We start from the raw sequence: 57,671 nt of genomic DNA on the forward strand, positions 1-57,671 counted from the left end.
CCTTGGCACAACTCTAGATGAAGAAATAATATCTCTTGCAGACCAAGCAGCATCTTCAAGTAGCTCTTCTTTTTTAAAGTTATTTTTTACAATATCGCCTATGTCTTTAGTAAAAAGATTAAATAGATCAATATCCATGTCCAATGACTTGCCAACACCATCTAAAGTCATCAATGCTCGAAATACAATAAACCAATCTCTCGGGAGATAAATTCTGTGTGTTCGAAGAGTATCTGATAATGTTTTTAAAACTAAAGTGAAATCAGTTTGCTGAACAGTTAATCCGATAAATGGTGATAACGAATCCCTAACATCTTTAATCAACACTTCCACATCTGGAATTGCATCAAATTCAGCGACATCTAAAAATTCATACACCAAATTTTCAAAATCGTTACTAATAAGAGCATAAAGAATGGCCACAAAACTTAATCTACTTTTCTTGCTTAAAGTCCCCATTAGACCATAATCAATTAATCCAATCTTTCCATCTGGGAGATAAAAGAAATTTCCTCCGTGAAGATCTGCATGAAAAAAACCATCAAGTAGGAAAGTTTTTATAATGATCCCAACACTGTTTTCAATTTTATGTTGGATATCTTGAATCTTTGTATTCACTTTTTCGGAATCGCTAAATGGAAAACCAGGCAAAAACTCCATCACAAGAACATCTGTTGAACAATGCTGTCTAAATATCTTCGGAATATGAAATATTTTTTCTGTGTCATATTTCTCAATATTGATTGCGAATCTTTCACAGCTCATGGCCTCAATATTGAAGTTCAACTCATTTTGTAGTGATAACGAAAAGTCTTTTAGCACTCTTGATATTCCAAGATAGCGGATATCAGAGCTCGCCTTCTCTAATTGACTGGCAAGAAAGATTACAATTGATAAGTCAGTCTTAATATCTTTTTCGATCCCAGGTCTTTTAACCTTAACGACAACATCCTCGCCTGAATGTAGCTTTGCCTTAAAAACAACACCAATTGAGGCCGTGCCAATTGCTTCTTTTTGTATTTCAGAAAAAACATCCTGCCACTTTTTCCCCAATGATTCATTGAGAACTCCTTCAATTTCAGCAAAAGGAACTGGCTTAACTTTATCGCGAAGGATTTTCATCTCTTCTATAAATTCAGCAGGAAAAATATCTTCTCTAGAACTTAACAATTGTCCAAATTTAATAAAGGCCGGACCAAGTTCTTCAAAACATGAACGTAAACGTCTTCCAAGGTCTTGATAAAACTCATCACCTTCAGCCCTATGAATATGGTCTTCAATTAAAACGACGCCTTGTTTTTTTTCAGGGAGGTTGATTCCTGGGATTTTTGACACAGCAGTTCTAAGAACTAAACTATCAAATCCATTTCTCATAAACACTGAAACGATCTCTTTCAATCTTCCAACATTTCTAATTGTTTTTGTTAACTGCAAACCTGTACGCAATACGCCCATAAGAATTCCATTTTAAGACATTTCGGATAGTTATATTTTAGTTTGTGAACACCAAATAACAAGTGTGGTAATGTCGTTCCCCTCGATTATCTTATTCCCATAGTAAAAACGGGCCAAAAGTGGTAAATATAAGATTCAATCTTTCGGAGTTATTGTTGAGAAAATTTATTGGTTATTTATTTATCGCACTTCTACCTTTTACTAGTTTTGCTCAAGAAACTTGTAGTCGTGTCGCGATCGTTAATTACCAAGAAGTCTTAGTTGACACTAACTCGACTCAAAAAGGTGAAGGCCTACGCTTTCATCTCGAGAAAGATGAAGTTGCTAAAAAATATCTTGATCAATATCAAGATGGAACTAAAACGCGATGGCAAAACGCTGCTCTTGGGACACTGGGAACAACAATGCTCATCGGAGGCTTGGTTAACAAGAATGAAGGCTTTACTAAAAATTCTCTTGCCATTGGAGGTGTTGCTCTTATCGTAGTCAACTTTCTCATGGCAAAAACTTATGAAAGATCAAATGAGAAAAATTTGGCCCGCGCCATTGAGGAATACAATAAGAGAAATCTCCCAAGGATTTACTTTGGACCAGAGGTCGAAAATCAAAGGAATTCAGATGGAGAGGGATATAAGTTCTTTTTAAATAAAGAATGGAGTTTTTAATGACAACAGAGGCCAGCACAAAAGTCTTATGCTTTCACTGTAATAAGGAAACAGGTTATAGCGCAGGCGCAAAAGTTTTTAGAGGTGATGAATGTCCTCATTGCTCAAGCGCGATTCACTGCTGCAAGATGTGTACTTTTTATGATGTTTCAGCATATAACGAGTGCAAAGAGCCTAGTGCTGACAGAATAGTTGAAAAAGAGAAGTCAAACTTCTGCGACTATTTTGTTCTTAAGGGCGGTAATGAAGGAAATGATAAGGAAGACCTTCTTGCCAAAGCAAATGCCCTTTTTAAATTTTAATTGGAGTAAATAATGAGTTTAAATGGAACACCGATAACAAAAGAAGGATATGAGAAAGTTCAAAAAGAACTTGATCACCTAGTAAAAATTGTACGAGAAGAATTACGTATTACGATTTCTGAAGCTAGAGAGCTTGGAGATCTTAAAGAGAACGCTGAGTACCATGCAGCCAAGGAAAAACAAGGTATCGTAGAAGGTCGCATTGCCCAACTTCAAGGTATAGTTGCGAATTCAAAAGTTATAGATGTAAAATCAATTGATAGCGAAACTATCGTATTTGGTGCTACTGTTACTCTTTTAAATGTTGAAAAAGACGAAAGTGTGAAATATCAAATCGTTGGTGAGCATGAGTCTGACATGAATAAAGGAAGAATTTCTTTCAGTAGTCCGCTTGGAAAGGCTCTACTTGGTAAAGAAGAAGGTGACACTGTTATAGTGAAGGCCCCGAAAGGCGATATTGAATATGAGGTCGAAACGATCGAATTTATCTAAAGATTATAATTGGTATTCTCCCATTGATTCCTTACCTGGTATCAATGGGGGAAAATCGTTAGAATCTCTTCAGGCCACAGGCCTTAATATCCTTGAAGATCTTCTCTGGCTCATCCCTCTTAAAATTCATAAAATTCCACTGGTTCAAAATTTTTCCACAGCGAAAGAAGGCGAATATTTTAGAGGGCAAGGGAAAGTAATATCTCTTCAATCAAGACCAAATTTTAAGGCGAAAGGCAAAGGTAGAGCACCTCTACTCAATGTGACGGCCATTATCAAGGATGATTTCTCAGACGGAATCATCACTCTCAAATGGTTTAATTGCTATCAATCAATATATGATAAAATTAAAAAAATTGATTTGATTCAATTCATAGGTATCGTAACAGAGTTTCAAGGATCAAAACAAATTCTTAATCCTGAAATTTCTGAAAAAAATGTAGAGAATGAAAATCAATCCCAGTCAGGTCTAAAAATTCAATACCCAACTGTAAATGGTGTTAATACTGCAAATATCAAAAAGATTATTGATAAGATCCCCCTTTTTTTATGGGATCAAATCGAAGAATCTCTTCCAACTCAATTACTTGAAGAGCGTAATTTACTCTCATTGAATGAAACCTTTAAGATCATTCATGCAAAAGTTGATGCCGATTCTTGGAGCGAAGAGAAATTTACTCGTGCCAAAGAAAGACTTATTTATGAAGAATTTTTTCTTGAACAAATAAAAATATCCATTCGAAAAAATAAGATTACTGCGGCGAATGGGATAATTATCACGACGAATGATGATAACTATCAAAAGTATTGCAGTATATTTCCCTATGATCTGACGCCTGATCAAAAGAGTGCTCTTGATAATATTCGTAGCGATTTCACTTCAGGGAAACCTATGATGAGATTAATTCAAGGTGATGTAGGTTGTGGAAAGACTTCTGTCGCTTTAATTAGCTCTTTAATGGTTATTAAAAATGGTCATCAAGTTGCTTTTATGTGCCCTACAGAGTCATTGGCACTACAGCACTTTAAAGAAGCTACTCATATATTTAGTAACGAGAATTTTAAAATAGAATTAATCATTGGAAGTACTACTGAGGCACAAAAGAAAAAAATCAGAGAAGCACTTAAAGCTGGTGAAATTGATCTTATCATAGGGACTCATGCCTTAATTCAAGACAATATCGAATTTAAACACCTTGGCCTTTCAATTATTGATGAACAACATAAGTTTGGAGTAGATCAAAGGTTAAAATTGACTTCTAAAACAGCAGGCTCCCATAGTCTTATTATGACTGCGACACCTATTCCACGCTCACTGTGTCTTACACAATATGGCGATTTAGAAATTTCTGTCATTAAAACAATGCCACAAGGTCGAAAAGGGTGCCAAACTCGCATTGTTACGCCACTTAATTTTGATAAGTTTTTATCATTCATGAAAACAAGACTCGAGATGAAAGAGCAGGTTTATATAATAGTTCCTGCTATAAATGAATCTGTTGATCAAGAAATTCTTCACTTGGAAAAAGTCTATAATCGATTTAAAGATTTTTTTCCAGAATATAGAATTGCAGGCCTCCATGGTCAGCTTAAATCAGATGAGAAGGCCTCTATTTTACAAGATTTCAATGATCATAAAATTGATATTCTAGTTGCGACAAGTGTTATCGAAGTTGGAATCAACGTTATTAATGCTACGATTATGGCCATAATGAATCCTGAAAGATTTGGATTATCATCGTTACACCAAATGCGTGGTAGAGTTGGCAGAGGTGACAAGCCTGGATTTTGCTTTCTCGTTAACGACCGACAAATCAATGGCGAAACTCTAAACCGCCTCCAAGTTATAGAGAAATATACAGATGGGTTCAAAATAGCAGAAGAAGACCTGAAAATTCGCGGTAGTGGCGACCTCTTTGGAACAAACCAATCAGGTATTCAGACAAGCAAAAAAATAGCAGATATAATCTACCACTCACAATACCTAGTGATGGCAAGAGAAGACTACCTCAAAATGGCCCATGAAAATTTGCTAACGCCTAAGATTGAGCATCTCATAAAGAATTTCAGCGAAGATGTGAGGATTTTTTCCACTATTTAAGTTTTTCAAATAGGCCTAAAATACCACTATGATCACAATTAAAGTAATTCAAGGTCCAGACGAAAATAAAATCACTCAATTCCAGTTTGAGTTTGACTCAATAACCATTGGCTCAAAAAAACGTTGTGATATTTATCTCAAAGATGTCGAAATTGGAAAACTCGTTTTAGAATTAGAAGTTGCCCCTAATGGTGTAATTATCAAAAACAATAATTCCGATTTCTTTTATTACGTAAATGGTAAAAAAATCTCTGGTTCGAAGCTACTTAAAAATGGTGATCATTTTAAGATCGGTGCCACTCAGATGATACTGGAATCTTTTCAAAAATCATGGTCGCAAGAAAGAGAAGACCTTGACGAATATTTGAGAGGGGTCTATTCAAAAGAGCCTAACTTTAAAAGACTCTACGAAATACTCGAAAGAGAAATTATTATTGCGACAGAAGGGACAAATGCTAAAGAATAATCATTCTCATTATCTCCAAACAGATATCCATACGCGAATCTTCTTTAGCACAAACTTCAAACTCTCTGAGTATGATAATACTAGGCCATTACTTGTCTTTAACTATGGACTCGTTTGCAGTAATTATCATTGGATGTATCAACTTCCTTTTTTTGAAGAGAGAAATTTTCAAATTTTAATCCACGATTATCGTTGCCATTTCAACTCAACGACTAGTGATGGGCTTGATAGTTGTACTTTTGAAAATATGACTCGTGATCTACATTTTGTTCTCGAATCATTCGGGGCCAGAAACATTCATATGCTTGGCCATAGTATGGGTGTTAATGTCACTTTAGAGTATGCCAAACTTCATCCAGAATATTTGAATTCAATTGTCGTAATTTCCGGAACAGTAATTCCACCACAAGACATAATGTTTGATTCCAATATTGTTGATATTGTTTCACCTTATATCAAAACAACTGCGGATCAATTTTCATCTTTATTCGAACAAATTTGGAAAAACTCATATAAAAATCCAATTGCGAGAAGGGCCATTTTAAATGGTGGTTTCAATCCAAAGAAAACGAATGATGAATTTGTTCAAATTTATATGAAAAAAATCGGTGAGCTACCTAGTGATTTATTTTTTCATCTTTTAGATCACATGAAAGAGCACGATATTATCGCACATTTAGAATCAATCAAAACACCAACTCTCATTATCGGCGGAGATAAAGACAAAGTTATCCCGAATTATCTTCAAAAAATTCTTTATCACTATCTTGAAAACTCTGAACTTTATATTGTGAAGGATGGCTCTCACGTTCCTCAAGTTGATTTCCCGGAGAGCATTAATGAAAGAATTGAGCGTTTTATAGATTAAACGCTCATTCCTTTATGCTTTAAAAGGTCTCTAAAGACTCTCTTCATTGCTGATAATCTTTGATTCTTTTTATATTCTAAGTGAGAGGCCTGCCCCTCTGTGTTCTGCTTGTGCGACTCAATGTCCACAACCTGAACTTCAAACGGGTAGAAAAAGCGAACATCTCTGGCAATTAGCCCAACATCCATTCCTAAAATCTTTTTAGATAATTCACTTTCAGTTTCATCTGCTTTTGCGATTTTTCTCAACTGCGCGAATTCTGTTAAAAAAGGATTTCTATATTTAATCAACTGTCTACATGTGAACTGAATAGATAAATATTCTTTTGATGAATGCTGATTGCGTGAACTATCTTTTTGCCCTGGAACACAATCCAACAACTCGCGATTTAATGCCTGGACAAATCTTTCTTCAGAAAGATCATTTCGAATGGCCATCTTAATTAAATCAAGATGCTTTTTACGAAACGCTTCCATATCAACAAGAGAGTTTACAGAGCGGCTTGGCTTAACATTGTGAGGAATAATTACGTTATTCTCAACCAAAAACTTAACGGCCAACAGGGCATCAATTCTATTCTTAGTGATAATGCGCACACCAATTCTGTCAAACAACTCTTCTGCAACGTTTTCAGCCTTGTGCAAAAGCTTGATAATGACGCTATCTCTAGTTTTTTTCGATTTTGTTTCAAAATCTTCTAATTGAATTTGATACTTATTCGCACCTCTTCCAAGAAAAAGATTTTGGTCAGCATCGCGATGAAGATACTTATAAAATTTATCGAATACTTGAGTTTGAATGACATTAAAGTAACTAGAACGTAGATCCTTATCAGTATGCAAAATTGTGTGCATGACTTTTAGTAAAATCTCGGCCCAAAGCTTTTCTTCAATTGTCTTATCAGACTGTGATCCCGTGGCCATTAAAAAAAGCTCAGTGATATCAGTCATCATATAAAGAGAGTTTGGAATCTTTAGATCAAGTCCATCTTCTGTCCCCTCTTTAAGAAAGTAGCGTTTTACAAATTGTAGGGCCTCTTGGAAGTTACCAAAAAGTTCAGCTTTATTAATAGGATCATTTGGATCAAGACCATAGGCCTTAAGAAAACTTACAACAGAATCTGGTGTAAATTTACGATTTCCCAAAAATCTCGTATCGAGGGCAGACTTCCCCCCTACGACAACTTTAAAACTGTCCCAATCAAATATATATTTTGAAAGATATTCTGGTCTTCCCATTATCTTTACCCTTTAGAAAATTGTGCATTTAAGATACCATATAATCCATGAATGACAAAAATAGACTTGATCCACTCAGTCTAGAGAGTATTTTTCTCTCTTTCTTTGGAGTTGGCCACATTCCTTTTGCTCCCGGTACATTTGGCTCCCTTGCCACAGTTCCGTTCTTGTACCTTTATGGTAGCACAGGAGCTCCTACACTATTTCTCATTCCATTTATTCTTATTACTTTTGTTATTTCTTGCTTCATTACAAATATTGTCCAAAAGCGTTTAGGTGTCGAAGACCCATCTTGGATTGTTATTGATGAAGTTCTCGGAATGTTGATTTGTTTTTTGTTTATACAAAATCATCACATTCTCGACTATGCGATCCTCTTTGGTCTCTTTCGCTTCTTTGATATTGTGAAAATTTGGCCAGCAAATTACGTTGATAAAAATATCAAAAACGGTATTGGGACTATCTTAGATGATGTTATCAGTGGTCTCTACGCTGGTCTCCTCTATTTTGCAGTGAGTAAATTCATCCTAAATTAAAAAGAAAAATTTTACGCTTGACTTACGCAAAACTTACGCACAAAATATTTCTACAAGAGTAGTTAAAAACTAACCACGTCTTATTTTCTGTCGCACAATATCAAGACATTGAAAATAAGCTAAGAAGAGCTTTTTGCAATTTTAGAAAGTGAAAGATTAACTCATACATGATAGCGTACAACACATATTGTCTATCAAATTTACGATCAATAAGAGGTAACAATGGCAACGACAAAGACTACTGCACCAGATGCAAACAAAACAAAGGCGCTAGACCTGGCCCTTGCTGCAATTGAAAAGCAATTCGGTAAAGGTGCGATCATGAAGTTGGATCAAGATGGAAAAACTCCTGAAAAAATTCCAGCTGTTTCTACTGGTTGTTTAGGAATTGATCTTGCCCTTGGTGTTGGTGGTGTACCTAAAGGTAGAATCATCGAGATATATGGTCCTGAATCTTCTGGTAAAACAACACTTACACTCCACATTGCAGCAGAATGTCAAAAAGCTGGTGGAACTGTTGCATTTGTTGATGCTGAGCACGCCCTTGATACAGCTTACGCTTCAAGACTAGGTGTTGATATTCCAAACACACTTATCTCTCAACCTGATAGTGGTGAGCAGGCGCTAGAAATTACTGACATGCTTGTACGCTCTGGTGCTGTCGATCTACTTATTGTTGACTCTGTTGCCGCCCTTACTCCAAGAGCTGAACTTGAAGGAGATATGGGAGATAGCCACATGGGTCTTCAAGCAAGATTGATGTCACAGGCCCTACGTAAACTGACAGGTTCAATTTCAAGATCAAACACTACTGTAATCTTCATTAACCAACTAAGAATGAAAATTGGTGTAATGTTTGGAAACCCAGAAACAACTACTGGTGGTAACGCTCTTAAATTTTATGCTTCAGTTAGACTTGATATTAGAAGAACTGCTGCAATAAAAGACGGTGAGAACGTAATTGGTAGTAGAACAAAAATTAAAGTTGTTAAAAATAAAGTTGCGCCACCATTCAAGACACATGAGTTTGATATTATGTATGGAACAGGTATTTCACAAAGTGGTGACATCCTTGATCTTGCAGTTGAAAATAAAATTGTTGAAAAGGCCGGTGCATGGTTCTCATATCAAGACGCAAAAATTGGACAAGGACGCGAGAATTCTAAGCGCTACCTTGAAGAAAATCCTGCGACTCTTGAAGAAATTAAGCAAAAAATACTTGCTCTACACGGACTTGGAAACAAGGACGCAGTTTCAATGACAGACTCAGTGAATATTGAAACTGGAGAAATTCTTGATGAGGAAATTGCTCCTAAGAAAGAAAAGAAAAGTAAAAAGACAGTTCAATAATTTTTAAACATGGGTGTAAGTGAGTCTCTACTGAATAGTAGGCCGTCATTTTCCCCATGTTTCTCCTTTTTCTATGTTCCAATCCAAATATAAGATAAAAGAATCATCCACAAAAGAAGCCTACAACGCCATACTCAGATTATTGGCCAAACGAGACTATAGCTTTAATAAGTTAACAGCAAAGCTAAAACAAAAAGGCTTCGATTCTTCTCATATAGAAGAGGCCATCGCCATGGCCCAGAATAAAGGTTATTTTAGAGAAGAAAATTACATTAATGCAAAAATTAAAACATTGATGTTTAAGGGAAATTCCACTCACTCAATTAAAATGGCCCTTGATTTTGAAGGACTAAAGATTGAGCAAGAATATATCCAAGAATATTTCGATGAATACCGTGTTGACCACGACGATCAAATCAAACAACTCATGCGTAAAAAAATCCCGAAAACTGGAATACCAGATGATCGTGAGGAGCGTTATAAGCTCAAAGGCAAAGTCATACGCTTTGTGATGAGCAAAGGTCACAGCACATCAGTCGCTTCTCGCTTATTTGATGAGTGGGAAAATGAGACTTAATTAATCATTTATGCTAGCCTAAATTCCTCTGGAGGAGTTTTCATGAAGAAATTATTCGTCATCCTAAGTTGTTTGACTCTGTTTTCTTGTTTTAAAAAAGACGACAAAGGACAAAATGTTCTTAATATCCCGCTGGCCGATCAGGTAAGTACTCTTGATCCAGCTCAATCATTTGATACTGTTTCAGCATCTGTTATTTATCAAAGCTATGAGCCACTTTTCGAATATCACTATTTGAAAAGACCTTATCAAGTGCAACCTCTTTTGGCCGAAAGTATGCCAAAGATTGAAAATGATGCAACCAAGTACATTATCAAAATAAAGAGTAATATCCGCTACCATGACGATCCTATTTTCAAAGGTCAGCCAAGATTTGTAAAAGCAGCAGACTTTATAAATCAAATTAAACGACTTGCTTGGCAACCGACAAACAGCAATGGTTGGTGGCTTTTTGATGGAAAAATTAAAGGTATTAATGAATTCAGAGAAAAAGCAGGATCTGATTTTCAAAAATTCAAAGAACTCTCTATCTCAGGAATTCAAGCACCAGATGATTCGACTTTAATTATTGAACTCACTGAACCATATCCTCAAATGTTGTATGCTCTAACAATGACTTTCACTGCACCGATGCCTATGGAAGCTATCGAGGCCTATAACAACGATCTAAGCTCACACATCATTGGAACAGGTCCCTATCAATTTGACAGCTGGACTAGAAACTCACAGATCTCTCTAAAGAAATTTGAAAACTATCATAAAGTTTTCTATCCAGCACAAGGTGATAGATTAGCAAATAGCAGATCCCTTCTTGAAGATTCTGGGAAAGTGCTGCCTTTTATTGAAAAGGTAAATTTCAAAATCATGAAAGAGGCACAAACAAGATGGTTAAACTTCCTTAATGGAAATATTGATTATCTTTCTCTGCCAAAAGATAATTATAATTCAACTCTTACTGCTTCTGGTGAACTAACAAGTGAGCTTAAAAATAAAAAGATTAAGCTTCAAATTTTCCCAAGCTTAACTTACTGGTGGTTGTCTTTTAATATGAATGACCCAATTGTTGGGAAGAATCTAAATCTTAGAAAAGCAATTGCACATGCACTAGATTATGATCGTTATATTACGACATTTACAAATAATATTGGTCAAAGAACGAACTCAATTTACCCGCCAGGAATTCCTGGTTATGACCCATCGAATATTTTGCCTTATGAATTTAATGTCGAAAAGGCCAAAGAGTATTTAAAACTTGCTGGCTATCCTGATGGGAAAGGTCTCCCTGTTTTGAAATATGATACAAGAGGTGCAAGTACAACAAATCGTCAGCGTGCTGAATTTGTAAAGGCATCACTTGAGAAAATTGGAATCAAAATTGATATTCACATGAATAACTTTCCAAACTTTTTAGATAAGGCCAAGAAAGGAAAATTACAATTTTGGTTTGATGGTTGGGCGCTAGATTACCCGGATGCTGAGAACGTTCTACAACTTCTTATCTCTAAAAACCAATCTCCTTTTGGTCCAAACTCTACTTTCTACTCAAATGAGAAAATTGATAGATTGTTTGAAAAGTTGAAATCACTACCTAATGGAAAAGAGAAATTTGATCTTATGGTAGAAATTGAAAAAACTGTAAATGCTGATCTTCCTTGGGTTATGCTTTTCTACTCTAGAAACTATATTGTTTCTCATGAAAGACTTAAGAATTTCAGACACTCTGATATTATCTATAATCAAGTTAAATACCTAAGATTAGAAGATCAATAAGCTTGTCCGCCTCATATGAGGCGGCATTTTTTGCCTCTCATAATCTATAGCTCATCTCCACATTAGACATGTCCGATTAAGTTATTGGGTTCTTCCTGCCCATAACTCGACTTGGAGTTCGACATGTTTAAACGAATTGGTCTGCATACCATCATGATTTGTGTCTTCATTTTTACCGCTACAGCGGGATTTGCACGCGATTTCATCATCTATAGTATTGTGCAAGAAGTTCCAATGTATAAAGGACACTCACCAAAGAAAAATTTCTATATTAACGTTGGAAATCAACAGGGTGTATTCCCTGGAAATACATTAGAAGTTTTTAGAGTAGAATCGAGAAATGATCCTTACGAGACTAAAACTCGCTATAACTATAAAGTTAAGGTTGGTGAACTTGAAGTCGTTCACAGTGAGAAAGATTCAGCAATCGCCATTATGTCTAAACTTGAAGACGGCGAAAAGGCCCCTCTAAAAGAGATTAACAACGTTATGATTGGCGATCTTGTTGATGTAAAAGTTAAATAATTACTTTGAATGAGAATGAAGAGTAACTCTTCTTTCTTTGATTAAGGCTATCATTTTATCGATGGCCTTATTTCCTTTATCGAGTCTTTCAATAATTTTTGGATCAATTGAACCTTCTTCAAGCTCGCTTAGACTTCTCATAACAATAGCACCCATACCTTGTGCAACAACAAGTTGATTGCTTAGGTCGTGAAGAAATTTTCTTTCATCTAATGCCATTTGTTCTACTGTCATTTCCATCTATAATCTCACCAGTTTAATTTTTTCTATTATTACAATAATTTAATTGATGTTAAATAGGGTCATTTATTTCCTTAGAATATATTAGTTCACCATGAAGCTCAGATTTCTCAAGCCTAATCTTCTGAAGATAAAGGATATATTCTTTACCAATTTTTAGTTCACCATTATGCTCAGGAAAATGCACTTGGATACATTTAATGTAATGACCCAAATAATATCCTTTAAAATGAATTTGTAAATAATTCAGGTTGATATTAACACATTTTCCTATCGCAATGATGCATTTTTCACTCATTTTCTCCTCCTCTTTTTATTAAGAAGAAAGAGTATTACAATGAGTTTTGATCAGATAAATTACGTAAGCAATTAACTTAAATAAGGTTATTATGAATCTAGATAAAAAAACGATCTCAAACCTGTATAAAAAAAGACTTAAAAAGTCTCCTAATCAAGATGCAATCGGTTGGATCGAAAACAGTACTAATGTTCGCTATCTCTCATTCGAATCATATAATGAAAAAATCTCAACTCTTGCTAATGGCCTTTTTTCACTTGGTCTTGAATTTCAGGACAAAGTTGCAATCCTTGCTCAAACATCAGTTGAGTGGCACTTAAGTGATCTAAGCCTACTGTTATCTGGTGCAGTTGTTGTTCCGATTTATCACACTTATACCTCTGAAGAAGTGAAGTTCATCCTAGATCATTCAGAGGCGAAGATTCTTTTTGTAGAAAACTCATATCAATTTAAAAAGTATATTGAAGTTCAAGATGAACTTCCGTTAATCAAAACAATTGTGTATTTCAATTCTCCTGATAGTGATTTATTGGATGAAGTGAAAGATGGTGTTAGAACCATTTCATTTGAAGATCTTTCTTCTTATGGAAAAGATTTTAGAAAAGAGCACGGAAACTTATTTGAAGATGCTATGGAGCGAATAAATGAAAAAGATCTCGCTTCGATCATCTATACTTCGGGAACAACTGGTGTTCCTAAGGGTGCTGTGATCACTCATCTTGCTTTTACGCAAATGCTACTGAATATTCATCAAAGACTTGGCAGTGTTATTACAAATGCAAAGTTGCTAACATTTCTACCACTATCTCACGTACTTGGAAGATGTGATTCTCTTCTGCCGCTTGCGATGGGTACGACTAATGTTTATGCTGAATCAATTGATAAAATAGTAAGCAATCTTGCTCTAGTAAAACCTAATATCATGATTGCTGTTCCTAGAATTTTTGAAAAAGTTTACGCCGGAATCTTAGAAACAATTGAAAAAAGTGGTCCTGTAACTAAGAAACTATTCGCTTGGGCAAAAGAAGTATCAGATGCCTATTTCGAAAAAATTCAAAACGACAAATCTCCTTCAACTAGAGAAATTATTGAAAGAAAACTCGCGTACAAGTTAGTTTTCTCAAAAATTTATAAGAAGTTTGGTGGCGAAATTATGTTCTTCGTCTCAGGTGGAGCACCTCTAGCGCCAGAGATTATTACATTTCTTCAAAATGCCAATCTCACAATTCTTGAAGGCTATGGTCTCACAGAGACAATTGCTCCTTGTATGCTTAATCCACTTAGCAAACAAATTCCAGGAACTGTTGGTACTCCCCTTGGTGATGTACAAATTGGTTTTGCTAATGATGGTGAAATTCTTATTAAAACAGACGCTCTATTTAGCGAGTATTATAAGAATGCAGATGCCACAAAAGAATCATTTGATGGCCAATGGTTTAGATCTGGAGACATTGGAGAACTTACACCAGAGGGCTATTTAAAGATCACAGACCGCAAGAAAGATATCATCATCACTTCGGGTGGTAAGAACGTGGCCCCGCAAAAAATTGAAAATATGATGAAGACAAGGCCATTTATTTCAGACTTTATGGTTATTGGGGATAAACGAAAATTTCTTAGTGCCATCGTGGCCATCGATAAAAATGATTTCCTAGATAAGTTGGATGAATTTGGATTATCTCGCAGCTGTGACCTTGCAGAAATTGCGAGTCACCCTGCTGTAAAGCAACTTATTGATGCACAAATTCAAGTAGTTAACTTAAATCTGGCCCAATATGAGACGATAAAGACTTTTTATATTTCGCCGATATCGTTTTCTATTGAAAATGGTTTGATCACTCCATCTTTGAAGCTACGCAAAAAAGAGATACTGAAAAAATTCTCTAATGAAATAGATGCGATGTATCAATAGTGGCCAACCTTTGACTTTATTAGCGTTATGCAATATATAAGTAACTTAGACTTATTTTAATAAATACGGAGACCTTCATATGGCAAGAATTACAATCGAAGATTGTCTTGAAAAAGTTGAAAATCGCTACGAATTAGTTCACCTAGCAACTAAAAGAGTTAAGCAACTAAGAGAAGGTGCTGACGCTCTAGTTAAGAGTAAAAACAAAGATGTTGTTACTGCTCTTAGAGAGATTGCTGCTGGAAAAATTAAGCACGCTCCAGCTAGTGAATACGATTCAGACGAATTTTAATTTTAAAAAAATTCATATAAAAAAAGGGTCCTTTCGGACCCTTTTTTATTTCTTAGGCATTGCGATTTTTAAAACTTCATCAAAGTGCGCCACTGGATAGAACTTAATTCCCTTTCTATGTCTTTCTGGAACTTCTTTAAGATCTTTTTCGTTTTCCTTAGGAAGAATGATTGTCTTAATACCAGCTCTCTTGGCCGCTAAAACTTTTTCTTTAATACCACCAACCGGAAGAACTTTACCAGTTAAGCTTAGCTCACCAGTCATTGCAAGGCCTGCAATTACTTTCTTGTTTGTAGCAAGAGAATAAAGGGCAAGTGCCATAGTTATACCTGCAGATGGGCCATCTTTTGGAGTTGCACCGGCCGGTAAATGAAGGTGGATTTCATGGCTCTCTAAGAAATCTTCTTCCTCAGTTTTTTCAGCCTCCACTTTTTCTTCACTGATCTTTTTGGCCTTAACTTTCTTCTTAGGTTTAGGTGTATTTTCAATTTCACTTTGAAGAATTTTTTTCACATAACTGTAAGCAAGATTAGCTGACTCGTGCATTACATCACCTAGTTGGCCTGTAAGCTTGAAGCCTTTTCCTTTTAGAGGAAGTGTTTCTATGAAAAGAATATCCCCACCGTAACCAGTCCATGCAAGACCAGTTACTACACCTGGGGCCATATTTTTTCCGGCCATTTCAGTTTGGTAACGAGCTCCACCTACCAATGCTTCAAGTTCAGTTGGCTTAGGAGTAAATTTCTTCGCTCTTTTGCTACTAACTTTTAAAAGAGCTGCTTTTCTACAGAGTTTTGCTACATACTGCTCCATGATACGAACACCAGGTTCACGAGCGTAATCAGAGATAAGTTTCTTAATCACCGGTGCACCAAGAGACATGTCCTTTTTCTCAAGTCCATGCTTCTTCATTTGCTTAGGAATAACCCATTTTGTAGCGATATTTACTTTCTCTTCTATTGTATATCCACTTAGCTCAATGACTTCCATACGATCTAACAACGGCTCAGGTATATCGTTGATATAGTTTGCAGTTGCGATGAAAAGAACTTTTGATAAATCAAAAGGAACATCTAGGTAATGATCGATAAAAGTTGAGTTTTGCTCTGGATCTAGAACTTCTAGAAGCGCAGAAGCGGGATCTCCTTGGAACGATTGTCCAAGCTTATCAATCTCATCAAGCATGATTACTGGATTGTTAACTTCAACCCTCTTAAGAGCTTGAATGATACGACCAGGCATTGCTCCAACGTATGTTCTTCTGTGACCTTTAATTTCGGCCTCATCTCTCATACCACCAAGACTGAAGCGATAAAACTTACGTCCTAATGATTCTGCAATACTTCTACCTAGAGATGTCTTACCAACACCCGGAGGACCTGCCAGGCATAAAATCGTACCATCGTACTGTGGCTTAAGTTTTCTCACGGCCAAGAATTCAAGAATTCTTTCTTTGGCCTTTTCTAAACCATAGTGATCTTTCTCGAGAATTTTTGTGGCCTTCGCCATATCAACTGCATCATTTGTCGACTTTGACCATGGTAGATCTAAAATCCACTGCAAGTAAGTTCTTGTTACGTTGTATTCTGGAGAACTATCAGGAATCATTTCCAGTTTTTTAAGCTCTTCTTGTACAGACTTAAGTACTGGCTCAGGAAGACCTGCACTTTCGATATCAAGAGTAAATTTATTAATATCGCGAGACTTGTCATCTTCATCCATTCCAAGTTCAGAGCGGATAACTTTTAATTGCTCTCTTAAGAAGTACTCTCTTTGGTACTTGTTAACTTTATCATTAACTTCGTCAGAGATTTTTTTCTGAATATCAGCAACATCTTTTTCACGTTTTAAATAAACTAGTAGTTTTGCAAATCTTTTCTTAACAACAAGAGTTTCTAAGAAATCTTGTGCTTCAGGAATATCAAGTGATAATGCAAAAGCAACAAGGTCAGCAAGAGCACCTGGAGATGGTGAGTTTAGAATAACAAGTTTCATTTCCTCATTGAAGTAAGGATTGATTTCACTTAATTTCTTAACTTGATTGATCACTGATCTTGTATATGCGTCCAGTTCCTCATCAGCTTCAATAATATCTTCAAAGACATCAATCTTTGTTCTAATTAACGGTGACTCTTGAGTATAACCGTCTGCTCTATATCTTTTAATCCCATGAACTAGAATATTAACTGAGCCATCAGGAAGTTTTAACTTTTTAACAACTTTACAAAGTACACCTACTTTATAAATGTCACCAACCTTGATTTCTCTATTTTCAATATCAAGTTCTTCTTCTGGAACAAAAGCTCCTTCATCATCTTTTAGATCTTGCTTAACCAAGTTTAAGGCCACATAGCCTGACTTTAATAAATAATCATCCAACTCTTGAGTGAACTTATCCTCAGACAAAATGATTGGTGCAATCATTCCTGGGAAAATAGGGCTATTCATGATTGGAATAATTACGACTTCTTCTGGGAAATCCTGCTTCATTTTATCAGCATCCACTGCTTCGATTTGAACTTCATAAGTGTTGTCAATATCACCCATTTGTAATCCACCTATTGTTAGCTTTTGATATCAATAACTAATCTACCTGGTTTTTCTAGGTAGAATATATCGACATTAACATTTGATTTAAATTTCATTTCTAGAGATACGCTATCGGCTTCAATTGGAAAAAAATCAACTTTTTGTACAAATTTAGAACTTCCAAATGAACCAACTGAAGCTGGTACTTCTGTATTAAACAAATCTAAGAAAATTTTCTTGTGTTGATTTGAAATGTAACCATAGACACGAGGAATTTCATTCGTCGTAAAATCAATTACGATTCTCTCATAACCCAAGCTCTCGCTATATGAGTGTCTCATCGCTTTTACTTTTGAACTTAATTTCGGTCCACCGTTATGAAAAATTCCGCTATCAAAATATACAGATCTTTTCTTACCAGAAATTTGACGAATTCTCTCGGCCATTAAATCTTGCGAATAAGCAAGTTGACTGAGACATGATAATAAAATGAAAGAGATTAATAATTTCATAAAAAGGCCTTCCAATGACAATTAAAACCATCCAATAGTTCTCCATACTATTATGAAATTTTTTTGCTTGGATTGAAAGTCTTTTTAGGAATTTAGACGCTTAAATCTCATATAAGTAAGCATTATGAGAGCACAAAGACCAAAAAGCATGGTTCGAGGACCAGAACCTCCGCCATCGTTGTTATTCATGAAGGCCACACTACCACAGGCAGCGATATTAAAATCATTATTTTTCTTTGCTTTCACACTCGATGTCGTATCTACATTCTGAGATACACTGGTAATTTTATAAGTACTGCTTGCATCTAGACAGCTCGCATTACTATCAGTTTCTAAACGTGGAGGGCTTACTTTTACATAACTCCCATTAGATAGTTTTTTAACGAGATACGCCTGCATACTGTAGAAGTACAATGAATCCGCATTGTAGTCATAACCTGGAAAAACCTTTTCTTTCGCATCTGGAACGACTAGACCGACTGTTTCAATTCTGTAAGGAGTAACACTCACAGTAAAGGCCTTACGATTATCTACAGTCATATCAACAGGTAATCTAATAACAGCATCAACATCTGGACTCCCCTCACTATTCTCAGGAAGATCATAGAAAAGACCACTTGATGGGTAGGAAAGATTTAAGCCATCACCGCGCGTAACAGTAACTACATTTCTCATAAGCGAGTATAGCTGCTGATTGCTTACCTTAATTTCCATATAAACATTGTCTGATAAGCTCAGGCCCAAATCCGAAAAATCAACGTCTGAGAAATCTATAGAGATATCATCAGCGATTGAGGCCAACACTTCATTCTTAGTGAAAAATCCAGTGAAGGTTCTACCAACCTTTGTTTCTCCAAAGATATTTTGAACAAAATCATCAAACATGAAATTTGTTTTATCACTTATATAACTTGGAGGAACATCTAGGTTACAACGAATACTAACGACTCCAACATCTAAGTCGGTGGCCGAGTTTTCAGTCTTTAATAATTGTGGATAACCTTCATCCGAACCTCGACAAGATTGAAAATAACTACCACGATAGTTATTATTTCCGGCGCAAAAATTTTTCTTTCTCGTTTCATAGTATGAAGGAAGTACGGCCAGCCCTTCTAAAGGGGCCGTATAAAGGTGATAATCATCGTCATCCAAACCTCTAATATAGAATGTTCCATCTTCATCACTAATACCTGAAGCAACAACTTTTCCTGTTTTCGTAGAGATGGCTTGAATATGTGCACCAAAAACTTCAACACTGTTACCACCCATAACTCTACCATGGATGACATTTTTCTGAGGGCCATAAAGATCACGTGCTCCAGCGATATCATCTGTATGAAGCCCATCTTGACCATTTGTTAATTTATAATACATTGTTGAGCCGTGAACAGCAGAGTGGGCCAAACCAATAAAGTGACCAAGCTCATGGGTAATCACATCACCTAAATAATAAGTGCTCTCTGTATCATTTGAAATATTGTACTGTTCATCATTGATAATTATATCAGCTTCAACAATCTCTCCAGTCGTTGTATTAAAATTCATAGAAGTAACACCAACAACTGCACTTCCTGTGTAAAATGGATTTTCAGAGTTAAAATAAATATCATTTCGACCATTGCTGATACCGCTATAATCAATAGAATTTGTAATTTTAAAATTAGAAGAAGTATTCCAGTTCGCAATTGAGTTTTGAATTATTGTCGCTGCATCTGTATCACTAATTCTAGAATTTGATGGATTGATAAATACATTTGTATTAGTGCTAAACCACTTGACGACACTTTCTGGGCTTTGGTGATTTAAAGTATAAGCGTAGGCCAATTGATGGCCTACAAATAGAGAGAATAATGTGAACTTGAGAAATCTAGTTATCAACTCTTCTTTTCCCTTTTCACAAGTCTTAAGAAGATTGCACCCATGACACCGAAAATAATCGCCAACCAAATAGTAGAGTTGCTATTAAATGGACCTTTCTCTTCCTCACTGGCCGGCTTTCTTCTCTGTGCTTCTTCTTCATATTCATTAGATGGATTGATAACAACTTGTTTCGTGTGAATATACTTATCGCTATGACCTTCATCAAAGCCTGAACCAAATCTATTCGCTAATATCGCATTAAATTTGGCAAACTCGAGTTCTCCAAATTTGTCATGATTTGGAAATGCTGATGAAATCAATTTTGGAGTATTTCCTCTTTCTCTTATAACTTTATATTTTCCGGCCGTGAGAGAATGAACAGAATAACCAAAAGCACTTTTAGATAAAAGTAATACAACTTCCTCTCCAGCATTAAAACGAGGAGAACCATAGACTTTATAAACAATCCCGTGCCACATTCCACCTGGATATAAAACTTTGAATGAGTTTTTATTTAAAATTTCATTTGGATTCAAACCTGCAGAACGAATAACTGAGAAAGTTCCCTCAGTTACAACTTGACCACTTGGTAGCATTTTATAGCTCTCGCCTTGAAAAACGGCGTGAACAACTGCTTGAGATTCATAAACAAGTCTTTCAGCAGATGTCGGCTTAAATGTCGTTGCAAAGGCCAAGTTTGATATAAAAAATAAGGCGGCCAGTAGTCTCTTCATCATAGAATTCCTGAAGCAAAGGTTTGACAGCAATCTCATCGGTTTTTACTGTCAAATTCTTTACCAATTTTATCAGGTATCCATGTAAAATCGAAAAATCAGTCACTTATGCTAAAGATTCTTCACTGTATGGGCATATTCTTGAAAATAATCGTTCTCATCAATAAGAACTATCGTATTATTCTGGGCCAAAAGCTTGTGTAATAGCTCTATAATTTTGGCCATTTCACGTTTGGATAGACCAAATGAAAGGTTCTCAAAAATAAGAAGTGAATTAGAGATTTCTTTCTGAAGTGCCGCGAGCAATTTTAATCTCTGCTTCTCTCCACCAGACAGAGAATCAAGAGAGCGATCAAGTGCTAGATAATCTAAATTAAGGACCTGAACAAAATCCCAAAGCCTCTTCATTTTAGGAGTAAGCTTTATCTTGCCCATGACTTTCTTCATTGGAGAATTAAACGCTTCATAAACTGTAAAATTCCCATCAGAAATTCCTGCATATAATGGTTTTAATTTCTTTCCCCCACAATCTTCGCAAGTAAACTCTAGATCTTCGAGAAACTGCATGTCGACAACTTTAGTTCCTTTCCCTTCACAAGTTGAACATCTTCCTAGTTCTGAGTTAGAAGAAAAATGTCCATCTGTAAGTCCTAAATTTTTTGATACAGCTAACGAAGCAAAGTGCTTTCTTAAAACAGGAGCAATTCCAATCATTGTTCCAACACTAGATCTTGCAGAAGAACGAATTGGATTAGTACCAAATACGATGACTTCTGAAAGTTCATGGGGATAATGCATCTCTTCGCACTTTGCACTATTTATAACTAATTTTTCACCAGCAATTTTTTCATTGAGTAAATTTGCTGCAGCATCAATGATATATTTAGATTTTTGTGATCTCCCCTCACCTTTTATCAGATTCAATTGATTAACTTCAAATGAAATATTCTGAGGTGCAAGAGTATCTAAAGAAACATTTTTAAATGTTATTTGCCCATTCTTTTTCTTCTTAAAAAGATCTGTAGGTGAATACGATAATTTTTCTTCTTTATACTTTCCTTGATAGACTATTTGTCCACCTTCATTCCCAGCTCCTGGACCCATAACAACGACTTCATCACTGTTCTTTTGTAAAAATTCAGAGTGGTCTACCAAAAGAATTGTATTCCCCGAATCCTGTAGAGTTTTCAAACACTCCACAAACATTGCAAGTTCTTTTTGATTCAATCCAAGACTTGGTTCATCAAATACAAAAAGAGACCCACTTCCTTGATAAGAAAGATATTTTACAAGCAATAATCGCTGATACTCACCAGTTGATAGGCCACGTGCTTTTTGCATTAATGGCAAATAAGATAAACCTAACTTTGTTGCAGTTGTTAAAATTCCTTCGATTGATTCGAGATTATTTTTAACTTTTTTCCACATACCATGAGACTTTATCAACTTTTTAGTTGTTTTAAAGAATTCTGTTAATTGTTCAATATTCATTCTAAGAATAGAACCAAAAGTCTCTGTACCAAGTTTAACTTTAAGAACTTTTTCATTAACTCTCGCACCTTCACAAACTGGGCAAAGAACTTCTGTTTGAATACTTCTCATGTAAATGCGAACATTTCTTTTATATCGCTTAGATTCCAAATAACGAAATAATTCATTAAATCCGCAATAACTTCCACCTCCATCATATAAGAACTTCATAAATGACTTCGGCTGCTTTTCAAGTGGAATATCTAATTTGAAACCTAGCTTTTTAGCCTCTTTTTCAAAATAACTTTTTTCATATGAAAATGTTTTATAATTCAAAAAGTTGATCCCATCTTCATTAATACTTTTTTTGGGATCTTTAATTAATTTATTAATATCGTACTCTAAATTCATCCCATGACCTTGGCATCGGCCACAGGCTCCAAGAGCATTGTAAGGAGAGAAGAATTCCATCGAAGCGATATCAACTTCTTCTTCATTGCAAGTTGGGCAAGATCTCTTTGCTCTCGTCCCGATATAGAAAGAATGAGTTAGATCGTCCGACACAATAAGAAGACTTCCTTGAAACTCTGAAATTTTAAAATCCGCTAATGCGCGATCGATGGACGCAAGCTTGTCTTTTTTAAAGCGAAATAACTCAAAATAATAATGAGACGAATCGAAAGATGTGATCTGAGTTATCTCAGAGTCCATGCTTCGCGACGGCAATACCTTAGATGATGTTAAATTCTGATAATCACTTTTAGCAACAAAGACATGGTAAACACTCGCTTGTGCCTTACTTAATTCCTTTTCAATTCTCTCTTTTAAAGATCTCTCTTCATAGGGAATATCATGAATAGAACAGTGATTTGTCCCTAATAAATAAAACATTCTTTGCAGGTGCTCTGTAAGGCCAATAACATCACAAACAACTGGTCTTGAACCTATGATGGGGTTGTATTGAGCTAGTCCCCAAACAGGTAATACGGGTGCGATATGATCAACATCTACAGTATTTGGTAAATCCCAAAAGAACTTTACGCTCGTTGGATAGGAATTCATAAAACGGCGCTTTGACTCAGTGAGAATCGTATGAAAGGCCAATGAAGATTTCCCTGAACCAGACGGTCCACACAAGCATGTAATCTTATTAATTTTAAAGTCGATATCTATATTTTGAAGATTGTGAGTACGAGCTCCTCGTACTTCAATGTGATCATATTTTTTCATGGTGATAAATTACACCATGGAAAACATAAAATAAGGCCAGAAACTTCTTAGACGAAAAAAAAGGCCTGCATAAGCAGGCCTTCCATATAAAAACAATCTGAATGAGATTATCTTTTCGAGAATTGGTATCTTGCTCTCGCACCCTTCATACCGTATTTCTTTCTTTCTACTTTTCTTGGGTCACGAGTTAAGAAACCAGCAGCTTTAAGCTCAGGTCTTGCAGATGGATCGATTTTTAGGATCGCTCTAGCAATACCAAGTCTTACTGCACCAGCTTGTCCAGAAGTACCACCACCACGTACGTTGATGTTTAGATCAAACTTCTCAGCAACTTTTAAAAGTTTAAGAGGTTGATTAACAACGTATCTGTCAGTTCCCTTCGGGAAATAATCTTTAATATCTCTTTTGTTAACTGTAATGCTTCCGTTACCTTGAGCAACATAAACTCTAGCAACAGAAGTTTTTCTTCTACCTACAGCGTGTGTATCGTATGTTTTACCTTTAGTGGCCATATTAAATTCCTCGTCGCTTTAATTAGAAATTATAAACTTCTGGTTTTTGAGCTTCGTGATCATGAGATTCACCAGCGAAAACTTTAAGCTTAGTTAATTGTTTACGTCCTAGAGTGTTCTTTGGAAGCATACCTTTTACAGCATCCATGATGATTAGTTCAGGATGTCTTGCAAGTTGTTCCTTAGCAGTTCTAGTCTTAAGTCCACCAACGTAGTTTGTATGCCAGTGGTATTTCTTGTCATTTAACTTATTACCAGTGAATTTAATTTTCTCAGCGTTTACTACGATTACATAATCACCAGAATCAGTGTATGGAGTAAACTTAGGGCTGTTTTTCCCTCTAAGAATGTTTGCGATTTCAGTAGCTAGACGACCTACAACTTTGTCAGTTGCATCCACTAGGTACCATTTTTTGTCAGCTTCAGCTGGCTTCAAAACGAATGTTTTCTGTGTATACATAAAATAACCTTCAACCTATTCAATGCAAAAAAATTAATAAAAACGAAAGGCGAAAATGTAATGGGTAATCCCTTATAATCGCTTTGGGGCCTATAGTCAATGGGTATAATGTAATAATGATGCAGGCCTAGAAAAATCCAATCGAGAGCTGAAAGCGTCCAAAAGACTCTCTTCTATTCTCGATATTAGTTTGTCTTTGCATCTTTATACCATAATCGAAATCGAGAGAACCAACAGGGGTCACAAATTTGAAAGTTGTCCCTGCAGAAGTACGTAATTTCATAACGTTAACTGATGTTGTATAAAGGCGACCAGCGTCAAAGAATAGCCCCAGAACAACATTGTCATTAACGTAATAGCGAGGCTCTATCTTTATATTCACAAAATAGGCCTTATCAGAAATGACAACTTGCCCAATTTCGCGTCCATCCACAAGTCTATTAATCTCATCAGAGTAAAAACCTCTAACTTGATCAATACCATCTAAACGAAATACCTTTAAACTTGGAATATATCCTACTGGGATAGCATTTCCGTCTTCATCTTTTAGAATTATTCCAGAGCTATCTTTTCTAAATCCTCGTGAAAAGTTTTTCTCAACTCCACCAGCAACTGATGCCGCCAGAACAACACTGTCACTAAACGGATAGTAAAAACGATTTCTTGAAACAAGTTTATTGAAGTTGATCATTAAGTCGTCATCTTGCATCGAATAGAAGTATTTGTTTGCAAACTCCCAAGATAAAGCAAAGTGGGCCCCTTTTCTTGGATTAAGTGCATTGTCCCTAAAATCAAGCGTGATAGAAGGTATGATCGAGCCAATACGAAATGAATCGTCGTCGATCTCTCTTGTTGCATCAAATTGATCGATATACTCGAGCTGATATCGTAAAGTTGCGGAAAAAACATCATTGAAAGTTTTTGATAGCTGCGGTGAAAATCTTATAATGTCGGCATCAAAAGATGAAAACCTCTTTCTTTGCATAGATGCTGCGAGTTCCCCCTCAAGCTTAGTCCCTAAAAGTCTATAGCCAAGATAAGGCTCAACAAATGAAAACCTTGCGACACCTTCCAACAATCTCTTCTCTTCCTGCCTTCTTCTATCATCTAGACCACTAAAACTTAGTCTCCAGTTAGCTAAAACCTTCATACTCAATGATCTATTGAGACCATTAATATTGTTCATCGAAACACCACCAGAGAACTTAATACCTAGATCAGTTCTATAACCTGGGGCCAACTCAGCTTGTCCGAAATCTTTCTCCTTAACTTGGATTAAGAGATTTACTTGTGTTTTATCTGTTGCTCCAGATGACGTTGAAACATAGGGTGTAACTCGAACAACAGAGAATAAACCAAGTTGTGAGATTCTATTTTGAATTCCTTGAATTAACTTTGGAGTAATTTTCTCAAGTCGCTTTAATTGAACTTCTCTTTCAATTACTTCGTATTTTGTCTTAATAAGTCCTGTCACGACTAGACTATCAAACAAAGTCACTTTCCCTGTATTAAGAGAGAGTTTCAAGGTTGCTTCTCTAAAATTATTTGTATAGCTCACAACTTTTTTCGGGTCACGATTGGCATACTCTGCGAAGTAATAACCGTTTTCACGAACAAGGGACAATGCTTCTTCAAGATCTTTTTCTAATGCAATGACATTCAACGGCTGATTTTCTTTATTTTTTAGACCATTTACAACAATTAGATTTAAATCTTTATTTACACCATCAACAATAACTTCCTTCAAAACTGTTTGCTGTCTCTCTATAATTAAAAACGAAACATCAGCATTTTCTCTTCTTTCATCAAAACGAATTGTAGGATTTACAATTTCAGAGAATAGATAGCCTTGTTGTAAATATTCTCTTTTCAACAATTCAACAAACGTTTTCAAATATTCTTCGTCTAAATAACCACTACTAGCGATTGGAGTAGCTTTTTTAGCATAGAGCTTATTCACGAAATTCACGTCGAAGTTTTTTATTCCTTCATAGTCAATTTTATTGATACGTATTTTATTTCCTTCCTTAATTTCAACATAGAAATTCACATAAGGAATTTCATTTATATCTATCCCACGACGAATATCGAAATTAATTTTGGTATTATAGACACCCTTTGATTGATACAATTGTAAAAGTACTTCACGAATATCATTCTCATTAAATTTTTGTCCCTGACTCTTAATCGTTGTTTTCAATTCAGCAATTATTTCTTGCTTCGAAAAAACACTAAGGCCAGAAAATGAAAAGGCATATCTCTTCCCCGGTATGATATCAACGAGAACTGTTGCATCTTTATTATTATCGAAAGAGACTTCTTTTAAATTTGTTTTAATCTCATAAAAGCCGAGATTGAACATTTCCTCATGAACTCTATCAACTTTTAACTGGAACATTGATTTGTCCCAAATCTTTCCTTTGTTTTCTTTCAACCTTTGAAATACAAAATTATTTAACCAAGAAAGACCCGATGAAATTTGGATATCTGAAATTTTCGAGTACTCACCGAGTTTAATATCGAAATTTAAACTTATAAACTCACCCTTTTCATTAATATTTAATGACGAGACTGAGTTATAAAAGCCATGCTCTTTTAGAAACTTTTGAATTTCATCATATGTTTTAGCAAGAAGTTGATCAGAGTAGAACTCATCCTCTTTTAGAGAGATCTTCTGCTTTATTTCTTTTAGGTCTACTTCTTCATCAAAAGTGAACGTAATCTCGGCAACCTTTCTTTTCACACCAACATCTAAAACAAGATCTAGCGAGTGGTTGTTTTTTTGAACGAGGTATGAAAAATTTTGGATTGAATTATCTAGGAGTTTAAAATTAATTTTCTCCCTAAGATTTGAAACTTCAACTCCAACTAAGTCCTCAAACTTTTCTTGGTATTCCTCGCAAATATCTTCAATATCGCAATTAACAGTAATATGAGTTATCTTATCGCTCGCAAAGCAATTAAATGCAGTCAAAAATGTAAGAATTAACGTAACTAAAACGACCATTTATATTTTATATCCGCCCCGACCGAATCAGGTGTATCTATTGTTTCTTCACTACTAGACTTTAATTCATAAACCCCTTCAACGGAAAGGTTTTTATTGATATTAAAGTTCAAGTTCATTTCTTGCTTTTGTTCTAATGACCCACCAATTGTACTCGACAATGATAAGTCTACTTTTTCGCTTATATTCTTCTGAATTTTCACTTTTGTGGCACTCTTATAACGGCTAACTTCACCATCACTAACACCAGATTTTCCCTGTAATAGTGTTTGCTCGTTTTCACCAAATTCAGGAAGTACACTTAGCCTTAGACCTAGAGACGAATTTAGTCCTTCATTAATTTTTAGCTGATCTACTAGTAGAGTACTCAACCCCAGCGTTGTAACGTTCTCTCTTTCACGAGACTGTAGGCCTTGTGAGATATCAGATGTTACACCAAGAGTTAATAAAGAAAGAATATCCTCTTGAACCAGATATGGTTCAGAAGTTAAGTTAATATCTAAGTTATTGGCCTTTCCTCTGACTTCAAGCTTGATATCATATTGATTGACCTGACTTGAGGCAACAAAGAATAAGTCTGGCGTAACAGATTGATCTTTTGATTCAAAACTAACTCGCCCTTCTTGCAAAACAAACTCATGTCCTTTGAATTTAAATTTACTTAATGCTTGAATAAATACAAAGTCTCCATCAACTAAAGGTCTCGATAAATCACCGCTGACTCTAGCGTTCCCACTAAACTGGAGCTCTGAGAGACTATTTTCAATATAAACAGGACTTGAAACACCTAACTGTAGATTCAAGTCGATCAAGTTTTTTGTCTCTAGACTTCGTTTCTCTGGAATAAACTGATAGACACTAGATGGTATAATTTCACTTTTTGTGAATTCAGAAAATTCATCTTTAAAACTTCCACCCTTAATACTCACTCGACCATCAAGAATATATGGAATTCTTTTTCCACTTAGAGATCCTTCTGCAGAAATTAATGCCCCAGATTTTTTGAAAAGTGGTAAAAATGAATCCTGAATTTGATAATTTAACTGTACCTCAGGAAAAGGAACATCAATATTAACAACACCATCACCAAGAACAGCTCCTCCACCGTAATTTGCACTGATATCCTGAATTAGTACCCTAGTTCCATCAATTGTGACTTTACCTTCAAGATCGGAAAATACGTTTGGAATATTCGCAATTCTTAGTGAGCCGTTTTTTATTTCTAATTCATAGAAATTTTCAAATTTTGTTGTCGAAGCAGTGATCACTCCTCTTCCAGAAATATCGCCGGCCACTTTATAAACCTTTGGCGAAATAAGCTCTAACCAATCCCCATCAATATTTAAATTCTGTTCTATACGAACACCACTTTTCATATTTCCACTAAAACGTGTCGTAATATTTTTATTATTCTGATTCAGGCGAAATGAAGAATTCTCAACTACACCTTTATTCATTTTCATTCCAAAAGGCTGATTCAACGTTATTCGTGATGCTCCTCTTTTGAGACTTAATTCATCAACTCGTACATCTAAGTCCATATCTTCAATATTGCCAATTTTAAACTGCGCAGAGGTCTCCCCCTTTATTCTTCCGCTTAAACTCTGGTCCGAAATATTATGTTCTGAAATAATCCCAAACAATTCTCTTAAATTTGTAAAATCATATTTAAGATTAACTTTTGACTCTAATTCTTTAGAAAGATTAACACTACCTTCAGCGCTCATACTGTCGCCAATAAACTGTGAATTAAAGTTTAAAACCTTATCTTTTAAATTGAATTGAAGAACTGAATCATCGACTTGAACATTTGCGATATTTGAGTTTTTTAAAAGAATATCTCCATTAGCGACTTGTTCGCCAAACAGCTTACGTATTTCAATTTTTCCATTTATCTGGCCATCTAGACCTATTCCCGAAATTCTATAAAGATCAATATCCCTTAGGCGATAGTCGTTTGCCCTAATTACCACATCGTCTATTTCACCTTCATATAAGTGAATATTTCCTGATAGAGTCCCTTGTCCTTTTTGTACCTTTATATCATCAACAAAGATTTCTTTATCTGTAATCTTAAGTCGAGCAAAACCATTTTCAAAAGTTTCACCCCCAATATCCATATCTAAGGTCTCTGTTTGTCCTATCACAATTAAATTATCTAATGTATTTGAAAGTTGAAGCTTTGCTTTTACATTTGATCGGACATTTTCAGGAAGATATATTTTTTTCTCTTTAAAGAATGGTTCAACAATATAGAAGATGTCTCTATAGCTTGTTTTTTCAAAATTAAAACCTAAGTCAATTGCTTTTGAATTAAAGTTGATGAATCCCTCTGCTACACCATAAGTGTTATCAAAATCGAAAACTATATCTCTCAATTTCAAGAATACTTTATTAAGATTAAAGTCTGCGATTCCTTTAATTTTTCTAGCTCTAAAATTTAGAACTGAAAATTCTTCAAGGTCCATATCAGCGATAAATTCAACATCGCCATCATCACTGCCTAGTACTTCTAGGCCAACAATACCTTTTCCAATTATAGGAAAACCAACAATTGGCCCGAATTCTTGAAAATCAAATTCACCTTTATCAACACGAATATCTATTTTTTTACCTTGAATTTTACCATTGATATTAAGTTGAGTTACTTCACCACTTTTTCCTTTTAAATTCAAAAAAACAATTTCTTGAATCAAATCGACAACGACAGTTGAAGCTTCAAAGGTTATATCTTTTGGAGTTATTATAGGTGCAGAAGAATCTTCAACAATATATTTTGGACTTATTATCTTACTGTCCTTCGCAACTTGGAAGGTCAAAGATTCTTTTGTTATATTTATATTTACATCACCTGAAAGATATCCCTTCAAACCAACAAGATCCGGCACAGCGTATAAGGCATCGTTCGTATTCACATTTTTTAATGTAAGCGGTAAGTTAATGACATCAACATTTGGCAATTCAAGAACTATTGGTTCTCTATTTCGAACTTCTCCTCGCTCTTTTTTTGCGAATCCTTTTTTAATAGTAATTTTTTTGTCGTCCAATTCTGCTTCCGCCATAACTTCATCAGCATTGATGTATGGACTTTTTATGGATGTTCCATGCACTTTAATATTTGCTATTGGATTTTTTATCTTATTTGAAAGGCCAATTTTAAGTTCAACATATCCAGATACACCAATATGATCTGTTGTTAGTTCTGAAATAATATCCTCAACACCACCTGTATAATCCAAGTTAAGCTTTATATTCCCACTCTCGAGGTTGTCAGATATTTCACCATGTGCTCTCAGCTTATTTAACTTGTCGGTAATTTCAACGTTAACGAGCCTAAGCTTATCCTCAGTCATTTCTAAATCAAAAATGATAGAATCTCTTTTTAAAAACTGATCAATTTTCGATCGACCACTCTTAATACTTTTTAAATGTCCGCTGAATCTTAAACTCTTTCTCAAATTAGCAGCATATAGCTCTTCAATTGATACAGTTGCATCATTCAAAAAAAGAAGCGTATTTGTCACCATTACACTTCTAACAGTGATCGGCAATTTCTCTAAAACTTCGCCTTTAATTTCTGAGAACAAATATTTTACGTCTAAGTTTTTCCTCTCTTCAGATTTCTCTGATTGTCCGCTTACCTTCGCAAAAATTTCAGCCTCATCAAGAGAAATCTCATTAATGCTCAATTCTTTCTTAAGTAAGTCAACGATACTAAAACTTACCCCTAATAGCTCGGCCCTTAAATCAACCCAGCTATCAGAACTCGTATTCATTTTAAACTCTGTATTTCTAAGATAAGTCGCAGGAGGAAAGAAACCGATTTCGATATTGCTAAACTTAACATCCGCACCGATTTTATTTTTTACTAATTCATGAACTTGATTCGATAGGTACTTACCAAGAAATTCACTTTGCACAAATAATCTCGCCCCCACAAGCATTGCGGCGACCAAGAAAAAGAACAAAAATAAAATTCTATTTATTCTAATACCTTTCATTAATTCTTTGTTTCACTAACCTATAATTTTGATCCATTTGAAAGACTCTAGCATAGTACTTCAAAGCATCAATTTTTCTACCAATCTTTCTATAACACTCAGCAATTAAATAATAAAAATCTATCCTCTCCGTTTCCATTAGCGGTAAATATTCTAATGATCCCTCGGCTTCATTTAGTGCTTTTGAATAATTTTTTAATTGCATATGAGCACAGATAACTAAATACTGACGTTTTATATTTTCCTCATCCTTTTCACTCTGGCCAATTAAATCCAGGATAAAAACTACTAAATCAGGAAAATCCATCATCATAAGAGCGACACATAAATCATAGTAGACAGAATTAAGTTCGTCTTCGCTCATAACTTCAATATTTTTCTTAAAAAATACTTTATCTTCTTCGAAACCTCGGGAAGATGATATTTGAAACTCTTCCAATAAGCGAGTTAGCTCACCGCTGTTGTTTTGTGCCGGTTCGTATATATAACGAGTACCTGTCACATCAAAATACTTCTTTTCCAATTTTTCAACGAGCGGATTTTCTGGTTCATTAACTTTTAGATCTTCAATTAACTGACGTGCTGATTCTTTATCATTCATTTTGAGTAATAGTGAAATTTTATTCTCTAACTCAGAGGCAACATCCAAATCTTCTGAAAAAAATAAATCAGTTCCAAGATCCACTTCTTCACCATATATAAAATCTGGGAAATTTTTAATCTCTAATTGAATCTCAATTAGCTCCTCTTGTTCATATTGAGTAAGATTAAAATTTTCATCATTCAGTAAGATAGCTGTAAGAACTTCGCATGCTTCCTTTCTTTTCATTAGAAAAAATTTTCGAACCAATCCATTTAATACATCTTTGTCAAAAGGTTCATATAAAAGCATTTGTAGAGCATTGCTAAAGTATTTCTCATCGGACTTTTCTCTTTTATTCCAAATCCTTTTCACCTCATGTCTTCTAATCAAAGATTCTCTTCTCTTGTGTAGCTCTAATTCATCAAGAACGACATCCTCTTCAATTTCTAGCAACTCAGCTGTTCTTCCAAGGCCCATGGCAATTTTACATTCTATCTGTGCAATATTATCTATTTCTAATCCTCGATTAGAAATTTCTCTTAGAAAATTATGAAGTTTAAAATATAAGTGTTCCTCTATTAATTCTGAGACACATCTATGTGCAATATTTTTAGCAGAAGCGAGCTCTCCAATATCAATCAGAGAATGACAGATGATTTCATACTCGGTTAATGAAAATTGTGCGTTCTCATTTTCTTCGAAATATTTAGCAATCTCTAAAGATTGTTTCATTTCATACAAATTAATTAATAATTTTTTCTGCTCATCAAAAAATTCTTTTCTTAACATTTTTTTGATTTCAATTTTTTTTGAAAATAAAAATACAAGATCTTCTTTTGATAAAGAATTATTTTGAGAAACACTTTTCAAATAAAAAAGTGCATCGTGGAATCGTCCAGATGAAATTAATGAATCTAAATATTCTAGATCCACATGACCTCCAAAATAAAAAAAGGAGTTAAAAAGTCAGTCTTTAAAACAACTTTCTAACTCCCTTATTTTACTTCATTTTCAAGGCCAAGAAATTTGTAGCGTAATTATTGCCCCTAAAATCTTTGTCTTTCAAAATTGAAAGGTGGAGCTCTTTATTCGTCTTAATTCCCTCAATGAAAGTTTCATTTAGGGCGCGAATCATTCTGTTGATGCACTCTTCTCTTGAATTACCACTCACGATCACTTTTGCGATCATTGAATCGTAAAAAGGAGGAACTTTATAACCAGAATAGATAAAATCATCTACTCTAACACCAATACCTGCTGGTCTGTGATAGTAAACAATTTCACCCGGAGATGGCATATTCGTCTTAGGATCTTCTGCATTAATACGACACTCAATTGAATGTCCTTTAAATGTAATATCCTCTTGCTTATACGAAAGCTTCTCTCCAGCAGCAACTTTAATTTGTTGAGCAATTAGGTCAATTCCTGTTCTTTGTTCAGTAACTGGGTGTTCTACTTGGATACGAGTATTCATTTCCATGAAGTAGAACTTTTGCTCGTCTTGATCGTATAGATATTCAACAGTACCAACCGAATCATAACCAACAAATTTAGCCAAGTTTACGGCAGACTGACAAATACTCTCTCTAATTTCTGGAGTTAATACTGGACATGGAGATTCCTCAACAACTTTTTGAAATCTTCTTTGAACAGTACAATCTCTTTCACCTAGGTGAACAACATTTCCATGTTTATCTGCAAGAATCTGCACTTCTACGTGTCTTGGATTCATAATATACTTTTCGATGAAAAGTGTATCATCACCAAATCCAGCTTTGGCCTCAGACTTTAGTCTTGTAATTGCAGGCAATAGATCTTTTTCTTGATCAATTTTCTGCATACCACGACCACCACCGCCGGCAGAAGCTTTAATAAGAACAGGGTATCCCATAGTTCTTGCATCTTCTACAATTTCGCTATCCGTACGACCATTAACTTTAATTGGCTTCAAAATAGGAAGACCTGCTTCTTCAGCAAGTTCTTTTGATAGAATTTTACTTCCCATTTTATCGATACAATCTACGTTTGGTCCAATGAACTCTAGTCCCCACTTCTTACAAAGAGTTGCGAACTCTTTATTTTCTGAAAGGAAACCAAATCCAGGGTGAACAGCATCTGCTCCAGTAATTTCTGCAGCAGATAAAATTGAAGGAATATTTAGGTAAGAAAGAGCAGACTTTGCTGGCCCAATACATACCGACTCATCAGCAAGTTTAACGTGCAATGAGTTTTCATCAGCTGTCGAATGAACACAAACTGTTTCAATACCAAGCTCGCGGCATGTACGTAGAATACGCACAGCAATTTCACCACGGTTGGCAATGAGTACTTTTTTGAACTTCATAAGGCCCTCTTTTTTTTAAGGCTTAATTCTAAAAAGAACTTGTCCAAATTCAACGTACGTTTCGTTTTCAACACAAAGTTCAACGATCTCACCAGAAACTTCTGATTCAATTTCGTTCATGATCTTCATTGCTTCAACGATACAAAGAACTTTGCCTGGACTAACTCTGTCTCCAACTTTTGCATAAATAGGAGAATCTGGAGATGGTGAAGCATAAAACGTTCCAACAAATGGAGAAGTCACTTCGATAAGTCCAGAAGCAGCTTTCGCTTTAGGAGCTGCTGCAGCTGCAACAGGTGCATGAGCAACCGGAGCGGCCATAACTGGAGCAACATGAGAAGAAGCTGTTGGAAATTCTACAGCAAATTTTTCTTTTCCTGATTCATATTCAAGTGCGCTAGCACCTGCATCTTTAGCGATAGAAATAAATTCTTTTAGTTTTTCAAAATCCATAATTCCCTCTTTTGATTAAGCCTTAACTCTTTCTACGTACTCGCCTGTACGAGTGTCGATTCTAAGAACTTCACCTTCTGTGATAAACAATGGAACGTTAATTTGCAGACCTGTTTCCATAATAGCTTTCTTCATACCACCTTGTGCAGTATCGCCCTTTAAACCTGGATCTGTCTCAGTAACTCTCAATTCTACGAAGTTTGGTAATTCAATTGAGATTGGTTTCCCGTTGTAATATAGAACAAATAATTTGATACCTTCTTGAAGATATAAAGCTGCATCACCACACTGATCAGTGTTTACGTGAATTGATTCGAAGTTTGATTGATCCATGAAATTGAAACCGTCTGTGTCTGAGTACATGTACTCAACTTCTCTCTCAAGAAGATCTGGTCTCATAACACCTGTAGCAACACCTGACTTGTATGTACGCTCAAGCATGTTTCCGTTTTCAAGATTTTTCATCTTAACTTTATAGAAAGCTGAACCTTTTCCAGGGTTAGTAAAATCACACTTGATGATAATATACGGTTTCCCTTCAACTTCTACCTTAAGACCTTTTCTAAAATCTGTTGTTTGAATTTCACTCATAACGATTCCTCTTTATATAATTGTGCTAAGATTGCCATTAAATATGCGTTTTTTCCTAGGCCCTCCATTATGATTGTGGAGGCTTTGGCCGTCAACTTTACCTGCCTGAAGCTTTCTCTATGATGTGTGTTACTTAAGTGAACTTCCACTATCGGCATTGGCAACATCTTGAGTGCGTCAAGAATGGCCACGCTTGTATGTGAGTAGGCAGCAGGATTGATAATTAGTGCTTTTATATCAGAATTTACTAATGATTGTATCTTTTGAATGAGCGCGGATTCGCTATTGGATTGAAACCACTCGAGTTCGACTTTTTGTCCAAGTTCGACCAACCTTTTTTCAGTGTACTTTGCAATTTCATCCAAAGTTAAACTTCCGTATATTGAAGTTTCTCTTGTTCCAAGCATATTTAGGTTGGGTCCATTGATGACAATGAATTTATTGGCCATAGCTCTCTCTCTATTTCTCAGTGCATAAAGAAATAGCAAAAAAGAGCATTAATTGTAAAGTGTTGACTATAGATGACGCATAGATTGCTCTGCGCGTTGTTTCAATAAAGCATGAAACGACCACAGCTTTTCTTCTAAATGAGAAGTATCGATTGGAGTTGCAGTAATTTCTTCCTGAACCATTGAGATTACAGGCTCTTCTACAAGCATTTCCCCATCAAATTCAAACGCTGAAGACTCTTCTTCATATTCAAATTCATCTTCATCGGACTCAAATAAGGCCTTTTCCTCTGCCTCAATCTCATCTTTAAAGTTTTTAATTTTTGTATCAAAGAAGCTCATGAGGTTCTTACGACCATCATCTTCATTTTCTTCTTTAATTACTTTTACTTGCGCTGGAGCAGGAGCTGGTCTTTGAACTTCTTTTGGAGATGTAATCTCTTCAACTTCCGCTAATTTGAGCTTTGCCGCTTCATCATTAGGGTTTAATTCAATGATCTTCTCTAAAATTTCCTTGGCCTTAGCAAAGTGACCCTGGCCGCAATAGAGATTAACCAATGTTTGAGTGAACATAGAAGAAGATTTTGAATCTTCATTTGTTTTTATTTCTTTATCAACAAAGAATTCATCTTCTTGCTCTTCAACAAGTACTTCTTCTTGTTTGATTTCTTTTTGCACAGACCAATTATCAAAGTCCTGATCGTTATTATTTTTTGTAACAACAACTTCCTCAGGTGATAATTTAACTTCAACCCACTCATCAAATTCATCAATGTCATGAGAAGTTTTAATATTATCGACTCTAAAATAATCTTCTTGCGCAGGTTGTTCACTGATGACAAATTCTGGTCTTCCACCTGGTGCTGGATAAATCGAATCTTCTAACTCTTTTACTTTTTTAGCTGTATATTCATCACGCGGATTAATAAAAAGAAGGAACTTAAAAGTCTCAAGGGCCTCTTCATTGTGACCAATCTTTAAGCACACATCACTATAAAGTCTTTGTAATAGAATATTGTCTCGATTCCCTGCAATCAAAGGCTTTAATGTATTGTATGCCAAGACATATTCACCTGAATCGAAATAACAATGAGCGATCCCTAAATGACCTAGAATATAATCCGGATTATATCTAATACCTTGTTGTAAAATCTTTAATGCCTGCTTAGTCATGCCTAACTTGCGGTAGGCCTCTGCTAAAGGCGCAAACACTCGAGACTTCGGATTAGATTCCAAAGTCTCCGTGTATTTTTCAATCAAAGGTGTCGATACGTCAGATTCTTTCATTATTAACCGTTATTTGATAATCCAGCTTCTTCCTGATTTATAATTCTTGGAGTCATGAAAATAATAAGTTCGTTCTTATTAATCTCTGGACCAGAAGGTGTTCTAAAGAACCAACCAAGAAGTGGAATATCTTTTAAAAATGGAACCCCTGAGTGAGTCTCTCTCTTTTCAAAATTGTATACCCCACCAAGAACGATTGTCGAACCGTTTTCAACAAGAACATTTGTATTAACCGATCTGGCCTGCTTGTCAGGTGGCGCCTGAGCACTTGGTCTCGTACCAAATTGTTCTTTCGCTAGTTCAATTTCCAACGAGATAGAGCCTTCGTTGGTAACTTGTGGCGTAACTGTTAGTGTTAAAGATGCATCTGTTTGTTGGAAAGAAGTTACTGCAGCATCTCCTGCTCCAGTTGTAGTAGAAAAACTTGTTGTATCTACTGTTTTAATTACTGCTTTTTTCTTATTTTGAGTAATTACTTTTGGAGAAGCAACAATCTTACCTTTTGACTCACTTTCCATCAGTTGAAGCTTGAAGTTAAGATTTAAAAGTCTACCAAACCTAGTAATTTGTAGTCCAAAAAGATCTCTTGCCCCTTCTCCTGATGACGGAGCTGAACTTAAAGTAAATCCTGGACCACCATCAGCACCACTATCTAAGTCAGCACCAACAGTACTTATATTGCTTCCAACATTCCCTACTGGGTCGTAACCGAAATTGAATCCTTCTTTAAGTCCAATTTCTTTTTTATACCCTTCTGTCACTTCAACAATTTTTGATTCAATAAGAACTTGCGGTGTTTGCTTATCAAGAAGCTCAATGATCTTCTTGGCCTTATCTAATGAATCTACTGTATCTTTAACAATTAAAGAGTTTGTTCTCTCATCTAGTGCAATTGTACCTCTACCTTTAGTAAGATATGGCTCAATGATTTTGATTAGATCTTTTGTATTTGAGTAAGAAATCAAAAAGACTTTTGTAACGAGAGGCTCATCTTTTTCTTTAAGCTTTTTCGCTTCAAGTTCTTTTTCTTGCTCTTTTGCCGCTTGCTCCAAAGTGTTGATCATAAGAATGATCCCATTCTTCTTAGCAACCAGCTTACCTAAACCAAGAATTGTATCTAAGGCCTGATCCCATGGAACGTTAACCAAATTCAATGTTAATGGTGGTAATTTTTCAACAGATTCTGTCATGATGATGTTGAACCCTGAAGCATCAGCAATCATTTTCAGGATATTTGAAATCTTTAAGTTTTTAACATCAATTGTAATCTTTTTCCCAATGTATTTCTTTCTTCCACTCAGAGTTAAATTCTCTAAGATATCTTCTACTGAATCAGACTTTGGGACATTGATTTTTGAGTCTTCGTTAACAGATTCAGCAAGTTTTTCATCAAAAGACTGTCCTTTTGAAACTGTATTTTCAGAAAAAACTCCGAATCGATTTTCTACTTCTAGTACTACTCTATTTGGCTTTCTTTTTAGAAGTGATCGAACGTTATCTCTTAACTGGAGAACAACACGTACATCATTAGGGTTTTCTGGTTTTTTATATGCTGACACATAAACAATACTTCCAGAAAATTCAGATGTATCAAAACCCCTAAGAACCTTTTCTACGGCCTTAGCATTTTTCACATCGATAATAATTTGTTTGAATTCTTTATCTTGAAATTTAGATGCTTCAACATCATTTCCATCAAAGACTAACTCTAGCTCACTGATCTCACCTTTTTGCGTGAAATCAATTTTCTGTAATTCGACTGAATATGCAACATTTGTGAAGAAAATCGCTGCAAGGGCGATTATAAATCCTTTCTTCATACCACCTCATCCTAAGGTTTAAAGAAGTAACTATTACTAATTATAACACTATTTTAAATTCGCAAAAGAGATTTATTCACTTGATACAGGAATAATCGTCTCTAGATATTCTTCTTCATCGTATACGTTAGTGATTTTCTCAACTAAAACAATACCACCTGGAAGAATCGCCTTGATCTCGGCCTTATTTAAACCAAGATTCATCCCTTCTTTTAAAATATAAGTTTCATTGGCCTGATCACCAGCATTAGTACCAACAATTCTCGCTACGGCCCTTCTTTCTTTACCAAGAAGTATCCCTACGATTCTAATATTTTCCAGAGGAATATTGTCAATTGACTTGAGGTTAGTGAATTGACTAGTTTCAAAACGTGTTTCATCAATTCTTTTCTTTCTCTTCATTGGTGGCATTTTAAATGGATCACGCAATTCCAGAGGATTTGATATATTCGTCTTACTTTGACGCAAAATCATTTCAGATTTACGATCGGCCGTATTTGCTAATATATTCACAGATAGAACAGCTAAGATAAAAGACAAATAGATTTTACTCATCATCTGCTCCTTTACCTCTTCCTCTACGTCTTGGATTCTTTGGAGCTGTAGGTTTTGAGAACTTTTGTTCAATGGCCTCAATTCCTCGATCCTCTTTATAATTCTCATTATATCTAAAAGACTCTACCATTGCCGTATAGTTTACAACTTGGAAGCGACCTTTTTGAGGGTTCGTACTCTTTTCAATTTTTACTTCACCGATATTTAACAACTGTTCTGCATCTCCGATTTTTTCTAAGAAAATTAGAAATTGTAGAAACGTTCCAGATGCCTTGAATTCATACTTTTTAGTTATATAAAAGCCTTCATTCTTTTCATCTCTTGGTGAAAGATAAATATTTTTAATATTTAAACCTTCGGCAACTTTCTTAATAAACTCTAGGTTTTGAGCATCACTAATTGCTGTTGGTAGTTTCTTTTGTATCTTTTCAACTTCAGTTGCAACCAGCTCAATTCTTTTCTTAGCTTCAGCAATTGAAAGAAGAAAATCATTAATCTCTTTTTTCTGTCGTTTAAGTTTACCTATACGCGCCCTAATAACAGGCTCTTTTTCTTGGATTTGAACTTTTCTTTCAACGATTTCGTTGTACTTCAGCCAACCTTGGTAAGCAAAGTAAGCAAAAAGAAAAATGTGAAGATTTTTTATTAGCGCCTTCATCTATTCAGACCACGGATCAAAAGTTTCAATTGTACCTTCAATAACAAAACGTTCTAATCTATAGTCAGTTCCTCCAATTTTCTCGGACTTCGTTTCAGATGTTTTTAAGCGCAGTGTATTGTTGAAAAACCTCGCTTCATTTCCTAAGCGAATAAAATCTCCAATACTCTTATAAGTGACTGACGCCCCTTTCATGGCAAAGTTCTTATCGCCTTTAACTTCCAACTCGTCTAACCACATATCCTCAGGAATACTTCTCGCCATCTTCTCCAGAAGTTTTTGAGGATTCGTTTTAGATTTAATAATCTTATCTACCTGAGCAGATCGAATTCGTAACAACTCAACTTGTTCATTAAACGCTTTCAGTTTATCTTCAGCATTTTGATTTTTTTTGATGAACGTCGTTAGATTTTTTTCTTCCCTAGAAAGGTTATCAATTGCATTTTGAATAGTAGTGATCTCTTCTTCCATAGAAGGATAGACTAGGAACTCAGGAACAAATGAAAGCAAATACACAAGAATAAGCATCTTGAAATTAATCTCAGTAATTTCAACGCCTAAAATCTTTGGAATTTTTCTTTTCTTCTTTCTTCCAAGAAGGTTTATTTCAATCATCTAACCTAAACGCCTTAAAGCTAGTCCAAGAACAGTAGCGCCCTTGAAAGCAATATCATTTATTTCTTCTTCACTATATTTAGTATCGTAACCCATAACATCGAACGGGTTCATTACTTCAACTTCAACACTTAAAAGAGCTTGCAACCCTTCAACTAAACCTGGAATGAGAGAACTACCACCAGTAATTGTACAACCAGTAAAGTTTTCATCAGAAGTTGAGCTCACATAGAAATCTATTGTTTTTTTAATTTCAGAAAAAATGGCCTCAACTACATCATCCATAATTTCGAGAATTTCTTCCGGAAGATTTCCTTGCTCATCACCAGTTACTTTAAGATCTTCAGCTTCATTATAATTTACACCAAGCTGTCTTTGGATCTCTTCAGTAATCATCCCCCCACCAACATTCAATTCTTTCAAAAATGTTGGCATGCCTTTTTTATATATAAGGAGTTCAGTCTTTTGAGCACCAATATCTAGAACAATCCAAGTCCCCATGGACTCTTCCAATAAACGATCACCCATTGATAGTTCAAAAATATTACAAAGTGCTAGTTGAGATAAATCTGCAACCTTTACTTTAAGTCCCGCTTTTTCAACTATACTTTTGAAATTCATGAGAACATCTTTTCTAGCGGCAGCAATCATAACATCGATACCACCACCTTCATTTTCACCCATGACATAATGATCAACATTACAATCATCTATAGAAAACGGCAGGTACTGTTCAGCTTCCCATATAACCTGATCTTCAATCTCTTCATCATCACCACCGGCCAACTGAAGTTTTCTCGCAACAGTGTTAGGTCCGGCAATTCCAATATTGACATTTTTTGAACCAAATTTTCCGGCCTTGAATGCTTCTTCAATTGCAGCAATGATTTCTTCTTCTTTATTGATCTCGTCTTCAATGATTGCAGCTTCAGGCAAGCGAACGTGACTATAAGATTCAAGCTTGTATTCCTTTCCATTGAAAGAAACTTCAGCGAATTTGATCGCACTTTGTCCGATATCCATACCGATAAGAGTCTTTGAACCAACTCCTACGATATCTTTGATCTTATCAATCACTTGAATAGTTTGATCTTTTATGTCCAAGCTTTTTAGTCCAGTATTATTGAATTATATTGACTTCTTGTTAAAGTATAACTGATAGATTCAACTATTATCAAGAAATTAGATAGTTATTTAAAAAAATAAAAGTCTAGAGAACTTATCGAATGCATCTGGAAAAAATATTTGAGCACTAGCAACAAGTATTATGAAAGGTCCAAACGGAACTTTTGTCTCACGATTCAACTTAAAAACTGGAATCAAAATCAAAAAGACAATTGTTCCAAGCATACAGCTCATGAAGATATTTTGAACAATCCCCAAAGGTCCAAGCATTATCCCTAAAACCCCAAAGAGCTTCACGTCTCCTAGGCCCAGACCATCGACTCCTCTTAATTTCTTAAAACCATAACTAACAAGGTAAGGAAAAAAGTAGCCAACACCAGCACCTAACAACCAAAAGTTATAACTATAAAAGCTAATTGCATAGGCCAAGAACACAACACCCAAGAAGATATTTATAACATCGGGCAATATTTGAACCTTAACATCGATTATAAAGTGAACGAGAAAACAACAAAAAACAGAAAAGAAGAAGAGATAAAGTCCTAGATTCATCGAATCTAGAATTGTTGGCATCAAGGCCCAACTAGCTAATCCTGTTATAATTTCAACAGTTGGATAAATCAAAGGAATCTTCCAACCGCACTTTGAGCACTTTCCCTTTAAGAAGATATAGCTCAATACTGGGATATTTTCATACCAAAAAACCAGCTTCCCACAATTTGGACAGTGTGATCTTTCTTTAACAAAATCTTTTCCTTCTGGAATTCTATAAATTAGAACATTCAGAAAACTTCCAATCATTAACCCAAATACCAAAAAGAAAAAACTGATAATGTTAAAGCTCACTTAAACCAACTCTTTTTTATTAAAAACAAATAGGCCCAAAAGTAAAATTGCTACAAAATATCCAAGGCCATACAAGACATTCATAGATAAATAAATTGAATCTAAACCTGAATTATAGAGTACATATTCTTTCAAATTCAATCTATTAAAATTTGGAAATACTGTGTTTGCAACATTGATAATCACACCTAAACCAGGATGATTTTCAACATACTGCAATTTCATACTCTCACCCAAGCTATAACCGATGACATAGACAATAATTGAATATACTGCCGACATAGTCATGTTAGTAACTAGAGAAAATAAAACTGCAACAACTAAAATAATTAACGATTCAATTAAGGAGTTTATAATCACCCAATATATCAACGAGTCAAAAGCATTAGACTTCAAAGTGACATAACCTAAAAGAGTAAAAGCAGATATAATCATCATATTTAAAATGAGAACATAACTCATGCCTACAACTCGACCTAGAAAATACGATTTCCTACCCACTGGTCTTGATAGAACCATATAAAGAGTTCTATTTTCAATTTCTTTAGAAACAATATTAATTCCGAAAAATACCCCTAAACCTGCGCCCGTAAGGGAAATTAACCCAAGTCCTACATCTAATGTAACTCGATCAGGTACACCGTATGTAAATTCTCTCGCAACAAATGAGAGGACAAAGACCAATGCTCCTAAAAAAAGAGAAAGGTACATGATGCGACTTTTTAAAACTTCAATAAATGTATATTTTGCTATCGTTAATGCTTTCATTATTTTTTCAAGTTATACACAACATCTTCTAGAGATGGCGTCTCCAATATTAATGACTCAATTGAAGCACTATTATTAACTAGGTTTAAAATTAATTGATCTTTGTCTTTCGACAACACTGTTTTTGTAATAGAAAGACCATCTTCTTGGCGATAGGTTACTTTATAATTACCCGATGAGTGTTTTTCCAACAACTCAACTTTATCACCAGAATAAATAACGACACCTTTTTCAAGAATTATGACTCTATTACAGACCTCTTCAAGATCGGCTACGATATGACTACTAAAAAAGATCGTCGTCCCTTCTTTATTAAGATCGCGCATGGCCTGCTTCAAAATAGATCGCCCGACAGGATCAACACCAGATAGTGGCTCATCAAGAATGAGTATCTTGGGTTTGTGAATAATCGCAGCAACAAAACCTATTCTTTGCAACATTCCTTTAGAATAGCTTCTAATTTTTCTATTTAGGGCATGATCTATTTTTAATTTTTTTGTCCATTCATCAACTTCACGCAAAACAGATTCAAATTTTATGTCATTTAGTTCAATCAAGAACTTTAAAAATTCCCTACCAGAAAGGTCGGGATAAAAATAAGGATGTTCCGGCAAATATCCGATTGAACGGTTAATTTCTGTTCTTTTGTCTCCAAGTTCTTTTGAAAATACAACCTCACCGGAGTCTTGCTTAATAAAATCCATCAAAATCTTCAAAGTCGTCGTTTTTCCAGCTCCATTAGCACCGAGAAAACCGATAATATTTCCACTTTCGATTTCAAAAGAAACATCATTTAGAATCAGATTACTCTTTCCCCAAAAATCTGATTTAAAACTTTTTGAAATTTTATTAAACTTAATCATATGATCCTAAAACTAAAAGACTATTCACTTATTTTCATCGTTACTTTTCTATTTTATGTTTGTTTCCTAATAAATAGCAAGTACACAAAGCCATCACTCAACGTTTCATTCCAAGACAAGGCAGTGAACCTAAACGATGATATCCTTAATATTTTTTCTCTTGGACAAAAAAGACTAATCTCAAGTCTGCTTTGGACCAAGACAATGCTTGATTCAGATCTTGAACACTATAAGAAAAATGATCTTAATTCTTGGATGTTTTTGAGATTCAATACAATCACAAAATTAACACCAAACTTTTACGAAGCTTATCTTTATGGTGGAGTTTATCTTTCAATTGTTAAAGATGATATTCTTGGAGCAAGACTTTTATATGAAAAAGGTCTTGATAAATATCCCAATGACTCACAACTCCTTCTCAACTTTGGCTTCCATCTTTTTCACGAAGAAGGAAAAGTTGATGAAGCCCTTTCTATTTACGAAAAACTTTATTCAACTAATAATTATCCACCATTTCTTCCAATTCTTATGGCAAGACTGAAGCAGAATGGCGGAGATCTTTTTGGTTCTTATATACTTTTAAAGAATATGCTGCTTAATCTCGAAGAAGATAATCATCTCTACATAAGAGTTTCTGATCGAATAAAAGAAATTGAATTTAAGATGAATGAACTATGTCTTCAGGGACAGACAAATTTTTGCATAAAAAAAGGAGGGGATTAACCCCTCCTCTTCTTTTTATCGAAATAAAATCTTAGTAACCTTTTACAACTTCAGTCAAAGACTTGTTTTCATCAATTGTCCACTGACTAACTGATGAAGCAGCTGAAGTTGAATCTGTAGATACGGCACCAATTGCACCAGCAAGGAAGAATGAACCGTTATCATCTACGGATGGACTTGAAAAACCACCAGCATTAGATGCAGAGTCAACAGTAATCTGAGCTACAGCAGCAGCTTGATTGATTGCCCAACCCCCGACTTTCTTATTATTTGGGAATTGAAATTTACCAGCAGTACAAGTACCACCGTTGGCAACGATAATTCCGTTAGCAGTTGCGTTTTCAGCACCAAAACCTACTGAGTAGTAGTTGTTTGCTTTTGGAGCAACATAACCTGCATCTTCTAGACAAGTTGCAAAGGCATCATAGTCTGCTTGCAAAGATGTAAGAGCAGAGTAGATTGCTGATAATTGAAGCTTAGCTTCCGATGTTTTCGACTTGGCTTGGTAGCGCTTAAAGTTTGGAATCGCAACTGCAGATAAAATACCTACGATTGCAACTACAACCATTAGCTCCACCAGGGTAAAACCTGATTCGTTCTTTCTGTGATTCATAAACGTTCTCCTTCAAAAAAACTAGTTTAGATAGCTTTTCCCTTCCGCCATACAAACATTAAGAGTTTGAATTTAGGAAGTGGTTAAGACAATAATAACACGAGTTAATACTATATTATTTCTAATCACATATTTAGGTAACCTCGGCAAAGATAACCTATGGAAATTACTTTTAGTTACCCCCTGCACTCATGAACATTGGTAAGTACATGGCGACTAGGATGGCCGCGATAATTCCCCCTAAAACGACAATAATAATTGGCTCGAACATTTTGGTCATATTTCCAACTAGTTCTGAAACCTCATCCTCAAAAACCATAGCTACTTTCATAAGCATTTGATCGACGGCACCGGTCTGTTCACCAACTTTTATCATTTGGGTAACCATATCGGGAAAATAGGCGATTTTATTTAACGGTTCCGACAAAGTTTTACCTTCAATAACACTTTTTTTAACAACCTGAAGGTCTTTATTGATAATGACGTTATCAATTGTTTGCATACAGATATCAAGGGCATCTACTAATGAAACCCCGGCGCCTAACATCGTAGATAAAGTTCTACAAAAAGACGCTAAATTTCCTTTAATTACAATTCCACCAAAAACAGGAGCTTTCATCGAAACGCGATCATATAGCTCTTTACCAGATTCTGTTTGTAGAAAGTTTTTAATAACTGCTACAAACACGATAACAACTGGTATCGACATTAGTGCATAATCACCAAGAAAGTTTGATGTATCAATTACCAATTGAGTGATTGCAGGAATCTCTTGTCCTGTATCTTGAAGCATTCCCGTAAATTGAGGAACAACAAAAACAAGCATGGCCCAAATTACACCGGCCCCAATAATCGAAACAATTACGGGATAAGTAAGAGCAGACTTTATTTGTGATCTCGTCTTTTGCTGTTTTTCCATGTGATCAGCAAGCTTATTAAGAATCGTATCTAAAATCCCCCCAGTTTCCCCGGCCTTTACAAGAGAGCAATAGAGCTTATCAAAGCCCTTCTGTTTTTCTAGGGCCTCAGAGATCGTTTTACCTTCTCCAACTTCCCTAGCAACCTCTTTGATAATATTTTTTAGGGTGATATTTTTCTCAGATTTATAAAGAATTTCCATACATTGAAGAATGGGAACCCCAGCTGAAATCATAATGGCCAATTGTTTCGTGAAGTTTTTAATTTCGATGAGACCAAATGATTGTCCAATACCTTTATCTTCAAGCCATTGACCAATATCAAATTCTAGAAATGAAGGAGGTAAAACTTTTTTTACACGAACACCCTGTGCTCTCAATTTTTTTCGAGCATCTCTTTCGTCTTTGGCGTCAACTGTGCCATCAACTCTTTTACCATCTTGGCTTAATCCCTCATAACGCCAATTTGCCATTATCTTTTACCTTTTAATCCTCTTCCTCCACCTAGCTGAGATTGTAACTCTTCTGGGTTTGTAGAATACTGAATTGCTGTTTCACTATCAATAAGACCTTTGTCAAAAAACTTCTTCAATGATTGGTTCATTGTCATCATCCCAGAAGTTTCTTGTCCAACCTGCATTTGAGAATAGATTTGGTGAATTTTATCTTCACGAATCAAATTTCGAATCGCAATATTTGGAATTAAAATTTCCTGTGCACATACACGACCAGGCTCGAAACTTTTAGGAATCAGCTGCTGTGAAACGACTCCCTGAAGAACGAATGATAAAAGAGTTCTGATTTGATCCTGCTGATCAGCAGGGAAAACGTTAATGATACGATTAATGGTTTGAACCGCAGAGTTAGTGTGAAGTGTACCAAAAACCAAGTGACCTGTTTCAGCAATAGTCAATGCAGCTTCAATTGTTTCAGGATCTCTTAACTCCCCAACAAGAACGATATCTGGGTCTTGACGAAGTAAACTCTTAATCGCGTTTTTGAATGTCAATGAATCTCTACCGATTTCTCGCTGGTTAACGATACAGTTTTTATGAGAGTGAACAAATTCAACAGGATCCTCTAAAGTAATGATGTGTCCGGCCTCAATTTGATTTAATCTATCAATAAGAGCAGCAAGAGTTGTCGATTTACCAGAACCAGTTGGACCTGTTACAAGAATCAAGCCGTTTGAAATATCTGTCATAGACATCATAATATTCGGTAGATTTAATTGCTTAAAATCTGGAATAACACTTGGAATTAAACGAAATACAGCAGCAACCCCACCTTTAGAATAGAAAATATTTGCACGAAAACGGGCAAGCCCCTTAATTCCAAAAGAAAAATCGAGTTCTAGATTTTTTTCAAACTCATTCTTTTGCTCATCTGTCAGGATTTGATAAACAAGTCTTTTCGTATCGTGGGCATTTAAGGGTGGAATTTTAACACGAACAATTTCACCATTAACTCTTAATCCTGGTGATGTACCTACAGTAATGTGCAAGTCTGAACCACCACTTTCAACCATAAGCTTAAAGAGCTGTTGAACTTTTAGCGCTTCATTTGAAATATCATGCTTAGTTTTGGTTAACGAGCTTTCATCAGTCATATTTAATCCTGTTAAAATTTATCGGCACTAGAATTCGTTATAGCTTCACTTAAAGTAGTCTCACCTAGCGCAACTTTTGTTAAAGCACTCATTCTCAATGTTTTCATACCATCTTTAATGGCCTGTTTTTTGATTTCATCAGAAGATGCATTTTTAAGAATTAACTCTTTTACTCCTGGAGTAATATCCATTACTTCATAAATTGCAACACGACCCTTGTAACCAGAGCCATTACATCTCTCGCAACCTTCACCTTTATATACCTTCATTTTTTCGGCCGAAGATGGAGCAACTCCACAACTAATGATTTCATCTTTACTTGTGTCTCGATCTTCAACTTTACAGCTTGTACAAATTCTTCGGCAAAGCCTTTGTGCAACCACTACATTCAATGACCCTGTTACAAGAAAGGGTTCAATTCCCATGTTAAGCAGACGCGTAACAGTAGATGGTGCATCGTTCGTGTGAAGAGTTGATAGAACCAAGTGACCAGTAAGAGCAGCTTCTACTGCCGTTTCACCAACTTCTAAATCCCTGATCTCTCCAACCATGATGACATCCGGATCTTGTCGAAGAAATGCCTTAAGTGCTACGGCAAAAGTTAGACCAATTTCTTTTCTAACGTTTACTTGGTTGATACCTTCGAGGTTAAACTCAACCGGATCTTCTGCTGTAGAGATATTGGTATCAACAGTGTTTAGTTCTGAAAGTGCAGAATATAGAGTCGTTGTCTTCCCCGAACCAGTTGGGCCTGTGACGAGACACATTCCATACGGTTGGTGGATACCATTTTTAAAGACCTGTAGCTGTTTGGCCTCAAACCCTAGCTTTGTCATATCAAGTTGTAAGTTCGACTGGTCAAGAAGTCGCAGTACAACCTTCTCTCCAAAAAGAGTTGGTAACGAAGAAACCCTATAATCGATTGGTCTACCACCAACGGACAACTTAATACGACCATCTTGTGGCTTTCTTCTCTCTGAAATATCTAATTGTGCCATGATCTTTAATCTTGAAATGATCGGCAGCATTAGGTTCTTTGGAGGTTTAATTACTTCTGCTAAAGATCCATCAACACGGAACCTTACCCTAAAGGTATTTTCATAAGGTTCAACGTGAATATCTGATGCTTTTCTAATGAATGCATCCGCTAAAATTCTATTAACGTAACGAATAACATCGTCACCAATATCTTCTTCTTTTACCTCAACATGTTCATCGAGGTTGTCACCTTTAATTTCACGAACAGTCTCTAATAACTCATCAACAGATTCGGTAACCCTCTCAAATATGTTCGCCCAAGACGAAATATTCGTGAGGATAAACTCAATATTATATTGATATAATGTGATGAGATCGGCCTTCATCTCAACAATTGAAGGATCGAAAATCGCAAGAGTTACGGCCTTTGCCGACTTTTGAATTGGTAGCGCGCGATATTTTACAATATCGGATTTCTTTACAAGTTTAAGATACTTATCTTGTACTTTTGCTTTGGCAAGATCAATGAATGTAAGTTTATAGTTTTCAGACAGCTGCTTGGCAAATTTTACATCATCAAAAAAGTCGAATCTTAAAAGATCAAGTTCAGAAATTTTGGTTGCATCTTTATTCAACATTAAAGGTCGCAAGTCCTTTAAAGGAACCATACCGGTTTTACCAATAACATCCGCAAATTCTTTTCTAAACATTTCTGTTTCTACCTTTTGTGCACTTTCTTCTATTCTAACGGATTTTTGAACACTTATTTAGGTAGGCAAACTATGATTGTTGGAAACAGATTTACTCAGGAATACGCCAAAGCTTTAATGCAAACTCGGCCTGTTTTAATAGAAGATCTAAACCATCTACATAATCACATTTTTCGGCCAATGAAGCATGATGATCAAGTGAATAGTTAAAATCATAAAAGATTGAGTCTTTTGATATCTTACCCTGATAACAAAAACTCCTCGAACAAGCATTAAAAACAACTAATGGTTTTGTAAGCGCTCTTAAAGTAAGCAAATCAAGATTCGATAAGTCACCTGAATTTTCTCTCGTAAAGTGGCTATATTTAAGGTCTAACTCTTCTAAAACTTTTATCGTTACCTTGGCCATGGCCCCATTTCCAAGAATAACTTTAAAAGTATCATCTCCAGAGAATTTTTCCCCTACGATTGACCTTAACGCCAAATAATCAGTATTGTGGCCATGATAACCATTTTCTTTTCTAACAATACAATTAATCGCCCCCAGTTCTTGAGTGTGCGAATCAAGTTGAACAGAGCTTAAAAAATGATCTTTATAAGGGGTCGTTATACTTAAGCCCGAAACTTTAGAAAATAACTCATCAAGCATAGGAATTTCATTGGCTTCATTATAGTCAAAAAGATGATAATCAACTTCTTTAGACAGTAGTTTTTCATACATTGCCTTAGATTTTGAATGTTGAATATTTTTTCCTAGAAGTCCAAGTCTAATTTTATCGTTGGCCACGGAAAAAGTCCCTCGTTAGTACTTCATCTTTCTTAATTTGATCAACTAGATGATTCACACTTTCAAACTTTTTCTCGTCTCTTATTTTTTTAATAAATTCGACAGTGATTTCATCACCATAAATATTTCCATCAAAATCTAGGATATGAGTCTCTACAAAAATATCATTTCCAGTATTAAAAGTCGGATTATTGCCTATATTTGTTAATGAATCCCATACCTGATCTCCTAACTGAGTACGAGTAATATAGACTCCCTTGGCGGGAACAATTCGTTCTGCAGGAAATCTTATATTGGCAGTTGGAAAACCAATCTTGCGACCTCGTCCTTCTCCTTTCACAACCATCCCTGAAATAAAAAAGTTTCTATTAAGCATTTTTGAAACTTCTTCAACAGAACCTAGGGATAGCGCTTCTCTTATCTTTGTTGAAGAAACGCATTTTTCTTTCAAAGTAAATTCATTCAGAAGTTTTACATCAATATTTTTTGGCTGACAGTATTCTCTGACAAATTGATGATCTCCAGACTTGTTGGCCCCAAACGCGAAGTCATGTCCAAGGTAAATACGTTTTACATCCTTACATGATAAAATATATTCATCTAAAAATGATCCCGGTGTTAGCGTACTAACGTCGCGAGAAAAATCAATTTCACAAAGATACTTAATTCCAACATTTCTAAGTAATTCGCGTTTTTCAGTAAATGAATTAATTAGAAAATGATTTCTAGGTTTTAAAATTTGAATAGGATGCGGCTCAAAAGTTACAACAACTAATTCAAGTCCATCTTTTTTACAATCATCGAGTATTGTCTTCAATATAGTTTGATGTCCCACATGAACACCATCAAAATTCCCAATTGTAACTGCAAACTGATGACCATCTTCATTTAATGAGCCAAGATTTTTAATAATTTTCATTAGACCTTCAATACCCTTTCAAGTTCCTTGAGGTGTTTTCTTTTAATCTTATTATTAACAGTATTCTTTTGATTCTTGAATACTTCCTGCTCGATACCTTTATATAAACGAGTAAAATATTTTTTAGATTCCTCGTTCATTTCAGAGGTTTCAATTTTAGTTAGCACTCCACCATCACCGTTTAACTTAGAAAGCACTTGAAACATATCAGTATAAGTATATCGCCCTTTGTTCAGAGCATGATAATGTTCTTGTATTTCTTCAGGAATTCTTACGACACTGAAGCGAACCATTGATAATAGAATTAAAAGAATGGCTCCACTGAACCCTAGGTTTAAATAATAGAAATTTACAGCTAGTCCCTTTTCCTCTGAGCCAATAAAAGTTGGTGCAAGAAGACTAATTTCTCTTTTTTCCTCTTTTTTAAGTTCCTGTGTAACTCTAGATTCCGTAGGTTTATTCTTATTAACTGAAGCACTTGCGCTTCCTCCAACTTCTATTGCAGGAATCTCAACATCCACACCAATATATCTTTCAGCATCAGGATCGAAATAATAAAATGTTTCAACTCTTGTATCAATTTGCAAGTGATCTCTGGCCAACAGAGTGTATTCAAAATCTTTTCTCACAACTTGGTTATTAAGTGGAACGATCTCACTCTTTGTATCAAATTCTTCAAGAAATTCACTGTTGTAAATTTTTGGAGCATTAAAATTTTCTAAAGCCCCTTCTCCTGTAACTTCTAGTTTCGCTTCAACTGCTTCGTTTACAAGGTATTTTGTTCTTGGAACACTTAGCTTGAAATCATGTTTTCCAACAAGACCAGTGAAATTAGTCGGTAAATTCTCAGTAGGCAGAGGCCTTACATTCAACTCCACTTTTTTACTTGTTAGAGTTCTCTTCATCATATTTCTGGCCGACATCCCAAAAAAGCTATTTGGATCACCCTTGGCGTAATTAACTTCTAATCTCAATGGATCTATTTTCGCAATTCCGGGTGCGGTAGCATAAACTCTGGCCATATACTTTGAGGCCCTATAAAAAACACGGCCACCATATTCTACAGTTTCAGTTCTCTCGTCGGGGTTTTGAAATCTCTTCACGAAATCTGAAAGTTTTGGATACTCTTTAATCTGAGATGCAATTACATTTAATCTTGTATAAAGATAGTAATTAACATCAACACCCTCTCCAACAAAGACATCTGTCTTAGATGGCACAGCAAGTACAAAAATATCAGGTGTCTCTGGTGCTTCTTTTAAGACTGTCAATCTCAGATCTTTATGGGTTAATTTAGTTCCAGCAAGATCAACTACAATATCCGAAATTCGAAGATTTCCACTTTTCTCAGCAACAAGCGAGTATCTAAACGATATCGTTTTTTTGATTGATATCTTACCATTAACAATTGATGTCATTACAGACTGCCCCTCACTATTTCTTCCGACGACACGTGCTGTACCAGGATTAAATGAAATATAAGGTTCATCCCTTTCTGTAGTTTCAATATTAAAAAGTAGTGAAAACTGCTCACCGACAACAGGCTGAACAGGATTTACTTCAATTGTTAAATTATTGGCCAATGATTGGATTGACCACATAGTGATAAAAATTAAGAGTATATTTTTCATTACCAATCCTTTCTTCCTCTATCTGAACTCTTGGAACTTCTGACTCGTTCTAAGATTTTTTTCTGTAAATTTTTATCATCATCCAATATCTGCTGGAGCGCAGCTGGAATTTTAACCATCTTTCTCTTTTTCTTTATATCATTCTCTTTTTCTTCTAAGCTTTGAGGTTTTTGTTCAGGCTTATTGTCTTGCCCTTCTTTTTCCTCTTTCTTCTCTTCTTTTTTATCTTCTTTCTTTTTTTCTTTTTTATTTTCTTCACTATCTTGATCAGAGTTATTTTTATTCGGTTTTTTCTGATCTTTATTGTTCTTACTATCTTTTTGACCTTTCCCATCTTGGTCTTGTTGTTCTTTTTGATCTTCTTTCTTTTCGTCGCCCTGATCTTCTTTTTGTTCTTCTTTTTTCTCTTCCTGTTCTTTCTTTTCTTTTTCTTCTTTCTCTTTCTTCTCTTTCTCTTCTTTTTCTTGTTTTTTCTTCTTATCAATTTCAGTCTGAGCATTAACGATGTTATTTTTTACAACGTTCTTTTGTTCATCATTCATGACCTTGTTTTTTTCAACATATTTAAATGTATCCAAGGCCTCAGCGAAACGACCCTGTAACAGCTGTGCTGTACCATAATTAATTAAATCATTTGCGCCAAATTTACTTTGATCATCAATTCGTTCTTTGTAGATGACATCGGCCTTATCAGCATTGTTTTCTCTCAAATACTGAGATGCTAACTCCATGTAAAGGGATTCATTTTCATCATCGTTTGCAATTTTTTCTTTGAGTGCAATAACCTCTTTACTCTCTGCAACTTCCTGAGCAGGTACTTCCCTAACCCCCATTGAGACAATAGCAAAAACTAGTACGAGGTGTTTTAAGGAGCGTCCCTGCTTAAACAGCACTGAAAATAATAAAAACAAATAGAAAGGAATAAGCGTATATTTAATCTCAACTGGCTGTACAATTGAGGAGCCTTTTGCCAAACTCATCTGAAATTTTGCTTTAAAGAAACTCAGGATTTCGTCAGTTGGAATATTGTACGATTGCACAATCCAATATTTAAAGTTTTTAATTTTCCCTTCTAAACTACGCAAATAATTTTCATTCAATTTAGAAATAACTCTTTCACCATTAAATGACTTATAACCTCGAAATCCACCATATTGACCTCTTAAAGGAATTGGTCCCCCACCAAGAGTACCTACACCAACAAAAGCAATGTTTACGGAATCAGGAATCTTGATTGCGGCCTCATCTTCATTTTCTTCACTATCTGTAAAAACGAGAATATTTCCTTGAGTAATATCCGAGCTTCCGGATTCTTCTTTGAAGTATTGTAAAGATTCATTTATGGCCATTGAGATATTTGAACCACCAGATGAAATATCCATTCCCTCTAAACCAGCAACCTTTGCATCCAACAGATCAATATCATCAGTGAACGGTACCAACTTTCTCTGTGTATCTGAAAACAGAACCAAAGAAATTTGATGACCAACTGCATTTTTGATAAAGTGTCTCGCTATAAGTAACGATTTTTGAAATCGATTAGGTCTAACATCTTCAACAAGCATACTTGCTGATGCATCGATTATGATAATCGTCTTCTGATCTGGTATTGAACTTTCTACACGTTCAGGCTTTCCTCGAAGGTCTAACGACGCTGCCCCAAGTGATAATAATGAGAGAATAAGAAAGAAAAATGATACTTTACTCGCCCTAGTAGCATTTTTAAAAAAATAACGATTAGTGAAGTAAAAAAAGTTTTGTCTATATCTATAGAACACATATATCAGTATAAGTAGTGATGCTAGCGAGATTGGCCACCATGATAATTTATTAAATACCATCATTCCCCCTCTCTTAACACGAGTCTTCTTGATAATTCAGTTAAGACAAAAAGGACAATTCCCCAGAATAAAAAGCCATAGTGTTTGTATGTATAAATGACTTTCCCACTAATTTCTATTTTTGTCTTTTCTAGTTTTTCGATTTCACTTAGAACATTTTTTAATGATCCCTCAGAAGATGCAACAAAGTCTTTACCACCTGTAAGGTCTGCGATTTTTTTCAATGTCTCTAAATCAATTGCTCCACCAGGGATTGTCTGATACTGCTTGCGACCAAATACTTGCCCAACAGGCATAAGAGCATCCTCACTCCCACCAACCGCAATCGTATAAACTTTCATGTTTTGATTTTTGGCCTCTTCTGCTGCTTGCATTGGAGTCATAAACCCAACGTTACTCACACCATCTGTAAGTAAAATAACTGTTTTATTTTTTGCAAGTGATTGAGCCCCCCTAGCGACGGCTAAAGCAAGTGCATCTCCTATATTTGTTCCTCCACCAAGAAATCCACCTACTTCAATTTCATCAATAATCTTTTCTATAAGAGTTAAGTCTGTAGTAAGTGGCAGTAGAGTATAGACCTTTTCAGAAAAAATAATTATTCCGATTCTATCTGTTGGCCTCAACTTTATAAATTCAAGAATCTTTCTTTTTGCTACTTCCAATCTATTTGGTTTGAAATCTTCGGCCAACATTGAACGTGAAACGTCTACAACAAAGAAAATATCATTCAATTCGGCATCATTTTTAGCAAATCCGGCAGGCTTGCGAGGTACAGCTAATGCGACAGCTAGTAACATCATTGCAATAAAGGCCAATACAGTTATAAAAAATTTCGAAAAGAATCCTTTTTCATTTAGGTATCTCCTTGGTAGCCTAAGCTCCCCTTTTCTAAATGGTTTATAGAAACCTATGGCCCAGATCAAAAAACCGATCGGTCCCATTAATAAAAACCATGGATCTCTAAACTCTAGTCCGTATATCATACCTTATCGACCGCTATTTTTAATTCATCGAAAGCATTTTGAACCTGATGACTTTCAATATCTGACCATTCTTTCTTGTACTGACAGCTGTTCATAACAGTGAAAAACTCTTGTACGCATGGTACATCTTCAGGAACCTTAGTAAGCCATTCTTTACGCAAAGAATAAACTCTTTCGTAATCCTCTCGAGAATTTATATTATTAAAAATTTCTTTCCATTTATTTTGAGCAATTAAACGAGCATTTCTACTTTTAACTGAAATAACTATGGCAACAAAAATTGCCAAGGCCAAAACGCTAAGAACAATTACCCACGTATAATTCTTCTTTTCAACTGATTTTGATTCGAGAACAATTATCTTTTTTTCATTCTGAAAATTATTTAAAATCCTTAAATCATTAGTCATCTCAACTGGTATATTAATTGCTTTCCAACTCCAAATGTGTGGAGCGTATACACTAAACTCTTTCAATGAAATTAATTCTAGATCTATTGTCCAAACTTCTGGATTGTTCTCATTCTGCTTAAGGGATTCAACCTTTGCGACCTTGAAGAACTCTAAAAACGTTTTATTCTCAAGTGTCTTCAAATCCTCAAATACCATTTTTGTAATTGGATAAATCTCAAGCTTTGCCTTATTGCTCTCACCAACTTTCACAAGATTATTTTCAAATGTTAGTTTACCAATGCTTTCATTGGCGAAACTTATAATTGAAAATGTGATTAAGGCCAATATTGCAACGATTCTCATCTACACCATCTCTTTAATAAAATCTTCAAGATAACGTCCGCCAACTTCTAAGCTCTTAACTCTTTTACCAAGAAGACCTTGAAAATCATTTCGTTTAAAATTAACTCCATAGTTTCTACTTTTTCCAGTTTCCTGTCCTGTGCTCTTGATGAGATAAGGTACACTTAATGAATAATCGATTGGTGATAAAATTTGAAAACAGTGAACATTTTTTTGATAAATAACTCTCTTCAAATGTTCCATGCTAATCAAACCGTTAAAATCAGAGAGAAGCACAACCTCTCTCTTTCTTCCAACGTGCTTCATGATGGAATTATATCTTTCGACTTCGTCGTACTCTTCCATTTTTTCACTATAGCCCAGCTCAACTTCACCTTTCTCATTCAGAATTCCGCTCTTTTCCAAAGTTGAAACTAAGGCAACAATTCCGGCGTCACCATTTCTTTTCGGAACGTTAATAACTCTATCTGTAACAATAAGAGCATGAACATAATCATTCGTTTCAGCAGCTAATAGATAAAGCAAGCAACATAATTCAATTGAAGCCTGAACTTTTGTTACTCCCCTATCTCCGAAAAACATTGTTGGAGATGCATCAATTACAACTACAATCTCAACATTTCTTTCCTCATCAAAAGTTTTAATATAGGGCTCTGCTGTTTTTGCAAGAAGCTTCCAGTCAATGAAACGAACGTCATCACCTGGGACATAAACTTGATGTTCTTTAAACTGTAGCCCCGTTCCCTTAAAGTGAGAACGAAGCATTCCAATCGAATACGAATTCGAGTTTCTAAAAAGAGACGATTTTATTCGTGCTACAGTTTTTCGAACCTCGTTTATATTCAT

The 57,671-nt window shown here is 35.3% G+C and carries 53 protein-coding genes (2 of these 53 only partly in view); 14 read left to right on the forward strand and 39 right to left on the reverse strand.

Translation table 11 applies throughout. The annotated features are described in order from the left end of the window. Positions 1-1,455, reverse strand: partial view of an ABC1 kinase family protein gene (locus tag M899_RS10495; RefSeq protein WP_021271383.1) — the 5' portion only. Its footprint begins 273 nt before the window's first position; the window shows 1,455 of its 1,728 coding nt (coding positions 1-1,455); it begins with the start codon at positions 1,453-1,455; the stop codon falls past the left edge of the window. Between the two features lie 155 nt (positions 1,456-1,610). Here M899_RS10495 and M899_RS10500 point away from each other — a divergent pair, with 155 nt between their 5' ends. From M899_RS10500 to M899_RS10525, 6 genes are read left to right on the forward strand one after another with little or no spacing between them, the layout of a single operon-like run. Beyond that, positions 1,611-2,120 (forward strand): hypothetical protein, encoded by a 510-nt coding sequence (locus M899_RS10500; RefSeq protein WP_021271467.1) that lies wholly within the window; start codon positions 1,611-1,613, stop codon positions 2,118-2,120. Continuing rightward, positions 2,108-2,422 carry a hypothetical protein gene (locus M899_RS10505; RefSeq protein WP_196801757.1) on the forward strand — a complete coding sequence of 105 codons (315 nt, stop codon included), beginning with the start codon at positions 2,108-2,110 and terminating at the stop codon, positions 2,420-2,422. Before M899_RS10500 ends, M899_RS10505 begins: the two co-directional genes overlap by 13 nt. A gap of 12 nt (positions 2,423-2,434) precedes the next feature. After that, positions 2,435-2,914 carry a transcription elongation factor GreA gene (gene greA, locus M899_RS10510; RefSeq protein ID WP_021271376.1) on the forward strand — a complete coding sequence of 160 codons (480 nt, stop codon included), beginning with the start codon at positions 2,435-2,437 and terminating at the stop codon, positions 2,912-2,914. Continuing rightward, positions 2,886-5,015 carry an ATP-dependent DNA helicase RecG gene (locus tag M899_RS10515; protein WP_021271408.1) on the forward strand — a complete coding sequence of 710 codons (2,130 nt, stop codon included), beginning with the start codon at positions 2,886-2,888 and terminating at the stop codon, positions 5,013-5,015. Before greA ends, M899_RS10515 begins: the two co-directional genes overlap by 29 nt. A gap of 28 nt (positions 5,016-5,043) precedes the next feature. Further along, entirely contained in the window at positions 5,044-5,481 is a 438-nt protein-coding gene (locus M899_RS10520) for an FHA domain-containing protein (RefSeq protein ID WP_021271450.1), read from the forward strand. After that, positions 5,468-6,349: an alpha/beta fold hydrolase gene (locus M899_RS10525; protein WP_034728831.1), complete on the forward strand. Its 882-nt coding sequence runs from the start codon at positions 5,468-5,470 to the stop codon at positions 6,347-6,349. Before M899_RS10520 ends, M899_RS10525 begins: the two co-directional genes overlap by 14 nt. Here the strand turns inward: M899_RS10525 and M899_RS10530 are convergent. Next, the gene (locus M899_RS10530; RefSeq protein WP_021271474.1) at positions 6,346-7,587 is read right to left on the reverse strand and encodes a TIGR04552 family protein; all 1,242 of its coding nucleotides are present in this window, start codon (positions 7,585-7,587) and stop codon (positions 6,346-6,348) included. The two genes, M899_RS10525 and M899_RS10530, sit on opposite strands and share 4 nt — an antisense overlap. Positions 7,588-7,634: 47 nt before the next feature. Between M899_RS10530 and M899_RS10535 the strand changes: the two genes are divergently transcribed. From M899_RS10535 to M899_RS10555, 5 genes are all read left to right on the forward strand, one after another. Next, positions 7,635-8,123 (forward strand): phosphatidylglycerophosphatase A family protein, encoded by a 489-nt coding sequence (locus tag M899_RS10535; protein WP_021271422.1) that lies wholly within the window; start codon positions 7,635-7,637, stop codon positions 8,121-8,123. A 222-nt stretch (positions 8,124-8,345) separates the two neighbouring features. Further along, positions 8,346-9,473, forward strand: coding sequence for a recombinase RecA (gene recA / locus M899_RS10540; RefSeq protein WP_021271399.1), 1,128 nt, complete (start codon positions 8,346-8,348; stop codon positions 9,471-9,473). 73 nt (positions 9,474-9,546) lie between these two features. Beyond that, positions 9,547-10,050, forward strand: coding sequence for a regulatory protein RecX (locus tag M899_RS10545; protein WP_021271451.1), 504 nt, complete (start codon positions 9,547-9,549; stop codon positions 10,048-10,050). Positions 10,051-10,092: 42 nt separating this feature from the next. Continuing rightward, complete coding sequence (locus M899_RS10550; protein WP_021271373.1) at positions 10,093-11,820, forward strand: ABC transporter substrate-binding protein; 1,728 nt, start codon at positions 10,093-10,095, stop codon at positions 11,818-11,820. 123 nt (positions 11,821-11,943) lie between these two features. Beyond that, positions 11,944-12,345 (forward strand): hypothetical protein, encoded by a 402-nt coding sequence (locus M899_RS10555; RefSeq protein WP_021271371.1) that lies wholly within the window; start codon positions 11,944-11,946, stop codon positions 12,343-12,345. Here the strand turns inward: M899_RS10555 and M899_RS10560 are convergent, their stop codons facing one another. Together M899_RS10560 and M899_RS10565 are read right to left on the reverse strand one after the other, a co-directional pair. Further along, on the reverse strand, positions 12,346-12,585 hold the full coding sequence (locus M899_RS10560) for a hypothetical protein (protein ID WP_021271441.1): 240 nt from the start codon (positions 12,583-12,585) through the stop codon (positions 12,346-12,348). A 52-nt stretch (positions 12,586-12,637) separates the two neighbouring features. Continuing rightward, positions 12,638-12,883 (reverse strand): hypothetical protein, encoded by a 246-nt coding sequence (locus tag M899_RS10565; RefSeq protein WP_034728834.1) that lies wholly within the window; start codon positions 12,881-12,883, stop codon positions 12,638-12,640. A gap of 91 nt (positions 12,884-12,974) precedes the next feature. On the opposite strand from M899_RS10565, the gene M899_RS10570 reads away from it, so the two are divergent. Beyond that, a complete protein-coding gene (locus M899_RS10570) occupies positions 12,975-14,795 on the forward strand; it encodes an AMP-dependent synthetase/ligase (protein ID WP_021271446.1) in 1,821 nt (606 codons plus the stop codon). A 79-nt stretch (positions 14,796-14,874) separates the two neighbouring features. Continuing rightward, on the forward strand, positions 14,875-15,087 hold the full coding sequence (gene rpoZ, locus M899_RS10575; RefSeq protein ID WP_021271380.1) for a DNA-directed RNA polymerase subunit omega: 213 nt from the start codon (positions 14,875-14,877) through the stop codon (positions 15,085-15,087). Positions 15,088-15,132: 45 nt separating this feature from the next. Here rpoZ and lon read toward each other — a convergent pair whose 3' ends face one another. The 23 genes from lon to M899_RS10690 all read right to left on the reverse strand — a co-directional run bounded on the left by lon (position 15,133) and on the right by M899_RS10690 (position 44,359). Continuing rightward, positions 15,133-17,634 (reverse strand): endopeptidase La, encoded by a 2,502-nt coding sequence (gene lon, locus M899_RS10580; RefSeq protein ID WP_021271416.1) that lies wholly within the window; start codon positions 17,632-17,634, stop codon positions 15,133-15,135. 17 nt (positions 17,635-17,651) lie between these two features. Then, positions 17,652-18,128: a hypothetical protein gene (locus M899_RS10585; RefSeq protein ID WP_021271394.1), complete on the reverse strand. Its 477-nt coding sequence runs from the start codon at positions 18,126-18,128 to the stop codon at positions 17,652-17,654. An 84-nt stretch (positions 18,129-18,212) separates the two neighbouring features. Further along, the gene (locus M899_RS10590) at positions 18,213-20,006 is read right to left on the reverse strand and encodes a matrixin family metalloprotease (protein WP_034728839.1); all 1,794 of its coding nucleotides are present in this window, start codon (positions 20,004-20,006) and stop codon (positions 18,213-18,215) included. Further along, positions 20,003-20,725, reverse strand: coding sequence for a hypothetical protein (locus M899_RS10595; protein ID WP_021271434.1), 723 nt, complete (start codon positions 20,723-20,725; stop codon positions 20,003-20,005). Before M899_RS10595 ends, M899_RS10590 begins: the two co-directional genes overlap by 4 nt. A gap of 108 nt (positions 20,726-20,833) precedes the next feature. Beyond that, positions 20,834-23,422 carry a hypothetical protein gene (locus tag M899_RS10600; RefSeq protein WP_021271385.1) on the reverse strand — a complete coding sequence of 863 codons (2,589 nt, stop codon included), beginning with the start codon at positions 23,420-23,422 and terminating at the stop codon, positions 20,834-20,836. A 107-nt stretch (positions 23,423-23,529) separates the two neighbouring features. Continuing rightward, positions 23,530-23,934, reverse strand: coding sequence for a 30S ribosomal protein S9 (rpsI, locus tag M899_RS10605; RefSeq protein WP_021271423.1), 405 nt, complete (start codon positions 23,932-23,934; stop codon positions 23,530-23,532). A 22-nt stretch (positions 23,935-23,956) separates the two neighbouring features. Then, positions 23,957-24,394 carry a 50S ribosomal protein L13 gene (gene rplM, locus M899_RS10610; RefSeq protein WP_021271478.1) on the reverse strand — a complete coding sequence of 146 codons (438 nt, stop codon included), beginning with the start codon at positions 24,392-24,394 and terminating at the stop codon, positions 23,957-23,959. A 127-nt stretch (positions 24,395-24,521) separates the two neighbouring features. Next, positions 24,522-27,401: a POTRA domain-containing protein gene (locus M899_RS10615; RefSeq protein ID WP_021271444.1), complete on the reverse strand. Its 2,880-nt coding sequence runs from the start codon at positions 27,399-27,401 to the stop codon at positions 24,522-24,524. After that, positions 27,389-31,402, reverse strand: coding sequence for a translocation/assembly module TamB domain-containing protein (locus M899_RS10620; protein WP_021271378.1), 4,014 nt, complete (start codon positions 31,400-31,402; stop codon positions 27,389-27,391). Before M899_RS10620 ends, M899_RS10615 begins: the two co-directional genes overlap by 13 nt. Next, on the reverse strand, positions 31,389-32,918 hold the full coding sequence (locus tag M899_RS10625; RefSeq protein ID WP_021271464.1) for a hypothetical protein: 1,530 nt from the start codon (positions 32,916-32,918) through the stop codon (positions 31,389-31,391). The genes M899_RS10620 and M899_RS10625 overlap by 14 nt, the downstream gene beginning before the upstream one ends. Before the next feature lie 67 nt (positions 32,919-32,985). Then, the gene (gene accC, locus M899_RS10630) at positions 32,986-34,329 is read right to left on the reverse strand and encodes an acetyl-CoA carboxylase biotin carboxylase subunit (RefSeq protein ID WP_021271447.1); all 1,344 of its coding nucleotides are present in this window, start codon (positions 34,327-34,329) and stop codon (positions 32,986-32,988) included. Between the two features lie 15 nt (positions 34,330-34,344). Then, positions 34,345-34,782, reverse strand: a complete 438-nt coding sequence (accB, locus tag M899_RS10635) for an acetyl-CoA carboxylase biotin carboxyl carrier protein (protein ID WP_021271429.1) — start codon at positions 34,780-34,782, stop codon at positions 34,345-34,347. 15 nt (positions 34,783-34,797) lie between these two features. Further along, positions 34,798-35,373, reverse strand: a complete 576-nt coding sequence (gene efp / locus M899_RS10640; RefSeq protein ID WP_021271440.1) for an elongation factor P — start codon at positions 35,371-35,373, stop codon at positions 34,798-34,800. Next, positions 35,370-35,822 carry a type II 3-dehydroquinate dehydratase gene (locus M899_RS10645; RefSeq protein ID WP_034728843.1) on the reverse strand — a complete coding sequence of 151 codons (453 nt, stop codon included), beginning with the start codon at positions 35,820-35,822 and terminating at the stop codon, positions 35,370-35,372. The genes efp and M899_RS10645 overlap by 4 nt, the downstream gene beginning before the upstream one ends. 66 nt (positions 35,823-35,888) lie before the next feature. Then, positions 35,889-37,109: a tetratricopeptide repeat protein gene (locus M899_RS17780; RefSeq protein ID WP_021271431.1), complete on the reverse strand. Its 1,221-nt coding sequence runs from the start codon at positions 37,107-37,109 to the stop codon at positions 35,889-35,891. A 2-nt stretch (positions 37,110-37,111) separates the two neighbouring features. Beyond that, positions 37,112-38,929 (reverse strand): type IV pilus secretin PilQ, encoded by a 1,818-nt coding sequence (locus M899_RS10655; RefSeq protein ID WP_021271475.1) that lies wholly within the window; start codon positions 38,927-38,929, stop codon positions 37,112-37,114. Between the two features lie 72 nt (positions 38,930-39,001). Beyond that, positions 39,002-39,484, reverse strand: a complete 483-nt coding sequence (locus M899_RS10660) for a pilus assembly protein PilP (RefSeq protein ID WP_021271480.1) — start codon at positions 39,482-39,484, stop codon at positions 39,002-39,004. Beyond that, positions 39,477-40,142, reverse strand: coding sequence for a type 4a pilus biogenesis protein PilO (gene pilO / locus M899_RS10665; protein ID WP_021271395.1), 666 nt, complete (start codon positions 40,140-40,142; stop codon positions 39,477-39,479). Before pilO ends, M899_RS10660 begins: the two co-directional genes overlap by 8 nt. Beyond that, complete coding sequence (locus tag M899_RS10670; RefSeq protein WP_021271396.1) at positions 40,143-40,757, reverse strand: PilN domain-containing protein; 615 nt, start codon at positions 40,755-40,757, stop codon at positions 40,143-40,145. It abuts the gene before it with no gap. After that, a complete protein-coding gene (pilM, locus tag M899_RS10675; protein ID WP_155897185.1) occupies positions 40,758-41,834 on the reverse strand; it encodes a type IV pilus assembly protein PilM in 1,077 nt (358 codons plus the stop codon). Positions 41,835-41,951: 117 nt separating this feature from the next. Beyond that, positions 41,952-42,683: a prepilin peptidase gene (locus tag M899_RS10680; protein WP_021271387.1), complete on the reverse strand. Its 732-nt coding sequence runs from the start codon at positions 42,681-42,683 to the stop codon at positions 41,952-41,954. A 45-nt stretch (positions 42,684-42,728) separates the two neighbouring features. Beyond that, positions 42,729-43,496 (reverse strand): ABC transporter permease, encoded by a 768-nt coding sequence (locus tag M899_RS10685; RefSeq protein ID WP_021271476.1) that lies wholly within the window; start codon positions 43,494-43,496, stop codon positions 42,729-42,731. Further along, the gene (locus M899_RS10690) at positions 43,496-44,359 is read right to left on the reverse strand and encodes an ABC transporter ATP-binding protein (protein WP_021271456.1); all 864 of its coding nucleotides are present in this window, start codon (positions 44,357-44,359) and stop codon (positions 43,496-43,498) included. Before M899_RS10690 ends, M899_RS10685 begins: the two co-directional genes overlap by 1 nt. Here M899_RS10690 and M899_RS10695 point away from each other — a divergent pair, their 5' ends adjacent. Beyond that, positions 44,360-45,082, forward strand: coding sequence for a tetratricopeptide repeat protein (locus M899_RS10695; RefSeq protein WP_021271468.1), 723 nt, complete (start codon positions 44,360-44,362; stop codon positions 45,080-45,082). Positions 45,083-45,113: 31 nt separating this feature from the next. On the opposite strand, the gene M899_RS17785 is transcribed toward M899_RS10695, so the two are convergent. Continuing rightward, the gene (locus M899_RS17785) at positions 45,114-45,695 is read right to left on the reverse strand and encodes a type IV pilin protein (protein ID WP_021271459.1); all 582 of its coding nucleotides are present in this window, start codon (positions 45,693-45,695) and stop codon (positions 45,114-45,116) included. Between the two features lie 172 nt (positions 45,696-45,867). After that, on the reverse strand, positions 45,868-47,085 hold the full coding sequence (locus M899_RS10705; protein WP_021271470.1) for a type II secretion system F family protein: 1,218 nt from the start codon (positions 47,083-47,085) through the stop codon (positions 45,868-45,870). Beyond that, the gene (locus M899_RS10710) at positions 47,085-48,221 is read right to left on the reverse strand and encodes a type IV pilus twitching motility protein PilT (protein ID WP_021271481.1); all 1,137 of its coding nucleotides are present in this window, start codon (positions 48,219-48,221) and stop codon (positions 47,085-47,087) included. The genes M899_RS10705 and M899_RS10710 overlap by 1 nt, the downstream gene beginning before the upstream one ends. 11 nt (positions 48,222-48,232) lie before the next feature. Continuing rightward, positions 48,233-49,909 (reverse strand): GspE/PulE family protein, encoded by a 1,677-nt coding sequence (locus M899_RS10715; RefSeq protein WP_021271402.1) that lies wholly within the window; start codon positions 49,907-49,909, stop codon positions 48,233-48,235. A gap of 91 nt (positions 49,910-50,000) precedes the next feature. Beyond that, on the reverse strand, positions 50,001-50,696 hold the full coding sequence (locus M899_RS10720) for a shikimate dehydrogenase substrate-binding domain protein (RefSeq protein WP_021271397.1): 696 nt from the start codon (positions 50,694-50,696) through the stop codon (positions 50,001-50,003). Continuing rightward, complete coding sequence (locus tag M899_RS10725) at positions 50,683-51,615, reverse strand: bifunctional riboflavin kinase/FAD synthetase (RefSeq protein WP_021271424.1); 933 nt, start codon at positions 51,613-51,615, stop codon at positions 50,683-50,685. The genes M899_RS10720 and M899_RS10725 overlap by 14 nt, the downstream gene beginning before the upstream one ends. Then, the gene (locus tag M899_RS10730) at positions 51,615-53,246 is read right to left on the reverse strand and encodes a BatD family protein (protein WP_021271374.1); all 1,632 of its coding nucleotides are present in this window, start codon (positions 53,244-53,246) and stop codon (positions 51,615-51,617) included. The genes M899_RS10725 and M899_RS10730 overlap by 1 nt, the downstream gene beginning before the upstream one ends. Then, positions 53,246-55,087, reverse strand: coding sequence for a VWA domain-containing protein (locus M899_RS10735; protein WP_034728848.1), 1,842 nt, complete (start codon positions 55,085-55,087; stop codon positions 53,246-53,248). Before M899_RS10735 ends, M899_RS10730 begins: the two co-directional genes overlap by 1 nt. Continuing rightward, the gene (locus tag M899_RS10740; RefSeq protein WP_021271386.1) at positions 55,087-56,073 is read right to left on the reverse strand and encodes a VWA domain-containing protein; all 987 of its coding nucleotides are present in this window, start codon (positions 56,071-56,073) and stop codon (positions 55,087-55,089) included. Before M899_RS10740 ends, M899_RS10735 begins: the two co-directional genes overlap by 1 nt. Further along, the gene (locus M899_RS10745; RefSeq protein ID WP_021271407.1) at positions 56,070-56,825 is read right to left on the reverse strand and encodes a hypothetical protein; all 756 of its coding nucleotides are present in this window, start codon (positions 56,823-56,825) and stop codon (positions 56,070-56,072) included. The genes M899_RS10740 and M899_RS10745 overlap by 4 nt, the downstream gene beginning before the upstream one ends. After that, positions 56,826-57,671 (reverse strand): DUF58 domain-containing protein, encoded by an 846-nt coding sequence (locus M899_RS10750; RefSeq protein WP_021271375.1) that lies wholly within the window; start codon positions 57,669-57,671, stop codon positions 56,826-56,828. After that, position 57,671 carries a 1-nt sliver of an AAA family ATPase gene (locus M899_RS10755; RefSeq protein ID WP_021271439.1) on the reverse strand. 950 nt of this gene lie beyond the right edge of the window, so only 1 of the gene's 951 nt is visible here; its start codon lies beyond the right edge, outside the window — the gene reads right to left on this strand; the stop codon is cut by the window's right edge — 1 of its three bases falls inside, at position 57,671. Before M899_RS10755 ends, M899_RS10750 begins: the two co-directional genes overlap by 1 nt.

It is taken from the genome of Bacteriovorax sp. BSW11_IV (genome assembly GCF_000447755.1).
Lineage (GTDB): Bacteria > Bdellovibrionota > Bacteriovoracia > Bacteriovoracales > Bacteriovoracaceae > BSW11-IV.

What these genes read in the sequence shown, in the direction of transcription:
- M899_RS10505 (WP_196801757.1), top strand. Translation starts at nt 2,108, where the DNA reads ATGGAGTTTTTAATGACAACAGAGGCCAGCACAAAAGTCTTATGCTTT.
- greA (WP_021271376.1), top strand. Translation starts at nt 2,435, where the DNA reads ATGAGTTTAAATGGAACACCGATAACAAAAGAAGGATATGAGAAAGTT.
- M899_RS10515 (WP_021271408.1), top strand. Translation starts at nt 2,886, where the DNA reads ATGAGGTCGAAACGATCGAATTTATCTAAAGATTATAATTGGTATTCT.
- M899_RS10520 (WP_021271450.1), top strand. Translation starts at nt 5,044, where the DNA reads ATGATCACAATTAAAGTAATTCAAGGTCCAGACGAAAATAAAATCACT.
- M899_RS10525 (WP_034728831.1), top strand. Translation starts at nt 5,468, where the DNA reads ATGCTAAAGAATAATCATTCTCATTATCTCCAAACAGATATCCATACG.
- M899_RS10530 (WP_021271474.1), bottom strand. Translation starts at nt 7,587, where the DNA reads ATGGGAAGACCAGAATATCTTTCAAAATATATATTTGATTGGGACAGT.
- M899_RS10535 (WP_021271422.1), top strand. Translation starts at nt 7,635, where the DNA reads ATGAATGACAAAAATAGACTTGATCCACTCAGTCTAGAGAGTATTTTT.
- recA (WP_021271399.1), top strand. Translation starts at nt 8,346, where the DNA reads ATGGCAACGACAAAGACTACTGCACCAGATGCAAACAAAACAAAGGCG.
- M899_RS10545 (WP_021271451.1), top strand. Translation starts at nt 9,547, where the DNA reads ATGTTCCAATCCAAATATAAGATAAAAGAATCATCCACAAAAGAAGCC.
- M899_RS10550 (WP_021271373.1), top strand. Translation starts at nt 10,093, where the DNA reads ATGAAGAAATTATTCGTCATCCTAAGTTGTTTGACTCTGTTTTCTTGT.
- M899_RS10555 (WP_021271371.1), top strand. Translation starts at nt 11,944, where the DNA reads ATGTTTAAACGAATTGGTCTGCATACCATCATGATTTGTGTCTTCATT.
- M899_RS10560 (WP_021271441.1), bottom strand. Translation starts at nt 12,585, where the DNA reads ATGGAAATGACAGTAGAACAAATGGCATTAGATGAAAGAAAATTTCTT.
- M899_RS10565 (WP_034728834.1), bottom strand. Translation starts at nt 12,883, where the DNA reads ATGAGTGAAAAATGCATCATTGCGATAGGAAAATGTGTTAATATCAAC.
- M899_RS10570 (WP_021271446.1), top strand. Translation starts at nt 12,975, where the DNA reads ATGAATCTAGATAAAAAAACGATCTCAAACCTGTATAAAAAAAGACTT.
- rpoZ (WP_021271380.1), top strand. Translation starts at nt 14,875, where the DNA reads ATGGCAAGAATTACAATCGAAGATTGTCTTGAAAAAGTTGAAAATCGC.
- lon (WP_021271416.1), bottom strand. Translation starts at nt 17,634, where the DNA reads ATGGGTGATATTGACAACACTTATGAAGTTCAAATCGAAGCAGTGGAT.
- M899_RS10585 (WP_021271394.1), bottom strand. Translation starts at nt 18,128, where the DNA reads ATGAAATTATTAATCTCTTTCATTTTATTATCATGTCTCAGTCAACTT.
- M899_RS10595 (WP_021271434.1), bottom strand. Translation starts at nt 20,725, where the DNA reads ATGATGAAGAGACTACTGGCCGCCTTATTTTTTATATCAAACTTGGCC.
- M899_RS10600 (WP_021271385.1), bottom strand. Translation starts at nt 23,422, where the DNA reads ATGAAAAAATATGATCACATTGAAGTACGAGGAGCTCGTACTCACAAT.
- rpsI (WP_021271423.1), bottom strand. Translation starts at nt 23,934, where the DNA reads ATGGCCACTAAAGGTAAAACATACGATACACACGCTGTAGGTAGAAGA.
- rplM (WP_021271478.1), bottom strand. Translation starts at nt 24,394, where the DNA reads ATGTATACACAGAAAACATTCGTTTTGAAGCCAGCTGAAGCTGACAAA.
- M899_RS10615 (WP_021271444.1), bottom strand. Translation starts at nt 27,401, where the DNA reads ATGGTCGTTTTAGTTACGTTAATTCTTACATTTTTGACTGCATTTAAT.
- M899_RS10620 (WP_021271378.1), bottom strand. Translation starts at nt 31,402, where the DNA reads ATGAAAGGTATTAGAATAAATAGAATTTTATTTTTGTTCTTTTTCTTG.
- accC (WP_021271447.1), bottom strand. Translation starts at nt 34,329, where the DNA reads ATGAAGTTCAAAAAAGTACTCATTGCCAACCGTGGTGAAATTGCTGTG.
- accB (WP_021271429.1), bottom strand. Translation starts at nt 34,782, where the DNA reads ATGGATTTTGAAAAACTAAAAGAATTTATTTCTATCGCTAAAGATGCA.
- efp (WP_021271440.1), bottom strand. Translation starts at nt 35,373, where the DNA reads ATGAGTGAAATTCAAACAACAGATTTTAGAAAAGGTCTTAAGGTAGAA.
- M899_RS10645 (WP_034728843.1), bottom strand. Translation starts at nt 35,822, where the DNA reads ATGGCCAATAAATTCATTGTCATCAATGGACCCAACCTAAATATGCTT.
- M899_RS17780 (WP_021271431.1), bottom strand. Translation starts at nt 37,109, where the DNA reads ATGAAAGAATCTGACGTATCGACACCTTTGATTGAAAAATACACGGAG.
- M899_RS10655 (WP_021271475.1), bottom strand. Translation starts at nt 38,929, where the DNA reads ATGAAGAAAGGATTTATAATCGCCCTTGCAGCGATTTTCTTCACAAAT.
- M899_RS10660 (WP_021271480.1), bottom strand. Translation starts at nt 39,484, where the DNA reads ATGAGTAAAATCTATTTGTCTTTTATCTTAGCTGTTCTATCTGTGAAT.
- pilO (WP_021271395.1), bottom strand. Translation starts at nt 40,142, where the DNA reads ATGAAGGCGCTAATAAAAAATCTTCACATTTTTCTTTTTGCTTACTTT.
- M899_RS10670 (WP_021271396.1), bottom strand. Translation starts at nt 40,757, where the DNA reads ATGATTGAAATAAACCTTCTTGGAAGAAAGAAGAAAAGAAAAATTCCA.
- M899_RS10680 (WP_021271387.1), bottom strand. Translation starts at nt 42,683, where the DNA reads ATGATTGGAAGTTTTCTGAATGTTCTAATTTATAGAATTCCAGAAGGA.
- M899_RS10685 (WP_021271476.1), bottom strand. Translation starts at nt 43,496, where the DNA reads ATGAAAGCATTAACGATAGCAAAATATACATTTATTGAAGTTTTAAAA.
- M899_RS10690 (WP_021271456.1), bottom strand. Translation starts at nt 44,359, where the DNA reads ATGATTAAGTTTAATAAAATTTCAAAAAGTTTTAAATCAGATTTTTGG.
- M899_RS10695 (WP_021271468.1), top strand. Translation starts at nt 44,360, where the DNA reads ATGATCCTAAAACTAAAAGACTATTCACTTATTTTCATCGTTACTTTT.
- M899_RS17785 (WP_021271459.1), bottom strand. Translation starts at nt 45,695, where the DNA reads ATGAATCACAGAAAGAACGAATCAGGTTTTACCCTGGTGGAGCTAATG.
- M899_RS10705 (WP_021271470.1), bottom strand. Translation starts at nt 47,085, where the DNA reads ATGGCAAATTGGCGTTATGAGGGATTAAGCCAAGATGGTAAAAGAGTT.
- M899_RS10710 (WP_021271481.1), bottom strand. Translation starts at nt 48,221, where the DNA reads ATGACTGATGAAAGCTCGTTAACCAAAACTAAGCATGATATTTCAAAT.
- M899_RS10715 (WP_021271402.1), bottom strand. Translation starts at nt 49,909, where the DNA reads ATGTTTAGAAAAGAATTTGCGGATGTTATTGGTAAAACCGGTATGGTT.
- M899_RS10725 (WP_021271424.1), bottom strand. Translation starts at nt 51,615, where the DNA reads ATGAAAATTATTAAAAATCTTGGCTCATTAAATGAAGATGGTCATCAG.
- M899_RS10730 (WP_021271374.1), bottom strand. Translation starts at nt 53,246, where the DNA reads ATGAAAAATATACTCTTAATTTTTATCACTATGTGGTCAATCCAATCA.
- M899_RS10735 (WP_034728848.1), bottom strand. Translation starts at nt 55,087, where the DNA reads ATGGTATTTAATAAATTATCATGGTGGCCAATCTCGCTAGCATCACTA.
- M899_RS10740 (WP_021271386.1), bottom strand. Translation starts at nt 56,073, where the DNA reads ATGATATACGGACTAGAGTTTAGAGATCCATGGTTTTTATTAATGGGA.
- M899_RS10745 (WP_021271407.1), bottom strand. Translation starts at nt 56,825, where the DNA reads ATGAGAATCGTTGCAATATTGGCCTTAATCACATTTTCAATTATAAGT.
- M899_RS10750 (WP_021271375.1), bottom strand. Translation starts at nt 57,671, where the DNA reads ATGAATATAAACGAGGTTCGAAAAACTGTAGCACGAATAAAATCGTCT.